Source organism: Pseudomonas sp. FSL R10-1350 (assembly GCF_009600525.1).
Classification (GTDB): domain Bacteria; phylum Pseudomonadota; class Gammaproteobacteria; order Pseudomonadales; family Pseudomonadaceae; genus Aquipseudomonas; species Aquipseudomonas helleri.
Genome location: NZ_WIVR01000013.1, coordinates 1 through 55731, shown reverse-complemented (window position 1 = coordinate 55731; position 55731 = coordinate 1). Strand labels below are relative to the sequence as shown.

The 55731-nt window shown below is 57.2% G+C and carries 57 protein-coding genes and 1 tRNA gene; 31 read left to right on the top strand and 27 right to left on the bottom strand.

Translation table 11 applies throughout. From position 1 onward, the window contains the following. Positions 1-783: 783 nt before the first annotated feature. Both glp and moaB read right to left on the bottom strand, forming a co-directional pair. On the bottom strand, positions 784-2010 hold the full coding sequence (gene glp / locus GHO25_RS08945) for a gephyrin-like molybdotransferase Glp (RefSeq protein ID WP_178110036.1): 1227 nt from the start codon (positions 2008-2010) through the stop codon (positions 784-786). Then, on the bottom strand, positions 1994-2533 hold the full coding sequence (gene moaB, locus GHO25_RS08940) for a molybdenum cofactor biosynthesis protein B (RefSeq protein ID WP_048368722.1): 540 nt from the start codon (positions 2531-2533) through the stop codon (positions 1994-1996). Before moaB ends, glp begins: the two co-directional genes overlap by 17 nt. A gap of 77 nt (positions 2534-2610) precedes the next feature. Here moaB and mobA point away from each other — a divergent pair, with 77 nt between their 5' ends. Together mobA and GHO25_RS08930 are read left to right on the top strand one after the other, a co-directional pair. Then, the gene (gene mobA / locus GHO25_RS08935; RefSeq protein ID WP_153390615.1) at positions 2611-3180 is read left to right on the top strand and encodes a molybdenum cofactor guanylyltransferase MobA; all 570 of its coding nucleotides are present in this window, start codon (positions 2611-2613) and stop codon (positions 3178-3180) included. 101 nt (positions 3181-3281) lie between these two features. Continuing rightward, complete coding sequence (locus GHO25_RS08930; RefSeq protein WP_048368724.1) at positions 3282-3503, top strand: YgdI/YgdR family lipoprotein; 222 nt, start codon at positions 3282-3284, stop codon at positions 3501-3503. Between the two features lie 98 nt (positions 3504-3601). On the opposite strand, the gene GHO25_RS08925 is transcribed toward GHO25_RS08930, so the two are convergent. From GHO25_RS08925 to GHO25_RS08915, 3 genes are all read right to left on the bottom strand, one after another. Then, the gene (locus GHO25_RS08925; RefSeq protein WP_153330801.1) at positions 3602-4879 is read right to left on the bottom strand and encodes an OmpP1/FadL family transporter; all 1278 of its coding nucleotides are present in this window, start codon (positions 4877-4879) and stop codon (positions 3602-3604) included. Positions 4880-5077: 198 nt separating this feature from the next. Then, positions 5078-5968 carry a pseudouridine synthase gene (locus GHO25_RS08920; protein WP_048368726.1) on the bottom strand — a complete coding sequence of 297 codons (891 nt, stop codon included), beginning with the start codon at positions 5966-5968 and terminating at the stop codon, positions 5078-5080. Between the two features lie 56 nt (positions 5969-6024). Beyond that, the gene (locus GHO25_RS08915) at positions 6025-6264 is read right to left on the bottom strand and encodes a glutaredoxin family protein (RefSeq protein WP_048368811.1); all 240 of its coding nucleotides are present in this window, start codon (positions 6262-6264) and stop codon (positions 6025-6027) included. A 200-nt stretch (positions 6265-6464) separates the two neighbouring features. On the opposite strand from GHO25_RS08915, the gene GHO25_RS08910 reads away from it, so the two are divergent. The 8 genes from GHO25_RS08910 (at position 6465) to GHO25_RS08875 (ending at position 18576) form a co-directional block, all read left to right on the top strand. Continuing rightward, on the top strand, positions 6465-8201 hold the full coding sequence (locus GHO25_RS08910; protein WP_048368727.1) for a monovalent cation:proton antiporter-2 (CPA2) family protein: 1737 nt from the start codon (positions 6465-6467) through the stop codon (positions 8199-8201). A 158-nt stretch (positions 8202-8359) separates the two neighbouring features. Continuing rightward, complete coding sequence (locus tag GHO25_RS08905) at positions 8360-8674, top strand: YqjD family protein (RefSeq protein WP_048368728.1); 315 nt, start codon at positions 8360-8362, stop codon at positions 8672-8674. Position 8675: 1 nt separating this feature from the next. Continuing rightward, positions 8676-9053 carry a phage holin family protein gene (locus GHO25_RS08900; RefSeq protein WP_048368729.1) on the top strand — a complete coding sequence of 126 codons (378 nt, stop codon included), beginning with the start codon at positions 8676-8678 and terminating at the stop codon, positions 9051-9053. Beyond that, the gene (locus tag GHO25_RS08895) at positions 9050-9391 is read left to right on the top strand and encodes a hypothetical protein (protein WP_048368730.1); all 342 of its coding nucleotides are present in this window, start codon (positions 9050-9052) and stop codon (positions 9389-9391) included. The genes GHO25_RS08900 and GHO25_RS08895 overlap by 4 nt, the downstream gene beginning before the upstream one ends. Before the next feature lie 138 nt (positions 9392-9529). Further along, positions 9530-10861: a deoxyguanosinetriphosphate triphosphohydrolase gene (locus GHO25_RS08890; protein ID WP_048389334.1), complete on the top strand. Its 1332-nt coding sequence runs from the start codon at positions 9530-9532 to the stop codon at positions 10859-10861. 408 nt (positions 10862-11269) lie between these two features. Then, a complete protein-coding gene (locus GHO25_RS08885; protein WP_048368731.1) occupies positions 11270-11896 on the top strand; it encodes a response regulator transcription factor in 627 nt (208 codons plus the stop codon). Between the two features lie 8 nt (positions 11897-11904). After that, the gene (locus tag GHO25_RS08880; RefSeq protein WP_153390614.1) at positions 11905-15528 is read left to right on the top strand and encodes a transporter substrate-binding domain-containing protein; all 3624 of its coding nucleotides are present in this window, start codon (positions 11905-11907) and stop codon (positions 15526-15528) included. A gap of 96 nt (positions 15529-15624) precedes the next feature. After that, positions 15625-18576: an HD domain-containing phosphohydrolase gene (locus GHO25_RS08875; protein ID WP_153390613.1), complete on the top strand. Its 2952-nt coding sequence runs from the start codon at positions 15625-15627 to the stop codon at positions 18574-18576. A 15-nt stretch (positions 18577-18591) separates the two neighbouring features. Here the strand turns inward: GHO25_RS08875 and GHO25_RS08870 are convergent, their stop codons facing one another. Next, positions 18592-19074 (bottom strand): GAF domain-containing protein, encoded by a 483-nt coding sequence (locus tag GHO25_RS08870; protein WP_153390612.1) that lies wholly within the window; start codon positions 19072-19074, stop codon positions 18592-18594. Further along, positions 19067-19960, bottom strand: coding sequence for an ATP-binding protein (locus GHO25_RS08865; protein ID WP_153329935.1), 894 nt, complete (start codon positions 19958-19960; stop codon positions 19067-19069). The genes GHO25_RS08870 and GHO25_RS08865 overlap by 8 nt, the downstream gene beginning before the upstream one ends. A gap of 176 nt (positions 19961-20136) precedes the next feature. On the opposite strand from GHO25_RS08865, the gene GHO25_RS08860 reads away from it, so the two are divergent. Further along, on the top strand, positions 20137-22455 hold the full coding sequence (locus GHO25_RS08860) for a response regulator (RefSeq protein ID WP_153329937.1): 2319 nt from the start codon (positions 20137-20139) through the stop codon (positions 22453-22455). Between the two features lie 419 nt (positions 22456-22874). Continuing rightward, positions 22875-23720: a hypothetical protein gene (locus GHO25_RS08855; RefSeq protein WP_178110035.1), complete on the top strand. Its 846-nt coding sequence runs from the start codon at positions 22875-22877 to the stop codon at positions 23718-23720. A 124-nt stretch (positions 23721-23844) separates the two neighbouring features. Here the strand turns inward: GHO25_RS08855 and GHO25_RS08850 are convergent, their stop codons facing one another. Continuing rightward, positions 23845-24327, bottom strand: a complete 483-nt coding sequence (locus tag GHO25_RS08850) for a glutathione peroxidase (RefSeq protein WP_153390610.1) — start codon at positions 24325-24327, stop codon at positions 23845-23847. A 23-nt stretch (positions 24328-24350) separates the two neighbouring features. After that, positions 24351-24746, bottom strand: coding sequence for a peptide-methionine (R)-S-oxide reductase MsrB (gene msrB / locus GHO25_RS08845; RefSeq protein ID WP_153390609.1), 396 nt, complete (start codon positions 24744-24746; stop codon positions 24351-24353). A gap of 212 nt (positions 24747-24958) precedes the next feature. Between msrB and GHO25_RS08840 the strand changes: the two genes are divergently transcribed. The 3 genes from GHO25_RS08840 (at position 24959) to GHO25_RS08830 (ending at position 28331) form a co-directional block, all read left to right on the top strand. After that, a complete protein-coding gene (locus GHO25_RS08840) occupies positions 24959-26170 on the top strand; it encodes a pyridoxal phosphate-dependent aminotransferase (protein WP_048368739.1) in 1212 nt (403 codons plus the stop codon). Between the two features lie 313 nt (positions 26171-26483). Beyond that, positions 26484-27371, top strand: a complete 888-nt coding sequence (gene htpX / locus GHO25_RS08835; RefSeq protein ID WP_048391298.1) for a protease HtpX — start codon at positions 26484-26486, stop codon at positions 27369-27371. A 192-nt stretch (positions 27372-27563) separates the two neighbouring features. After that, positions 27564-28331, top strand: coding sequence for a class III extradiol ring-cleavage dioxygenase (locus GHO25_RS08830; protein ID WP_153390608.1), 768 nt, complete (start codon positions 27564-27566; stop codon positions 28329-28331). Positions 28332-28531: 200 nt separating this feature from the next. Here the strand turns inward: GHO25_RS08830 and GHO25_RS08825 are convergent, their stop codons facing one another. Together GHO25_RS08825 and GHO25_RS08820 are read right to left on the bottom strand one after the other, a co-directional pair. Then, entirely contained in the window at positions 28532-30202 is a 1671-nt protein-coding gene (locus GHO25_RS08825; protein ID WP_048368742.1) for a DEAD/DEAH box helicase, read from the bottom strand. 371 nt (positions 30203-30573) lie between these two features. Further along, positions 30574-31329 (bottom strand): spermidine synthase, encoded by a 756-nt coding sequence (locus GHO25_RS08820; RefSeq protein ID WP_153390607.1) that lies wholly within the window; start codon positions 31327-31329, stop codon positions 30574-30576. A 157-nt stretch (positions 31330-31486) separates the two neighbouring features. Here GHO25_RS08820 and GHO25_RS08815 point away from each other — a divergent pair, with 157 nt between their 5' ends. Beyond that, positions 31487-32833 (top strand): class II 3-deoxy-7-phosphoheptulonate synthase, encoded by a 1347-nt coding sequence (locus tag GHO25_RS08815; protein ID WP_048368744.1) that lies wholly within the window; start codon positions 31487-31489, stop codon positions 32831-32833. 106 nt (positions 32834-32939) lie between these two features. On the opposite strand, the gene GHO25_RS08810 is transcribed toward GHO25_RS08815, so the two are convergent. After that, the gene (locus GHO25_RS08810; protein ID WP_048368745.1) at positions 32940-33119 is read right to left on the bottom strand and encodes a DUF1127 domain-containing protein; all 180 of its coding nucleotides are present in this window, start codon (positions 33117-33119) and stop codon (positions 32940-32942) included. Positions 33120-33214: 95 nt separating this feature from the next. On the opposite strand from GHO25_RS08810, the gene GHO25_RS08805 reads away from it, so the two are divergent. After that, positions 33215-34072: a LysR family transcriptional regulator gene (locus GHO25_RS08805; RefSeq protein WP_153329943.1), complete on the top strand. Its 858-nt coding sequence runs from the start codon at positions 33215-33217 to the stop codon at positions 34070-34072. Here the strand turns inward: GHO25_RS08805 and GHO25_RS08800 are convergent. From GHO25_RS08800 to earP, 3 genes are all read right to left on the bottom strand, one after another. Further along, the gene (locus tag GHO25_RS08800; RefSeq protein WP_048368747.1) at positions 34062-34814 is read right to left on the bottom strand and encodes a sulfite exporter TauE/SafE family protein; all 753 of its coding nucleotides are present in this window, start codon (positions 34812-34814) and stop codon (positions 34062-34064) included. The two genes, GHO25_RS08805 and GHO25_RS08800, sit on opposite strands and share 11 nt — an antisense overlap. Positions 34815-34954: 140 nt before the next feature. Beyond that, on the bottom strand, positions 34955-35524 hold the full coding sequence (locus tag GHO25_RS08795) for an elongation factor P (RefSeq protein ID WP_048368748.1): 570 nt from the start codon (positions 35522-35524) through the stop codon (positions 34955-34957). 49 nt (positions 35525-35573) lie between these two features. Then, the gene (earP, locus tag GHO25_RS08790) at positions 35574-36707 is read right to left on the bottom strand and encodes an elongation factor P maturation arginine rhamnosyltransferase EarP (protein ID WP_153329945.1); all 1134 of its coding nucleotides are present in this window, start codon (positions 36705-36707) and stop codon (positions 35574-35576) included. Positions 36708-36812: 105 nt separating this feature from the next. On the opposite strand from earP, the gene GHO25_RS08785 reads away from it, so the two are divergent. Further along, positions 36813-37295 (top strand): GreA/GreB family elongation factor, encoded by a 483-nt coding sequence (locus GHO25_RS08785; protein WP_153390606.1) that lies wholly within the window; start codon positions 36813-36815, stop codon positions 37293-37295. 10 nt (positions 37296-37305) lie between these two features. Here GHO25_RS08785 and GHO25_RS08780 read toward each other — a convergent pair whose 3' ends face one another. After that, positions 37306-37557, bottom strand: coding sequence for a hypothetical protein (locus GHO25_RS08780; protein WP_048368751.1), 252 nt, complete (start codon positions 37555-37557; stop codon positions 37306-37308). A gap of 178 nt (positions 37558-37735) precedes the next feature. Between GHO25_RS08780 and GHO25_RS08775 the strand changes: the two genes are divergently transcribed. The 3 genes from GHO25_RS08775 to GHO25_RS08765 all read left to right on the top strand — a co-directional run bounded on the left by GHO25_RS08775 (position 37736) and on the right by GHO25_RS08765 (position 39800). Further along, positions 37736-38056: a YqjD family protein gene (locus GHO25_RS08775; RefSeq protein ID WP_048368752.1), complete on the top strand. Its 321-nt coding sequence runs from the start codon at positions 37736-37738 to the stop codon at positions 38054-38056. Positions 38057-38205: 149 nt separating this feature from the next. Continuing rightward, positions 38206-39408, top strand: coding sequence for an MFS transporter (locus tag GHO25_RS08770; protein WP_048368753.1), 1203 nt, complete (start codon positions 38206-38208; stop codon positions 39406-39408). A gap of 95 nt (positions 39409-39503) precedes the next feature. Next, positions 39504-39800 carry a DUF6388 family protein gene (locus tag GHO25_RS08765; RefSeq protein ID WP_048368754.1) on the top strand — a complete coding sequence of 99 codons (297 nt, stop codon included), beginning with the start codon at positions 39504-39506 and terminating at the stop codon, positions 39798-39800. 49 nt (positions 39801-39849) lie between these two features. Here GHO25_RS08765 and GHO25_RS08760 read toward each other — a convergent pair whose 3' ends face one another. Beyond that, positions 39850-40389: a DUF4142 domain-containing protein gene (locus tag GHO25_RS08760; RefSeq protein ID WP_153390605.1), complete on the bottom strand. Its 540-nt coding sequence runs from the start codon at positions 40387-40389 to the stop codon at positions 39850-39852. A 216-nt stretch (positions 40390-40605) separates the two neighbouring features. Here GHO25_RS08760 and GHO25_RS08755 point away from each other — a divergent pair, with 216 nt between their 5' ends. Then, a complete protein-coding gene (locus tag GHO25_RS08755; RefSeq protein WP_048368756.1) occupies positions 40606-41481 on the top strand; it encodes a LysR substrate-binding domain-containing protein in 876 nt (291 codons plus the stop codon). Between the two features lie 94 nt (positions 41482-41575). On the opposite strand, the gene GHO25_RS08750 is transcribed toward GHO25_RS08755, so the two are convergent. The 4 genes from GHO25_RS08750 to fae all read right to left on the bottom strand — a co-directional run bounded on the left by GHO25_RS08750 (position 41576) and on the right by fae (position 46070). Further along, positions 41576-42940, bottom strand: a complete 1365-nt coding sequence (locus tag GHO25_RS08750; RefSeq protein ID WP_048368757.1) for an MFS transporter — start codon at positions 42938-42940, stop codon at positions 41576-41578. 142 nt (positions 42941-43082) lie between these two features. Continuing rightward, positions 43083-44516: an NAD-dependent succinate-semialdehyde dehydrogenase gene (locus GHO25_RS08745; RefSeq protein ID WP_048368758.1), complete on the bottom strand. Its 1434-nt coding sequence runs from the start codon at positions 44514-44516 to the stop codon at positions 43083-43085. Continuing rightward, complete coding sequence (locus GHO25_RS08740; RefSeq protein WP_153390604.1) at positions 44513-45547, bottom strand: aldo/keto reductase; 1035 nt, start codon at positions 45545-45547, stop codon at positions 44513-44515. The genes GHO25_RS08745 and GHO25_RS08740 overlap by 4 nt, the downstream gene beginning before the upstream one ends. A gap of 10 nt (positions 45548-45557) precedes the next feature. Then, positions 45558-46070, bottom strand: coding sequence for a formaldehyde-activating enzyme (fae, locus tag GHO25_RS08735; protein WP_048368760.1), 513 nt, complete (start codon positions 46068-46070; stop codon positions 45558-45560). 125 nt (positions 46071-46195) lie between these two features. Here fae and GHO25_RS08730 point away from each other — a divergent pair, with 125 nt between their 5' ends. Beyond that, positions 46196-46348: a hypothetical protein gene (locus tag GHO25_RS08730; protein WP_153390603.1), complete on the top strand. Its 153-nt coding sequence runs from the start codon at positions 46196-46198 to the stop codon at positions 46346-46348. Positions 46349-46428: 80 nt separating this feature from the next. On the opposite strand, the gene GHO25_RS08725 is transcribed toward GHO25_RS08730, so the two are convergent. The 4 genes from GHO25_RS08725 to GHO25_RS08710 all read right to left on the bottom strand — a co-directional run bounded on the left by GHO25_RS08725 (position 46429) and on the right by GHO25_RS08710 (position 49946). After that, on the bottom strand, positions 46429-48639 hold the full coding sequence (locus GHO25_RS08725) for an OsmC domain/YcaO domain-containing protein (protein WP_153390602.1): 2211 nt from the start codon (positions 48637-48639) through the stop codon (positions 46429-46431). Between the two features lie 190 nt (positions 48640-48829). After that, positions 48830-49204, bottom strand: a complete 375-nt coding sequence (locus tag GHO25_RS08720) for a type II toxin-antitoxin system VapC family toxin (RefSeq protein ID WP_048368762.1) — start codon at positions 49202-49204, stop codon at positions 48830-48832. After that, complete coding sequence (locus tag GHO25_RS08715) at positions 49201-49428, bottom strand: type II toxin-antitoxin system Phd/YefM family antitoxin (RefSeq protein ID WP_048368763.1); 228 nt, start codon at positions 49426-49428, stop codon at positions 49201-49203. Before GHO25_RS08715 ends, GHO25_RS08720 begins: the two co-directional genes overlap by 4 nt. 230 nt (positions 49429-49658) lie before the next feature. Continuing rightward, on the bottom strand, positions 49659-49946 hold the full coding sequence (locus tag GHO25_RS08710; RefSeq protein WP_256677184.1) for a DUF6124 family protein: 288 nt from the start codon (positions 49944-49946) through the stop codon (positions 49659-49661). Positions 49947-50380: 434 nt separating this feature from the next. Here GHO25_RS08710 and GHO25_RS08705 point away from each other — a divergent pair, with 434 nt between their 5' ends. The 4 genes from GHO25_RS08705 to GHO25_RS08690 all read left to right on the top strand — a co-directional run bounded on the left by GHO25_RS08705 (position 50381) and on the right by GHO25_RS08690 (position 51691). Further along, entirely contained in the window at positions 50381-50644 is a 264-nt protein-coding gene (locus tag GHO25_RS08705) for a CopG family ribbon-helix-helix protein (RefSeq protein ID WP_048368765.1), read from the top strand. Next, positions 50607-50897, top strand: coding sequence for a type II toxin-antitoxin system RelE/ParE family toxin (locus GHO25_RS08700; RefSeq protein WP_082158066.1), 291 nt, complete (start codon positions 50607-50609; stop codon positions 50895-50897). Before GHO25_RS08705 ends, GHO25_RS08700 begins: the two co-directional genes overlap by 38 nt. 277 nt (positions 50898-51174) lie before the next feature. Then, the gene (locus GHO25_RS08695; RefSeq protein WP_153390601.1) at positions 51175-51414 is read left to right on the top strand and encodes a type II toxin-antitoxin system RelB/DinJ family antitoxin; all 240 of its coding nucleotides are present in this window, start codon (positions 51175-51177) and stop codon (positions 51412-51414) included. Next, entirely contained in the window at positions 51404-51691 is a 288-nt protein-coding gene (locus GHO25_RS08690) for a type II toxin-antitoxin system RelE/ParE family toxin (RefSeq protein ID WP_048368767.1), read from the top strand. Before GHO25_RS08695 ends, GHO25_RS08690 begins: the two co-directional genes overlap by 11 nt. Before the next feature lie 154 nt (positions 51692-51845). On the opposite strand, the gene GHO25_RS08685 is transcribed toward GHO25_RS08690, so the two are convergent. Together GHO25_RS08685 and GHO25_RS08680 are read right to left on the bottom strand one after the other, a co-directional pair. Further along, a complete protein-coding gene (locus GHO25_RS08685; RefSeq protein ID WP_153390600.1) occupies positions 51846-52301 on the bottom strand; it encodes a GNAT family N-acetyltransferase in 456 nt (151 codons plus the stop codon). Between the two features lie 146 nt (positions 52302-52447). Beyond that, positions 52448-52537 (bottom strand) — tRNA-Ser (locus GHO25_RS08680). A 118-nt stretch (positions 52538-52655) separates the two neighbouring features. Between GHO25_RS08680 and GHO25_RS08675 the strand changes: the two genes are divergently transcribed. From GHO25_RS08675 to GHO25_RS08660, 4 genes are all read left to right on the top strand, one after another. Beyond that, entirely contained in the window at positions 52656-52853 is a 198-nt protein-coding gene (locus tag GHO25_RS08675; protein WP_153350745.1) for a hypothetical protein, read from the top strand. After that, on the top strand, positions 52846-53535 hold the full coding sequence (locus GHO25_RS08670) for a crotonase/enoyl-CoA hydratase family protein (protein WP_048387814.1): 690 nt from the start codon (positions 52846-52848) through the stop codon (positions 53533-53535). Before GHO25_RS08675 ends, GHO25_RS08670 begins: the two co-directional genes overlap by 8 nt. Positions 53536-53753: 218 nt before the next feature. Next, positions 53754-54536, top strand: coding sequence for a 1-acyl-sn-glycerol-3-phosphate acyltransferase (locus GHO25_RS08665; protein ID WP_048387816.1), 783 nt, complete (start codon positions 53754-53756; stop codon positions 54534-54536). Between the two features lie 83 nt (positions 54537-54619). Beyond that, entirely contained in the window at positions 54620-55591 is a 972-nt protein-coding gene (locus GHO25_RS08660; RefSeq protein WP_048368771.1) for a magnesium and cobalt transport protein CorA, read from the top strand. Positions 55592-55731 lie beyond the last annotated feature (140 nt).

The following is a 55731-nucleotide window of genomic DNA, read 5'->3' as shown; positions in this document are numbered from 1 at the left end:
CAAAAGATCGCGAGCAAGCTCGCTCCTACAGGGCCTGTAGAATCAATCACTTATTTTATGTTTGATAGGAGGGGCCGCCCCGTCTTCGACGCCGCGCTGTCGCGCATCAAACAGAACACTGTAGTCGCTGACGAGGTACGAAGGCTGCGATCGGCTGCGTGCAGCCGTAAAACCATCCACTTCGGGATTCTTGGGTACATATCCATTGCTGCTGCAACGGCCACTTAGGGTTCCGCCCTTACGGCGCGTCACTTTGAAAGCGCAAAGTAACCAAACGCTTTTTGCCCCAACCCCTCGGTGCCTCGCTGAGGCTCAGCATGCCCTCACCACAGGCCTTGCTCCGTGGGCCCGCCGCGATCGGCCATCCCTGGCCGTGTCGCGGCTAACCCGGCGTCCTGCCGGGTTAGCCACTGCGCAACATCTGCGTTCGGCCAGCGTGGTTTAACGGGGGCTTAGATCAAGATCAAAAGCCAGATCAAGATCAACAGATCGCGAGGCAAGCTCGCTCCTACAGAGCCTTTAGGATCAATCAGTTATTTATGTTTGATAAAAGGGGCCGCCCCGTCTTCGACGCCGCGCTGTCGCGCAGTAAACAGGCCACCAAGTATCTTCAGCATCCCCCAATCGGTTCCCTCTCCTTCGGGAGAGGGCTAGGGTGAGGGGCTCTTAGACCAAGATCAAAAGATCGCGAGCAAGCTCGCTCCTACAGGGCCTTTAGAATCAATCACTTATTTTATTTTTGATAGGAGCTGCCGCAGGCTGCGGCAGCTCCAGGTTTGCGGGTTAGCCCAACACTTCGCTTAGCGGGATAAAGCCGATCCCGTCGCCTTCGGCCAGTGTGCTGCCTTCAAGCACTTCCACCAGCCCATCGGCCCAGGCAGCGCTGCGTAAAACGCCTGAGCTCTGATTTTTGTAAATGATTGCCCGGCCTTGATCCAGCCGGCCACGCAGGTACTCGCGGCGATTACCCGGCTTGGCCCAGACAAATCCGGCTGGCACTTGAAACTTCAACGGCGCAACGGCTTGCACGCCTTGACGGCGCAACAAGTAAGGCCGGGCCAGCAATGCAAAGGTCACCAAGGTCGAGGCCGGGTTACCTGGCAAGCCAATCACCGGCACACCGCGAAAATGCCCAAAGGTCAGGGGTTTTCCGGGTTTGATCGCCAGTTTCCACAGGGCCAGTTCGCCTTCTTCACGCAGGGCTATCCCGAGAAAGTCCGCCTCCCCCACCGAGACCCCACCCGTGGACAAGATCAGGTCAACCGCGCCCAGCTCCGCCAAACGTTTTCGGGTGGCAGGCAGTTCGTCAGGCAAGATCCCGGCGTCGACCACCTCACACCCCATGCGCTTTAACCAACTGCACAGCACCACGCGGTTGCTGTTGTAGATCTGCCCCGGCCCCAACGGCTGGCCCGGCTCGATCAGTTCGTCACCGGTCGACAGCACCGCCACTTTGACCCGGCGGATTACCTTGAGCGTGGCGCAGCCCAGAGACGCCGCCAAGCCCTGCTCGATCGGCCCCAGCCGGGTACCGGCAAGCAGTACGGTTTCGCCCACGGTGGTTTCCTGCCCTTGAGGACGAATGTTCTGCCCCACGGTCAGCGCCTCAGTGAACAACACCCGTTCATCGGCCTGGACCTGAGCGTTTTCCTGCATTTCGACGCAATCGGCGCCCTGTGGAACCGGCGCGCCGGTGAAGATCCGTGCGCAGGTGCCCGGCGTCAACGGCTCAGGCGCTTGCCCGGCAAAAATCCGCTGACTGACAGGCAGCGGTTCGCCCGACCAGTCAGCCAGGTTGAGTGCGTAACCGTCCATGGCACTGTTGGGCCACGGCGGCAAATCAAGGCTTGCCACCAGGTCATCGGCCAGAACCCGCCCGTCACTGTCGGCCAACAGCACTGACTCGCTGTCACGGATCGGCGCCGCTTCGGCCAGCGCCAGCAATTGCGCCAGTGCGACTTCAACGGGCATCAACTCGCCCGTACGCCCCGGCTTACCCACGGGTTTCACAGGCCGGTGCCTGCTTCAAGTGCGCGACAAAGTTGCAAGGCCGGTGACGGGCATCCAGTTGCTCGGCCAGAATGCCGTCCCAACCGGTACGCACCGCATTGGTCGAACCCGGCAGGCAGCACACCAGCGTGCCATTGGCCAAACCGGCCAAGGCGCGTGATTGCACGGTCGAAGTACCGATATCGGCCACGGATATCTGGCGGAACAATTCGCCAAAACCATCGACCTGCTTGTCCAGCAGGCAACTCACCGCCTCTGGCGTGCTATCACGCGCAGTAAAGCCGGTGCCGCCGGTGATCAACACCACTTGTACTTCATCATCGGCAATCCAGGTCGCCACCTGGGCGCGAATTTTATACAGGTCGTCCTTGAGCAATACCCGCGCCGCCAAATGGTGCCCGGCCTCGCTCAAACGATCGACAAAGACTTGCCCGGACGTGTCGGTTTCGAGGGTCCGGGTATCGCTGACGGTTAACACCGCAATGTTCAAAGGAACGAAAGGAGCATCAACTTTGGCTTTCATAGACGGGGTCCGGTTGTAGGAAAAACAGGTGGGTGTTATATCACGCCCTTATTCGCCAGACGGAGCGTAGCCCATTCATGCAGCCGTTTCAGAGTTCGATTTTGCTTCTGGCCGGGGGCCGGGGCCAGCGTATGGGTGGCCAGGACAAAGGCCTGGTTTTGTGGCGCGGGCAGCCGTTGATTGCTTATGTACAGCAAGCGGCGCGTGCGCTGACCGATGACTTGATCATTTCCTGCAATCGCAACCACGACCGCTACGCCGCCTATGCCGACCAGTTGGTGAGCGATGGCAATGATGACTTTGACGGGCCACTGGCGGGTATTCGGGCGGGCCTGGCGGCGGCTCGGCATTCACACCTGCTGGTGCTGCCGTGCGATGTGCCCAGGGTCAATGGCGAGCTGCTCGGCACGCTGCTTGCGGCCGCCGCCCGTGCGCCGGACACACCGCACATGGTGCGTCAGGGTGAACACTGGGAGCCGTTGTTTTGTGTGATCCCGACGGCATTGGCACCGGCATTCGAAGCAGCCTGGCACACGGGCGAACGCAGCCCGCGAAAAATCATGCTCCAGCTCAATGCACAGCCCGTACAATGCCCCGAAAATGATTCACGGTTAAGCAACTTCAACACTGCTGACTTACTGATATAAGCTAACGCGCTGTTCTTGTGGCTAACCACGGAACTTGAGAGCGATGTATACGTCTCAAGGACAGTGATTAATAACAGCACCCCTATTTGTTGGAGATAGACATGACTCATCGGACTCTGGCCGCTCTTATGCTCACTGCAGGCCTGGCCGCCCTTGCTGGTTGCTCCTCGCCAAGCGTGATCACACTCAATGATGGCCGTGAAATCCAGACAGTCGACGCCCCTAAGTACGACTCGTCGTCGGGCTTTTACCAGTTCAAACAATTGGACGGTAAAGAAACCCGCATCAACAAAGACCAGGTTCGTACCGTTAAAGAACTGTAAGCCTTCGGGTTTATGCGCTGAAAAACAAAACCCGCCAAGTGCGGGTTTTGTTTTTTGACGCATCTGTAAAAAACCTGGCTGTTGCTGAGACTGCGCGATCAGAAGCGATACGTTACCGAGCCACCAAAGCCGTTGGCGCTGTTTTCATACTTGGCGTCATAAGTCAGGCCCAGCGCGGGCTGGCTGTCATGAACCTTGATCGGCTGTTCCTTGAGGTAGGAATAGGCAACGTCGAAAGTCAGGTTATCCACGGGTGTCCAACCGGCACCCACGCTGAATACTGTCCGATCTCCCGTAGGAATCCGTACCGAACGATCGGTGTTGTTGGTGGGGGTCTGGTCCAGCGTTAAACCGGTGCGCAACACCAACTGCTTATTGACCCGATACGCCGCGCCGATGGCATGCGACCACGTGTCATGCCAGTTCTGCACCTCGGTGATGGAGGCCAGCTCGCTACTTCCGTCGGACACGCCGGAGTTGTTGACGGTGATTTTCTTCAACTGGCTCCAGCGGGTGTAGGTACTGCCCGCATAAAGGGTCCAGTCATCGTTGAGTTGATGAGTGACCGAGAAGTCCACCGACGACGGCGTGGTGATGTTCAGCTTGGCGCCGTAACGCTGCGGCCCTCCGTCCACCAGATCAGAGAGCAGGCCCGAGGCGTTGGTGTGGCCGCTCAGGTGGTAAACCACCTGCGAGTGATAGGTCACACCGAAGCGGGTGCTGTCCAGCGCCTGTACCAACAGCCCGGCGTTAAAACCGATGGCGTTGTCGTCGCCCTTGATCTTGACGGTTTCATTGCCCAGGCCAAACGCCGGCACTTTGGAGTCCAGCTCGCCAGTGAGACGGTTGAACGTCGGCCCGAAACCTACCGAGACTTTATCGTTAAAGGCATAGCTGACCGTCGGCTGGGTAGTGATGACTTGCACTTTGCTTTTGCTGCCAAAGCCGTTGCCCTGGAAGCTGCTCTCATAGTCAGTCACCAGGCCGAACGGGGCATAAACGCCCAGACCAAAGGCCCAATGCTCGTCAATCGGAGTGACCAGGTAGCCAAACGGCACACCAATGCCGGGTACCATGTCGCCTTTGTTGGTGCCCGGGTTATCAGCGCCAAACTGCGTAGAGCTGGCGTCCTTGATGGTGGATTTGGCATCAAGGTAGGTGGCGCCAACGCTGACTTCGTTTTGCTTGAGGCGGGACATCCCGGCAGGGTTGCCATACACGGTACTGGCATCGTCGGCAGAAGAGGAGCGCCCGGCAAAACCGGTTCCCATCCCGCTGACACTTTGTTCGTTAAGGGAGAAACCACCGGCGAGCAGTTGAGTCGAGGCAACAGCAACAGAGAGCGCCAAAGCGCTTTTGAGCATTTTTTTATTCATTATTAGAACTCGAATGAGTGGGCAGCGCTGAGGAAGCTACCAATCTTCGAGGAGGCAGTTTATGAAGAGTTTTTCATGTTTATTTTTGTCCGACAATCCGGGCATTTTCAGCGACTTTGGCTAGTTTTTCGGCTCTCATAAAGACCCTTGAGCCCCAATCTGACTGCCCGGTTTTGTCTGGTTTTTCGCGATGTTCAATTACCAGTCGAGGCGGATACGGCTCTCGAAAAAACGCTCTTCGCCGGTCAGCGGGTCGGTAAAACGCAAGCCCTGCGCCAGCAGCTTCAGGGGCTTGGCGTAGTCATCCACAGCGTCCTTGATGACCTCGGGATAAAACGGATCGTTGCAGATCCCTGCCCCCAGCGCTGCCATGTGCACGCGCAACTGGTGTTTTTTACCCGTAACCGGGTACAGCGCATAACGCCACAGATCGCCGTTTTTCTCGCACACTTCGACACGGGTTTCGGTATTACTGGCGCCCGGCCCTTCTTGCATGCGGAAGAACGGTTCGCCCTCCACAAGACGGCTTTTGTGCACGCGCGGCAATTCCAGATCTGGCAAGGCCCGGGCAATGGCTTCGTAGCGTTTTTCAATGTTTCGCGTAGGGAATAACGACTGATACGCCGAGCGGCTGGTCGGGTTCGCAGAGAACAGCACCAACCCCGCCGTGTGCCGGTCGATCCGGTGCAGCGGCACCAGATTGGGGTTGTCCAGCGTGCGGATCAAACGGCGTAGCAAGGTTTGCTCGACGTACTCGCCCGCCGGGGTCACGGGCAGAAAGTGCGGTTTGTCTGCCACCACCAAATGCTCATCGGCATACAAAATGGTTTCTTGCACCGGAATCGGCGTTTCGTTAGGTACTTCGCGAAAATAATGAATGCGCAGGCCTTCTTTGTACGCCAACTGCGGGCTGATCGGCACGCCGTAGGCGTCCAGGACCCGGCCACGGGCGATTCGATCCAGCCATTGCTCACGGCTGATGGCCCGAAAGTGCTCGCACAAACAGTCGAGTACCGTCGGCCATTGACCCGGTGGCAAGTACAAGGTGCTGGCTTGATGCTCGGCGGCGTTGAAAAGCTGGGTCGACATAAAAAACTCTGGGCAAGAAAAGCAGCCCGCGATTATCGCGCACAGTGCGCCACAAGCTACAGCAGAAAGTGGGCTACCTGCTCAGTGTCAAACGGCCAGTCCAGCTCAGCGCCGGTGTCGATCCGACGCAACACGGGGATGCGCAAGCCGTAGGCCTCAGCCAATTCTTCACGGTCGGCAATATCAACCAGCTCAACCAGCAAGCCGTCTTCATACACCAACGGCATCAAGACGCCTTCAGCCACTTCGCACAGATGGCAACCCAAGGTGCCGAGCAACTGACATTCGGGAAGCATGATCATTAACCTGTGTAGGGTGGGCATATAGTTTAGGAGCCTTGCCCGGGCACGTCGACCCGCCTGTCGGCAGCGCTTGTGCAGCAACGCTGATCAGAGCAATCGCTTTACACCGCTGCTTACGACTACGCTACGTACTGGCGTGCTCTTGTGGCCCATACAGAGTGCTCAGCTAGAAAAATGAGTGAAGGAAGCGCTTAGTGTTTGCCAATTTGTTAATCATCCTCGCCTCTTCATTGGTGGTCATTGCCCTGTTTCGACGCCTGAAACTGCCGCCGGTGCTGGGTTATTTGTGCGTCGGCCTGTTCATCGGCCCAACGGCGCTGAACTGGGTCAATAACAGCCCGGACCTGCCGGACCTCGCCGAGTTGGGGGTGGTGTTTTTGCTGTTCTCGCTGGGGCTGGAGTTCTCACTGCCCAAAATGCTCAAGCTGCGCCGCGTAGTTTTTGGCCTCGGCAGCCTGCAAGTCATCTGCACCGCCGTGGTCCTGGGCGGCTTGCTGCTTGCCTTTGGCATGTCAGCCAGCAGCGCCTTTTTGCTGGGCGCAGGCCTGGCCCTGTCTTCCACGGCCATCGTCAGCAAAGAGCTGACCAGCCTGGGGGAAATTTTCAGCCCCCACGGCCAGAACGCAATTGGCGTATTGCTGTTCCAGGACGTGGTGGCCGTATTGCTGCTGACGCTGGTACCGGTGTTTGCCGGCAGCAGCGATCAAGCTTGGTATTGGGCGCTGCCGATCACCTTGGGCAAGACCATCATTCTGTTTGTCGGCCTGCTCATCACCAGCCGCTTCGTACTGCCGCGCCTGTTTCACGAGGTGGCGGCCTCACGTTCTGCCGAACTGTTTGTGTTGCTGGCCCTGGTGATCGTGCTGGTCACGGCCTGGTTGACCCACCTGCTGGGGTTGTCCCCGGCGCTCGGCGCGTTCCTGGCGGGCATGTTGCTGGGTGAAAGCCATTACCGGCACCAGATCGAGGCCGACATCCGGCCTTTTCGCGACATTCTGCTGGGGCTGTTTTTCGTCAGCATCGGCATGCTCATCGACCTGCAATTGTTCCTGCACCACGGCTTTTTGATTGTCGGCCTCACCTTGGCGCTGATGCTCATCAAAGGCGCAGTTGTGGCGACGCTGGTCAAGCTGCGCGGCAGCGACGGCGAGACCGCCTGGCGCAGCGGCCTGGCATTGGCCCAAGGCGGTGAGTTCTGCTTCGCGCTGATGGCACAAATGCAGCTCAATGCGCTGATCCCGTCGCAATACGCCCCTTACTTGTTGGCCGCGACGTTCTGCTCCATGTTGCTCACGCCCCTGCTGCTGCGCGCCGCTCCTCGCATCGCCGCCAGCTTGCACCACACCTCGAACGAAGAAGCCGAGCTGGAAAAAATCACCGAGCAAAGTGCCGAGCTGCAGGGGCATGTGGTGATCTGCGGCTTTGGCCGGGTCGGCCAGTCCATCGGGCGCTTCCTGCACCGTGAAAATCAGGACTTTATCGCCCTTGACTACGACCCGGACCAGATCCAGAAGGCCAACAAAACCGAAAGCACTGTGCATTACGGCGACGCCCGCCGTGGCGATTTGTTGCGGGCGGTGGGCCTTGATCGTGCCCGCTTGCTGGTGATTGCCGTGGACAACACCGAAATCGCCATGAGCGTGCTGAAAGAGGCCCGTCTCATCACCATTGCAGTGCCGATTCTGGTCAGAACCCGCGACGACAGTCGGCTTACCGAGCTCAAGGCCGCCGGCGCCACCGAAGTGGTGCCCGAATTGCTCGAGTCCAGCTTGATGCTGGCATCACACGCCCTGATATTGCTGGGGCTGCCTGAAAGAACCGTACGCCACCGCGTCGATGAAGTGCGGCATAACCGCTATCACTTGTTGGAAGGTTGTTTTGAGAGCAGCGAGCCACTGGACACGCCGGGTTTTCCCCGCGACGACGAATGATTTAAGGTAAGGTTTGCTTCCGCTCGGGGTTAAGCCGTCTAGTCTGAGTGTTCCAGGGCACCAGCAGGTCAGCGCATTGATCTGATGTGAAGAAAAGTAGTGAACCTTCAGCGAATGCCTACACTCGAACCATCAAGAAGCCACACACGGAGTTAATCATGGCCCGCATAACAGCAAAGAATGCTCAAGAAATCCTCAAAGCCGATCTCCAGACTCTGGTCAACGACGCAGAACGCCTGCTGGAACACAGCGCTGCGCTGGCAGGTGATCAGGCCGATGAGCTGCGCGACAAGATCAAGCTGAGCCTGGACAAGGCGCGTGCCTCGCTGGAAGACACCAAAGAGTCCTTGCACGAGCGCGGTGAAGCCGCGGTGACGGCTGCCGAAGACTATGTACAGAGCAACCCGTGGCAATCGGTCGGCATTGCTGCCGGGGTCGGCTTTTTGATTGGCCTGCTGGCCACCCGGCGCTGATATGACAAACGAAGAATCCGGCTCCCCTCGTTCCTCACCGCGGCGCCTGGGTGCCGCGTTTCTGGGTCTGCTGCACAGCCACGTCGAGTTGCTGGGCATCGAGCTGCAAGAACAGAAGGCACGGACCGTCAGCCTGTTGCTGTTCGCCGGGCTGGCACTGGTGTTCGGGTTGTTATTGCTGCTCGGCCTGTCGGCGCTGGTGCTGATCGTGCTATGGGACAGTTATCGACTGCCCGGCATTATCGGGCTCTGCGTCTTTTACACCCTGGCAGCGGCGTTCTGTGGTTTGCGCCTTAAAGCGGCCGTGTTTGATGAGTCCTCTCCTTTCAACGCCACGCTCGAAGAGCTGGCCAAAGACCGGGAGCGTTTGTTGCCATGAGCCTGCCTGAAATGCCGCCAAACGCTTCGCGCCGTGACATGCGCAAAATGCTGATTCGTCTGCGCATGGAAATGCACCGCCAAGAGATTCGTCATGAATCGCAACAATTGCTGGAGCCGTTGAACAAAATGCGCGGTGTCACCAGCAACTGGAAAGAACACCTGGGTATCAAGCACGCCCCGCTGTGGGGTGTGGCGGTGGTGACTCTGCTGGGCTTTTTGACCGGCAAAGGCACTAAAAGCAAAGGCTCCGGTGGCGTGTCCCGTTTAATCGGGCTGACCACCGGGCTGTTGCCGCTGATCAAACTGGTGATTCAGGGTTCTTCGCGCAAGCCCTGACGCACAGCTCGCGATCTTTTGATTTTCATGATCAAAAGATCGCGGGCATGCTTGCTGCCTAACTTATGCGCCAAGCCTTGCACCAACCCGCCTGAAGCGAGAAGCTGCGTCATCAGTCATTTGATGGAGCGCTGCGCCTTGGATTGGCAAACCCTGCTTAACCGCGAACGTCTCGGAAAACCTCATTACAGCGCCGAAGAGCTCGGGCGCAGTCCCTTTCACAAGGATCACGACCGGATTATTTTTTCCGGCGCCTTTCGCAGGCTTGGGCGCAAAACCCAAGTGCACCCGGTCAGCAGCAACGACCATATTCACACCCGCCTTACCCATTCGCTGGAGGTCAGTTGCGTCGGCCGCTCGCTGGGCATGCGCGTGGGCGAAACCATTCGCAGCGCCCTGCCCGAATGGTGCGACCCCGCCGACCTGGGCATGGTGGTGCAATCGGCCTGCCTGGCTCACGACATCGGCAACCCGCCCTTCGGCCACTCTGGTGAAGATGCCATCCGCCATTGGTTCCAGCAGGCTGCGGCCAAGGGCTGGCTGGACGACATGAGTGAGGCCGAGCGCAATGACTTCTTGAACTTCGAAGGCAACGCCCAAGGGTTCAGGGTGCTGACACAGCTTGAATACCACCAGTTCGACGGTGGTACACGGCTAACCCATGCCACCCTCGGTACGTTCCTCAAGTACCCGTGGACCGCCCGGCATGCCGACTCTCTGGGGTACAAAAAGCACAAGTTCGGTTGCTATCAAAGCGAGCTGCATTTGCTCGAAGGGATTGCCCACAAGTTGGGCCTGCCGCAAATCGAAGAACAACGTTGGGCGCGCCATCCGCTGGTGTACCTGATGGAGGCTGCTGACGACATCTGCTACGCCTTGATTGACCTTGAAGACGGCTTGGAGATGGACCTGCTGCAATACGCCGAGGTCGAGTCCCTGCTATTGAATCTGGTGGGCGATGATTTGCCCGAGACCTATCGCCAGCTCGGCCCTCAAGACTCTGAACGCCGCAAGCTGGCCATTTTGCGCGGCAAGGCCATTGAGCACCTGACCAACGCCGCCGCTCGCGCCTTTGTCGAACAGCAGGACGCCTTGCTGGCGGGCACGCTACCCGGCGATCTGGTGGAGCACATGCACGGCACGGCCAAGCGCTGCGTGCTCGACGCCAAGAACATGGCGCGTAAAAAGATCTTCCAGGACAAGCGCAAAACCCTGCATGAAATCGGCGCTTACACCACGCTGGAAATCTTGTTAAATGCTTTTTGTGGGGCGGCACTGGAACAACACGGGCACAAAACCTTATCGTTCAAAAACCGCCGCATCCTCGATTTGCTCGGTCACAACGCCCCGGACCCAAGCTGGTCCTTGCATCGCTCGTTTATGCGCATTATCGACTTTATTGCCGGCATGACTGACAGCTATGCCACCGAAATGGCCAAGGAGATGACCGGCCGATCCAGCCCTGTCTGAGTGGGGCATTACCTTGTGGTCGTTGCTGAAGGAACGACCACAAGGTAATGAACACATAAGTTGTAACCGTTTTTATTTTTTAAACACTCTGCAGTTCAATACCCAGAAAAAATGACGTTATCGAGCATTTAAATCCGGGCAAAAAATTCACCATACAAAAACAGAAGCATATGTAGGAATAATCCTAATCTTAATAAGATTCTATAAACACACTAACGACAAAACAGCCATCAAACGATTCAGCACGATATTAAACCGCCGTCACCCCCCGAACAACTCGTGAGTTCACGCCTTATTTAATGTAGGAATATTCCCATACTACGTTTGTAGGCTGATCGCTTCGTGTCTACATCCATATATCTGAGCTAAGGTGCGCGCTTTCTATTCAGCTCTTTATGGGAATTCAATATGAACACGATTTTTATTGTCGACGATCATCCAGTTATCCGCTTGGCCATTCGCATGTTGTTAGAACATGAAGGTTATGAAATAGTCGGTGAAACCGACAATGGCGTAGATGCTATGCAAATGATTCGCGAATGTGTCCCTGACCTGATCATTCTCGATATCAGCATCCCAAAACTCGACGGACTGGAAGTACTGGCGCGCTTTAACGCCATGAACTCAACCCTCAAAACCCTTGTCTTGACGGCCCAGTCACCGGCGTTGTTTGCCATGCGCTGCATGCAGTCGGGGGCAGCAGGATATGTGTGTAAACAAGAAGAACTCAGTGAACTTGTCAGTGCAATTAAGGCTGTATTCTCTGGCTACAATTACTTTCCCAGCCAAGCATTGACTCCTGAAAATATTGAAGGGCACAACTCTTCGGAGCTTGAGCTGTTCAAATTAGTCAACGACCGGGAACTGATGGTTCTCAAGCTCTTCGCCCAAGGCAAAACAAACAAGGAAATCGCCACCGGCATGTTTCTTAGCAATAAAACCGTGAGCACTTATAAAAAACGGCTCATGCAAAAACTTAAAGCCAATTCTTTGGTCGACCTCATCGAATTGGCTAAACGCAACGCCCTAGTGTGAGAAACAGGATGCCCATGCGGTTAACGTATTACTTTTATCTGCTCGCAGGACTGCTCCTGTGCGCCCCCGTGTTTGCCGAGTTACCTAAACCCGAAAGCTTTCCCCTGCTCAGCCGCTCGGGCACCTATCACATGGAAGTCCCGCTGGATAAACAACAGCGTTACTGGCTACACGAGAAACGTGAATTACAGTTGGGGGCCTCCGCCCCCGACTACCCACCGTTTGACATGACCGTCAGCGGTCAGGATTTCGAAGGCCTGACCGCTGATTACGCAGGCATCCTCGCTAAAGCACTGAATGTATCAATCAAGGTCAAACGCTTCGCGTCTCGCGATGCCGCCATCAAGGCACTGGAAGACGGCAGCATCGACGTGCTGGGCACGTCGAATGGTTTTGAAGCGGCCAATCAAAAGCTGCTGCTGTCAGCCCCCTATGCCATAGACCAGCCGGTACTGGTCACCCGTGAGGGAGAGACCCGCTCTCTCTCTGACGGCCTGGCGGGCCTGCGGCTGAGCATGGTTTACCACTATTTGCCACTGGATGAGGTCAAGGCGCTTTACCCCAACGCCATCATCCAGTCTTACCCTTCTACGCAAAATGCCATTAACTCGGTGGCGTTCGATCAGGCCGACGTCTTTCTGGGCGACACGATCTCCACCCATTACATGATCAACAAGGGCTATTTGAAGAACATCAAAATGGCCAATTTTGGCAAGCATGAAGCTCACGGCTTCAGCTTTGCCGTACGCCGCGACAACTCGCAATTACTCGACATTATCAACGCCACTCTGCTTGCCGTGCCCAATAGTGAACGCGAAAGCATTGCCAAACGCTGGAACGCCGGCAGCGACCTGCTGCTCACCGATCAAAAACTGCAACTCACCGAGCGCGAAGAACGCTGGCTGGTCAAACACCCGGTGGTCAAAGTGGCGGTCAATGAAACCTTGGCACCCCTGACTTTTTTTGATGCCGACGGCAATTTCCGCGGCATTACCGCAGATCTCCTGGAAGTGATTCGCCTGCGCACCGGGTTGCGCTTTGAAATCCAGCGCGAGCGCAGCCTCAGCACCATGATGCGCATGGTTCAGCAGCACGACACCGACATCAATTCGGCCATCAGCCCCTCCGCTTCGCGAGAAAGCGCATTGGCCTTCAGCCGTCCCTATCTAGAAAACTCATTTGTGTTGCTCAGCCGCAAAGGCGCGGAGCAACCCGCCAGCCTCGATCAACTGGCCGGCAAGCGTCTGGCGTTGACCCACGGCAACCCGCTGACCGACTACCTGGTTGCCGAGTACCCGCAGATCACCCTGGTCGAGACCGATGACATCTACCAGGCCACTGAATTACTAGCCGAAGGTAAAGCTGATGGCGCCGTCAATACGCTGGTCATTGCCAACTACCTGCTCGCCTCGCAACTGTTCCAGGACCGCTTGCAGATCAGCACAACCCTGGGCACTCAACCGGCCATGTTCTCCCTCGCCACAGCTCGGGATGCCACCGAACTCGGCTCCATACTCAATAAAGCCCTGCTAAGCATTGGCCCCGACGAGCTGGGCGTGATCAACAGCCGCTGGCGCGGCTATGTGCCGGCATCCGACAGCTACTGGCGCAATTACCACCGCCTGATTTACCAGATCATTATTGGCACCAGCCTGCTGCTGTTGCTGTCATTGGTCTGGAATGCCTACATGCGCCGCCAGATCAATCAGCGTAAAAAAGCCGAGCGCGCGCTCAGCGACCAGTTTGAATTCATGAGTGCGCTGGTCAATGGCACCCCGCACCCCATTTATGTGCGTGACCGCGCCGGCATTCTGCAAACCTGCAACGACAGCTACTTGCAGGCTTTCTCGGCCCGTCGCGAAGACGTGATCGGCAAAAACGTGATGCAGACCCAAAGCCTGCTCAACAATCAGCATGAAGCCCATGACTATGAGGCGGATTACCAGCGCGTGATGCGCGAAGGCACGCCGATGATCGTTGACAGACCGCTGCATATCGGTGGCAAGACGCAAACCATTTACCACTGGATCCTGCCGTATCGGGACTCATTGGGCGAAGTTCAGGGCATTATCGGCGGCTGGATTGATATCAGCGACCGACGCCAATTGATGGATGAACTGCGCGCCGCCAAAGAACAGGCAGATGACGCCAACCGCGCCAAAAGCACTTTTCTGGCGACCATGAGCCATGAAATCCGCACACCGATGAACGCCGTCATCGGCATGCTTGAACTCACTTTGAAGCGCGCCGATCAGGGCTATCTGGAACGCCCCTCCATTGAGGTCGCCTACAACTCGGCCAAAGACTTGCTGGAGTTGATCGGCGACATCCTCGACATCGCCCGCATTGAGTCCGGGCGGCTCAACCTGAGCACGGAGCGGGTGAACCTGCGTGAGCTGGCCAACTCGGTGGTACGGGTGTTTGATGGCCTGGCCCGGCAAAAAAACCTCAGCTTGGTGCTGATCTTTACCCCCGAAGACAATGCCCCCGATGTGCTGATCGACCCCCTGCGCTTCAAGCAAATCATGACCAACCTGGTCAGCAATGCGATCAAGTTCACAGAACGCGGCCAGGTCACACTTGAACTGAAGATGCTGGCGACCGGCGTTGCCGACGAGGTGGAGTTGCTGCTAAACGTCAGCGACACCGGGATTGGCATCAGCACCTTCGATCAGGCCCGCTTGTTTGAACCCTTTGCCCAGGCAGAAAACTGCGGGCAACTGGCGCTCAGCGGTGCCGGGCTGGGCCTCGTTATTTGCCGCAGCCTGTGCCAGATGATGGGCGGAACTTTGAACTTGAACAGCCAGCCCGATATCGGTACGCAGATCCACATCAAACTCACCGTCAAGACCCTCGAACCGCGCGCCGAAACCGTAGCGCAAGAACCGGCCATTGCACCCGCCGTTCGGCAGTTGAATGTGCTGGTGGTGGATGACCACCCAGCCAATCGCTTGCTGATGTGCCAGCAATTGAGTTACCTGGGGCATCAGTTCACCACGGCGCACAATGGCGCAGCCGGGCTTGAGCTGTGGACAGGCGGCGCTTTCGACCTGGTGATAGCCGACTGCAACATGCCCGTCATGAACGGCTACGACCTGACACGTGCTATTCGCCGTCACGAACACGCCGCACAGCACGCGCCTTGCACCATCCTGGGCTTTACCGCCAATGCTCAACCCGAAGAGCGCCAGCGCTGCCTTGAAGCGGGCATGAATGACTGCCTGTTCAAACCCATCAGTTTGACCTTGCTGAGCCAGCGATTAACCGCCCTTGAGCCGCTGACGTGCGCAAAGGACGTCTTCAACATTGAAAATCTCTACGCACTGTCCGGCCAGGATGACAAGCGGATCAAGCTGCTGCTCGAAGAGCTGTTGCGCACCAACCAACAGGACCTCAACACTCTGAGCAAACTGAATGTTAACGACGGCCAGGAACCCTTTGCCGCCATTGCGCACCGGATCAAAGGCGCAGCGCGTATCGTCGGGGCCGTGCAACTGATCAACCAGTGTGAACGCCTCGAACACGCCAGCCAGGCCACACTCCAGGATTGCAGTCTGGGCGTACAACACGCCATGAGGACGCTCGAGCAGACATTGCTGCGCGAGCTGGCCCAGCGTGACGCTGCCACCTGACTGTTTGTTTGCACAAAACGGCCAATCCACAGGCAGATTGGCCACGGCTTACTATGCTTACAGGCATCAGCGCCCTGATGCCTGCGGAGACATGTCATGCCTTTTACCGTGCCCGCCAGTCAGCGTCAGTTCCCGCTGCATATTCATATCAGCGTGGTGTTCACCTTACTGCTGCTCCTGATGGGCATCGCACTGGGTGTTTTCAATTACCTGCAAAACACCCGCATCATCCTCGACAGCAGCCAGAAGCTGTTCGACCAGATCGAGCAGGACGTGCAGTTGGATCTGCTGAACACCTATCAGCCGCTGCGCAACACTTTGAACTTGCTGGCGCGCAACCCGGCGGTGCAGACCGATCAATTTGATGCACGGATGGAACTGCTCCCCACCTTCGTCCAGGCACTGGATGACAACCCGGCATTGTCAGCGCTGTATATGGGCGACAATCAGGGCAATTTTTTCCAGGTCCGCCCTTTGCGCACAGAGGCGATCAAAAATCGCCAAAAAGCCCCCGCCCAAGCTGCCTATGAGGTGTGGTCCGTGCAACGTTCGGGCAAACCCTTGGGTACCGAATCAACCAAGCTTTTTTATGACGAGTCGTTAACGTTGCTGGCACAGCGCACCGCCATTAATGACAGCTACGACCCGCGCAAGCGCAGTTGGTATATCCCAAGCCACGCCAGCATTGATCAATCCACCACCAGCCCGTACTTGTTTTTCTCCACCGGCGAAGTCGGCACCACCCTGTCCAAGCGCAGCTCGGCCAAGACGGTGATCGCCGCCGACCTGACGCTGTCTGAGCTGTCCAGTACCCTCGCCAAACACTTGATCACCCCCAGCACGCAAATCGTCCTGTTCGATGAGAGCGGTCAGGCGGTGGCGTACCCGGACACCGCCAAGCTGTTAAGCGAAGAAAGCCCCACGCAATTGGCCAAGGTCACGTCCCTCAATCCGGCCCTGGAGCGTTTGATCAACCAGGGTGCAGACGCCAATCACCACCTTGATGACGGCCAGCGCCAATGGATCGTGTCGTTGGCCAAGGTGCAGGATGGCGGCTCCAACGGTTTGCAATTGGCGCTCATGGTGCCGGAGGACGAGTTGCTGGCCGACGCCTATCGGCTGCGCTGGCAAGGCACGGTGGTGGCGTTGGCGATGTTGCTGCTGTGCCTGCCATTGGGCTGGATGACTTCGCGCTTGTTGGTCAAACCGCTGAAAGGTCTGGTGCAGGAAGCCAACGCGATTCGCAGCTTCGATTTCAATTACCCGCTGCAGCAGCAGTCCCCCGTGCTGGAGATCCATCAACTGGCCGTATCGATGCGGCGAATGAAAGAAACCCTCGCCAGTTTCTTTGAGATCACTGCCAGCCTCTCGGCGCACACCCGCTTTGAGCCACTCCTGCAATCGGTGATGGTTGAAATGATCAAGATTGGCCAGGCTCAGGCAGGTTTGATCTACCTGACTGAAAACGACAGTGCCGACCTGGAACTTAAAGGCCTGATCATCAATGACCAACCGTACGACCTCGGCACCCTGGCCCATGCCGTGATCAACCCGCAAAGCGATCAAGCCCCGCAATGGCTGCGCACCCTGAGCCAAGGCCAGGACAGCGTGGTGTGCACCCTCGACCTCGAGCACGCGGGCGAACTGGCACCGGTGATGCGCGAGCTCGACAGCCAAAACATCCATGTGATCGGCATTCGGCTGCATAACCGTCACCGTGAAACCGTGGGGGTGCTGGCCTTGATTCTCAACAACAGCGACCCCCATGCCGAACAGGAACCGCTCAGCGCAGAACGCATTGCCTTTATCAAAGCGGTGTCCGGGGCGGCGGCGGTATCGATTGAGAGCCAGCGCCTGCAAGAGCGCCAAAAACAGTTGCTCAATGCCTTTATTCAATTGGTAGCCGGGGTCATCGATGCCAAGAGCCCGTACACCGGCGGCCATTGCCAGCGGGTTCCGGAATTGACCTTTATGTTGGCCAAGGCCGCTGAACAGGACCAAAGCCCGCAGTTTGCCCACTACAACCCTACCGATGAAGAGTGGGAAGCCCTGCACATTGCCGCCTGGCTGCACGATTGCGGCAAAGTCACGACCCCAGAATACGTGGTCGACAAAGCCACCAAACTTGAAACCCTGTACGACCGCATACACGAAATTCGTACCCGATTTGAGGTGCTCAAGCGCGACGCGTGGATCAACTACTGGCAAGCACTGGCCAACAGCGGTGACGAACCGTCTTTGGCGCAACAGCGTGACGCCCGTCTGGCCGAGCTGGATGATGATTTTGCTTTTGTCGCCCGCAGCAATGTCGGCGGTGAAGCCATGGCCGAGGCCGATTTACAGCGTTTGGACAGCATTGCCCGACAAACCTGGACCCGCACTCTGGATGACCGGCTGGGTGTGTCATGGGAAGAAAACAAGCGCCAGGCAACCCGCGAAGAGCAGAGCTTGCCGGTGACTGAAAGGCTGCTGGCCGACAAGCCTGAGCACGTGTTCGCGCGCAATGAGTCAGAACTGATTGCCAGTGACAACCCATGGGGGTTCAAGCTGGAGGTGCCGCAGCACAAGTTCAATCGTGGCGAGCTTTACAACCTGAGCATCACCCGGGGCACGCTGACCGCTGAAGAGCGCTACATCATCAACAATCACATTGTGCAAACCATCCTCATGCTCAGCCGTCTGCCCTTCCCCAGCTATCTGGGCGACATTGCCGAAATTGCCGGTGGCCATCATGAACGGATGGATGGCAAGGGTTATCCCAAACGCTTGAACCGGGACGAGATGAGCCTGGCGGCGCGGATGATGGCGATTGCCGATATTTTCGAGGCCCTGACAGCCTCGGACCGGCCTTACAAGCGGGGCAAAACCTTGAGTGAGGCTTTGAAGATCATGGCGGGCATGTGCCTGGACGGGCACATAGATCCGCCCTTGTTTGAGCTCTTTATGCGCGAGCAAGTGTTTATGCAGTACGCCCGCCGCTACCTTGAGCCGCAGCAAATCGACCCGGTCAATGTCGACGAACTGCTGCTCAAGGCGGGCGTCAGCTGACGGATGTTGCGTTGATCAGCAGTCGCTCAAACGCAAGAAAATCGCCGCCAGCGCTTCAATGCCCTGTTGATCCTGCTCGGTGAAGCGGCCAATGCTCGGGCTGTCCAGGTCCAGCACACCGATCAGGCGACCTTCCTTGATCAACGGCACGACCAATTCGCTGTTCGAAGCGCTGTCACATGCGATATGCCCGGCGAATGCGTGCACGTCTTCAACGCGTTGGGTCTGCCGGGTGGCCGCTGCGGTGCCACACACACCACGGCCAAACGGAATACGTACACAGGCGATCTGCCCCTGGAACGGTCCGAGTACCAATTCTTCGTTTCGGTTGAGGTAAAACCCGGCCCAGTTCAAGTCTTCAAGCTGGTTAAACAAAAACGCGGAAAACTGTGAGGCGTTGGCAATAAAGTCCCGCTCATCGGCCAGCAAAGACTCCAGTTGAGCCTTCAGCAGTGCGTAGCCGTCCAGGCCCTCGCCGGTGGCGTTTAAATCAATCATTCGTCTGCTCCAACAATTTCAAACCAACCCAGTAGCGCGCGAACTGATAAGCACAGCGGCCATTACGATTGCCGCGTCCGGTTGCCCAGCGCACGGCCAAAATATCCAGCGCCTGATCGCGTTGCCACTGCAGCCCGGCCTTGCTGGCCAGCACGTTGATCCAGTGTTCAACCACGCTCAGGTAATGTTCTTGAGTAAACGGATAAAACGACAGCCAGAGCCCGAAACGGTCAGACAGGGCAATCTTGTCTTCCACGGCTTCATTGGGGTGAAGTTCACCGTCAACGTTCTTCCAGTTCTCGTTGTCGCTCTCTTTTTCGGGCACCAGGTGCCGACGGTTCGACGTGGCGTACAGCAGAACGTTATCCGGAGCCTGTTCCAGCGAGCCATCAAGCACGCTCTTAAGCACCCGGTAATCACTCTCGCCCGACTCAAAGGACAAGTCATCGCAAAACAGCACAAAACGCTGGGGCAACCCTTGTAACTGCTCGACCACTCGCGGCAGGTCCGCCAGGTGATCACGCTCGATTTCAATCAGCCGCAACCCTGCGCCCGCATATTCAGCGAGCAAGGCGCGAATCAATGAAGACTTGCCGGTCCCGCGCGAGCCCCACAGCAAGGCGTGGTTAGCCGGTAAACCATCAAGAAACTGTTTGGTGTTGCGCCCCAGTTGATCGAGTTGCTTGTCGACGCCGATCAAGTCAGTCAGGCGCATTTCCAGGCTGACGTCCAACGGCAGCAAATACCCCGTACGGCCATCACGCTGCCAGCGTGCAGCCAGGCAGCTATCCCATTCAATCGCCTGGCGAGTCGCTGGCAACAAAGGCTCAAGGCGAGCCAGAACGGCTTCGGCGCGCTCCAGAAAAGCACTCAGTTTAGGATCCATTTCATCTCCACAAACAGCTGCACAGTGATTGCGCATTGATACGCCAGACGCTGAACGTTCATTCGACGTGTAGGACGATTCGGGTAATTGAAAAAACCGCACGCCCACCAACAAGTTACCCCACACTTCGACTATTCTTGCGACCGGTAAGGGAATGGGAACAGGTGCAGCACCCAATGGACATAAAATTCACCCATCGTCTGTCTTTCAAACAAGCAAGGCTGACAGTGCTGGTCGGGTTTGCTCTGGGGACGATGCTGAGCCTGGTGCAAATCGGTATCGATTATGCCAGTGAAAACGCTGCTATCAACCGGGAAATCCAATCCCTGCTGGACATCAGTCACAATCCGGCGTCGCGCATTGCCTACAACCTGGATACAGAACTCGCCCAAGAGCTGGCCATGGGGCTGCTGCGCTCCCCTGCCATCACCGGCGTACAGATCAGTGATAACGACAAAAACACCCTCGCGCAGGTTCGTGACTCGCCTGAGGGCGGGCGTTATCGTGCCCTGAGCGATTTTTTGTTTGGTGACACCCGAAACTTCGACGACCGGCTGTATTTCAATCATTTACCCGAACAAAGCGTGGGTGAGTTGCACCTTGAGGTAGACACCTACCCCTTTGGTGCGCGCTTTTTGCAACGCGCCGAAGTCACCTTGCTCAGCGGTTTTGCCCGCAGTTTTCTGCTGACCTTTATTCTGCTCGGGCTGTTTTACGTGATGCTGACCCGCCCGCTGGTGCGTGTCATTGGTGAACTGAGCAACACCAAGCCGGGCCACCCGAACCCCTCGCGCGTGCAATGCCCGCCGGGCCATAAAGATGACGAGATCGGGGTCTTGGTCGATGCGACCAATCAGCAGTTTGATGCCGTCACTCGTGAAATAGAGCAACGCCGCGCGGCTGAAAACCGCCTCACCGAATACCTCGCGCAACTGGAGAACATCGTTTCGGCGCGCACCCAGGAGCTGGAGGCCAGCAACATCCGCCTGAGCCACTCCAACGAAGAGCTGGAAGCCGCCCGCAGCACCGCCCTTGAAATGGCCCAGGCCCGGGCTGCGTTTCTGGCCAACATGAGCCACGAAATTCGCACCCCCTTGAACGGCCTGCTGGGCATGCTCGCCCTGAGCCTGGACGGCCCGCTGAACGCCGAGCAGCATCAGCAACTGTCAATTGCCCACGACTCGGGCAAAGTGCTGGTCGAGCTGCTCAATGACATCCTTGACCTGTCCAAATTCGACGCCGGCCAATTAGAGCTGGAACACATCGCATTCGACCTCAGCACGCTGATTGAAGACACCGCCAAGCTGCTCTCGCAGAACGCGGCGCCCAGCGTAGAACTGACGTGCCTGATCGACCCGGCCTTCCCGGTGCTGGTCATGGGTGACCCGACGCGCGTGCGGCAAATCGTCAGCAACTTGCTCTCCAACGCGCTCAAATTCACCCGCTTTGGCCGTGTCGATGTGCGCTTGAGCCGGCACGACGACCTGGTGCATATCGAGGTATGCGACACCGGTATCGGTATCGCCCAAGAAGCCCAAGCGCGTATTTTTCGCCCGTTCACCCAGGCGGGAGCCGGCATCACACGCCAGTTTGGCGGTACCGGCCTGGGGCTGGCCCTGACCCGCAGCCTGTGCGAAGCCATGCAGGGGCGGCTGACCATCAGTTCCGAGATCGGCTTTGGCAGCCAGTTCTGCGCCGAACTACCCCTGCCCTGCCACACCCCGGCAATCCCCTTCAAACCGCTCAACGGGCGGGTCATTGCGGTGAGCGCTTCAAGCAGCGGCCTCAGCGAACTGCTCAGCAACTACCTGCCGCTGTGGGGGCTGGAGTATGAACGCTACTCACTGGGGCAATCCCTGGAGGGCGTCGACACAGAGTTGCTGATCACCGATTGCTCGGAATGCTTGTCCGAACTGCGCCCGGCCATCAGCGCGCCTATTTTGCTGGTCACCGCCTATGGCAACTTTATGCCCGGCGACCAAGTCAATGCCCTCGCCCCGCTGCAACAAAAGGCCCGCCCCCTGTCGCGCCTGGCGCTGTACCAGTCGGTGCAGCATTTATTGCAAAAAGAAGGTGACGAAAGCCCCAGCCTCCCGGTCAGCAGCGACCCGGTGCTGCACCGCGCGCGGATACTTCTGGTCGAGGACAACCCGGTCAACCAATTGGTGGCCAAGGGCATGCTGAGCAAACTGGGATGCGAGGTGGTGATTGCGGCCCATGGTGGCGAAGCCTTGGGGCAACTGGAGCACAGCCACTTTGATCTGGTGCTGATGGACTGCAACATGCCGGTGATGGATGGCTACGAGACCAGCCGACGGATTCGCCAGAGCGGCCGCTGGCCAGACCTGCCGATTGTGGCCCTGACCGCCAATGCCATGCCCGAAGAGCGCGAACGCTGCCGTGCGGCAGGAATGAACGACTACCTGGCAAAACCGTTTCGCCGCGAAGAACTCGCGGCGCTGCTGGAAAGCTGGGTGCCCGTGAAAGATCTGTAAAATCAGATAGCTATAGGAATTAACTGCAACAGTATGGTCTGCAAAAGCTTTGCGTAATTGCGTTGTTCAGGTACGGAACAAACGACCGTCAGCCTGCCTCTGTACTGCGCTTGAGCTGTGTCAGGCCAGCATGAACCAGCGCTAAGCGTTGGGCGATAATTACGTGTGCGATATAGACGACAAAAGCGAGAGCTACCTCGATTCGATCCAGGAATACGACGAGCCACGCTTGAACCATTCTTCTCAAATACCGACTTTATGGAAACTGAAAAGACGGAGATATTTGAACCATTCCTGATAAATGCAGCCTCCCTTTTCGCTTCATTTAATAATAGGCCCAACTGTCAATTCTGACAGTAGACAGCCTTTAAGGAAATGTATGAACATATTATTTCCTCTACGCGCTGAGGTTTTAAAAAATGACGACGAATAGCTCCCAAGGTCTTTTCCTTTCTATGTTCCTCTCTGGCTTTAAAGAGCCCGACATGAAAGTTGAGATATGTGGCAATATCAGCCACCTAAATTACGAACCCAAACGCTACGAAATAAACGAAGATAACGATAAATTCGTCCTGGTGCCTTCCGTCGGCGTGGGGGTACCGGTCAGAATCAAGTGCGAGAACAGACACACCGAAGATATTATTTTTTATAAAGAAAACAAAGAAGTGCATGAACGACTAAAGAGTGGAGAAGCCAGAACACTGATCTTTAATTCGAGGGTCAATTACAGAGTAGAAAAAATCCCACTTCTTGAAAGAATTACTATCATCAATCTGATGGACGATATTAATTACTGGTCCAGGACCTACGACATAGACGTCAACAACATGAGTCTGGAGGAGCTGAAACGTGCGGCAGTCGCATTGGAGGGCGGTGAAAAAGTTATGACACTGGGAGGTATAAGGCAGCAACTTGATCCTACACATGGCATTCATTACACGCGAATAAACGAAACGGCATTCCTGAGTAATAAAACCAGTATAGAAGTGACAGCTTTTGATCGCGGAGCCGCTGATCAGCGCCGCTGGTTTGCAACAGATTGTTCACTCGCCATCTATCCTAAAGACAGACGCGGCTGGGAAAACAACAACCACAAGAAGTATGACGCCTCTAAAGTATTACCCCTACCGGATGATTCAAAGCTACTGTGTGAATACGGTATCAGCGCCTCGGGATATCTTGTATTCGGATGGAAGAGCGGACCTCGAGCCCAATGGGGTTATGAATGGTATGACTACGTATTTTCGTTAGCAGTACCTCGATAAGAAAATCCGTTAAAGTGGCGACATAATCATTCAATTGAATAACCATTGTCGCCATTAACGAGAGTAATTTAACTTATCAGCAATAAATCATGAACTTTCAAATGTATTTGAAATCGGGTGGATGTTATTTCAGGAGTTTCTTAATATCGGCCTTGAGGGCGCTGGGCTTGGTTGCCGGGGCGTAGCGCTCGACTTTGCCGTCCGGGCCAATCAAAAATTTGGTGAAGTTCCATTTGATCGCTTCCGAACCCAACACCCCCGGCGCCCGCTTTTTCAGCTCGACAAACAGCGGGTGCGCGTTGTTGCCATTGACCTCGACCTTTTTGAACAGCGGGAAGGTCACACCAAAGTTCACTTCGCAGAACTCTGAAATCTCTGCTTCATCCCCCGGCTCTTGCTGGCCAAACTGGTTGCACGGGAAGCCAAGAATCACCAGCCCCTGATCCTTGTATTGCTGCCACAACGCTTCCAACCCTTTGTACTGTGGGGTGAAGCCGCATTTACTGGCGGTATTGACCACCAGCACGGCCTTGCCCGAATAGTCCGCCAGGGTCTTTTGCTCGCCGCTGAGGGTAGTACAGGGAATTGTGAGCAATGTATCAGTCATGACAGCACCTCAAGGAATGAGCATCAAGCACGTGGAACCAGGTCCAGGCACACCGAATTGATGCAGTAGCGTAGTCCGGTCGGCGGCGGACCATCGGGGAATACATGGCCCAAATGTGCATCACATTTGGCGCACACCACTTCGGTGCGGATCATGCCGTGGCTCACGTCGCGGATTTCTACCATCGCACTCGCACCAATGGGCTCATAGAAGCTGGGCCAGCCGCAGCCCGAATCAAATTTGGCGTGCGAATCAAACAACGGTTCATTGCAGCAAATACAGTGATAAACGCCATCGGTTTTGGTGCCGTTGTATTTACCCGAAAACGGTCGCTCGGTGCCTTTAAGACGGCACACGTTGTACTGCTCCGGATCGAGCATGGCCTTCCATTCGTCCAGGGTTTTGTTCAACTTTTCCATGGTTCTACCTCTGCAACTGAAAAACCCCGACCGGTGGCTTTTCCAGGGGGCGGGTGGCACGTATGATTGCGCCTCGTTATGCGCCAGTCTGGCACCCGCTCTGCAAGCATTCAAACGGATTCTTGAAGCCTAGCGGTGTTCGCCAACGCAGAATTTCCCAGTGCACAGGTGCCCACCTTGCCTGGATCGTTCATTTTCGGGATCCCATCGCCATGCAGGTCAGCAAATCAAACAAGCTCGCCAACGTCTGTTATGACATTCGCGGCCCAGTGCTCAAGCACGCCAAACGTCTGGAAGAGGAAGGCCAACGCATCCTCAAGCTGAATATCGGCAACCCGGCACCTTTTGGTTTTGAAGCGCCGGACGAAATCCTGCAGGACGTTATCCGCAACCTGCCAACTGCTCAGGGCTACAGCGACTCCAAAGGCCTGTTCAGCGCGCGCAAGGCGGTGATGCAGTACTACCAGCAAAAGCAGGTCGAAGGTGTCGGCATTGAAGACATCTACCTGGGCAACGGCGTGTCCGAGCTGATCGTGATGTCGCTGCAAGCGTTGCTCAACAACGGTGACGAAGTGCTGGTGCCGGCGCCGGACTACCCGCTGTGGACCGCTGCCGTGACCCTGGCCGGTGGCCACCCGGTGCACTACCTGTGCGACGAGCAAGCCAACTGGTGGCCAGACCTTGAAGACATCAAGGCCAAGATCACCCCGAACACCAAAGCCATGGTGATCATCAACCCGAATAACCCGACGGGCGCGGTGTACTCCAAGGAAGTGTTGCTGGGCATGCTCGAACTGGCACGCCAACACAACCTGGTGGTGTTCTCGGACGAGATCTACGACAAGATCCTCTACGATGACGCCGTGCACATTTGCACCGCTTCGCTGGCCCCGGACGTGCTCTGCCTGACCTTCAACGGTTTGTCCAAATCGTACCGGGTGGCGGGCTTTCGTTCCGGCTGGATCGCGATCTCCGGCCCCAAGCAAAACGCCCAGAGCTACATCGAAGGCATCGACATGCTGGCCAACATGCGCCTGTGCGCCAACGTGCCCAGCCAGCACGCCATCCAGACCGCACTCGGCGGCTACCAGAGCATCAATGATCTGGTGCTGCCCAACGGGCGACTGCTGGAGCAGCGCAACCGTACCTGGGAACTGCTTAACGACATTCCTGGCGTCAGTTGCGTAAAACCCATGGGCGCGCTGTACGCTTTCCCACGCATTGACCCGAAAGTCTGCCCGATCCTAAACGACGAAAAATTCGTTCTGGACTTGTTGCTCTCGGAAAAACTGCTAGTGGTCCAGGGCACCGCGTTCAACTGGCCTTGGCCGGACCACTTCCGTGTGGTGACCCTGCCGCGCGTTGACGAACTGGACATGGCCATCGGTCGAATCGGTAACTTTCTGAAGACCTACCGTCAGTAATTTCTGAACATGCTGTGCGACAAATGAAAAGTCGCACAGCATGTGTCCACTGAAAGAATCTTCATTTGTTAGCTTTCCCGACTTTTCCTGCACACCCGAAAAACCTAAAACCTGGCAAGGCCTTTAATTTATTGGCTTTGAGCCTGACTTTTGCCTGAATAAAGGGTCCATTCATATTAGGAAATATCTGGCGCCGCGCTCAATTCGACCTGTAGGACACAGTTTGAAATAGTCACTTGGTTGAATAGCCTGAGGCAGCACCTTATATACCCGCATGCGGCAACACCCTTAAGACGAGGAGATTCTTACAACCATGATGCGCATTCTGCTGTTTTTGGCCACTAACCTGGCGGTCGTGCTGATTGCCAGCATCACCCTGAGCCTGTTCGGCTTTAACGGGTTCATGGCGGCCAACGGGGTTGATCTGAACCTCAATCAGCTGTTGGTGTTCTGTGCGGTCTTTGGTTTTGCAGGGTCTTTGTTCTCGCTGTTCATTTCCAAATGGATGGCGAAAATGAGCACCAGCACCCAGGTGATCACTCAACCTCGTACACGCCACGAACAATGGCTGATGCAAACCGTTGAACAACTGTCCCGCGAAGCCGGGATCAAAATGCCTGAAGTGGGGATTTTCCCGGCTTACGAGGCCAACGCGTTTGCCACCGGCTGGAATAAAAATGATGCGCTGGTAGCGGTTAGCCAGGGCTTGCTTGAGCGTTTTTCGCCCGATGAAGTGAAAGCCGTACTGGCTCACGAAATCGGCCACGTCGCCAATGGCGACATGGTGACCCTGGCCTTGGTGCAAGGCGTGGTGAACACCTTTGTGATGTTCTTTGCCCGCATCATCGGCAATTTCGTCGATAAAGTGATCTTCAAGAACGATGAAGGCCGTGGCATTGCCTACTATGTCGCGACCATTTTCGCGGAGCTGGTACTGGGCTTCCTGGCCAGCGCCATCGTGATGTGGTTCTCGCGCCGACGCGAGTTCCGGGCTGACGAAGCCGGTGCTCACCTGGCCGGGACTGGCGCCATGATCAGCGCCCTGCAGCGCCTGCGCTCCGAGCAAGGCCTGCCGGTGCACATGCCGGACACCTTGTCTGCCTTTGGTATCAATGGCGGCTTGAAGCAAGGCCTGGCGCGGATGTTCATGAGCCATCCGCCTCTGGAAGAACGTATCGACGCACTGCGTCGTCGCGGCTAACCGCTACGGGCTTACTCAAAAGGGCGACTTCGGTCGCCCTTTTTTGTGCCCGCTGTTCGGATATTGCCTACACGCCTGCTTCAGGGCGCTGAACCAACCTTTAAATTCGATAGATAAGCACTAAAACTTATATTGGATTTAGATCAATGATCAGGTTGAAGATGGCGCATCCAAACCTTGAGGACCCTCACCATGCTGCCTAGCCTGTACATTTCACACGGCTCTCCGATGCTGGCACTGGAACCCGGTGAAAGCGGCCCGGCCTTGAAGCGCCTCGCCGCGCAATTTGCGAAGCCCAAGGCCATCGTGCTGCTTTCGGCTCACTGGGAAAGCGCCGACCTGCGGGTTGCCAGCCACCCTGCGCCAGAGACCTGGCATGACTTTGGTGGCTTCCCACGCGCCCTGTATGCCGTGCAATACCCGGCGCCGGGCGATCCGGCGCTGGCCGCACGGATCGTGCAACTGCTGGCCACACACGGCCTGCCAGCGCAACTGGATGCCAAACGCCCTTTCGACCATGGCGCCTGGGTACCGTTGTCATTGATGTACCCGGCAGCCGACATTCCCGTGGTGCAGGTGTCGCTGCCCAGCCAATTGGGCCCTGCGGGCTTGAATGAAGTGGGCCAGGCGCTGGCAAGCTTGCGCAGCGAGGGGATCTTGATCATTGGTTCCGGCAGCATCACCCATAACCTGCGCGAGCTGGACTGGCAGGCGGGCCCGGAAAGCGTCGAACCATGGGCCAAAGCGTTTCGTGACTGGATGATTGAAAAGCTCGCCGCCGACGACGAAGCAGCTTTGCACCAGTACCGGCAACAGGCGCCGTTCGCCGCCAAAAACCACCCGAGCGATGAACACCTGTTGCCGCTGTACTTTGCCCGGGGAGCGGGCGGCCCGTTCAGCATTGCGCATCAGGGCTGGACCTTGGGCGCACTGGGGATGGACATCTACCGGTTTGGATAATGATGCGCCAAACCTCTGTGGGAGCGGGCTTGCTCGCGATGCAAACAACTCGGTACATCAGTTGCACCTAGTCGATCCAATCGCGAGCAAGCCCGCTCCCACTCCCCTGATCGAGGGATCAATCGCACCTTTAACCGCAGGCAAAAAAAATCCCCGAACCAGTCGGGGATTTTTTAGTGATCAATCACAGCACGCTGTGATTAATCTTCGCGGTAGCGACGCAGCTTCAACTGCTTGCCAGCGACACGAGTGTCTTTGAGCTTGGCCAGCAGTTTTTCCAGGCCTTCTTCCGGCAGTTCTACCAGGCTGAAGCTATCACGCACTTGAATGCGACCGATTGCTTCACGTGCCAGGCCACCCTCGTTGAGGATAGCGCCCAGCAGGTTCTTGGCAGCGATACCATCACGCGCACCCAGCGCGGTACGGCAACGAGCACGGCCTTCAGCCAATGGAGCCGGAGCACGACGCTCGCGATCACCACGGTCTGGACGGTCGCCACTGCGCTCCGAACGCTCACGCGGAGCACTGTTCGGCACCAGCGGGCGCTCACGCTCAATAGCTGCCAGGGTCAGAGCCTGACCGTTGGTGGCTTTGCGCAACAGGGCAGCGGCCAACGCACGCGGGCTGCAACCGATATCGGCAGTCAGACGATCCAGCAGGTCGCCGTGAGTCGATTCAGCATCAGCAACCAGTGGCGCCAGGCTGTTGGTCAGTTTCTTGATGCGCGCATCAAGGACTGCCTGAGCATCCGGCAGGCGGACCTCAGCAACCTTTTGACCGGTTACACGCTCGATCACTTGCAGCATGCGGCGCTCACGTGGAGTCACCAGCAACAGTGCACGACCTTCGCGACCTGCACGGCCAGTACGGCCGATACGGTGAACGTAGGACTCTGGATCGTAAGGCATGTCAACGTTGAACACGTGGGTGATACGCGGAACGTCAAGGCCACGAGCGGCTACGTCGGTCGCCACAACGATGTCCAGACGGCCATCTTTGAGGGAGTCGATAACGCGCTCACGCTGGTTCTGGGCAATGTCACCGTTCAGCGCAGCGGCTTTGTAGCCTTTGGCTTCCAGGGCGCTGGCCAGGTCCAGGGTGGCTTGCTTGGTACGCACGAACATGATCAGCGCGTCGAAGTCTTCAACTTCCAGCAGGCTCAATACAGCCGAGGTCTTCTGGTCAGCGTGAACCAACAGGTGAGCCTGTTCGATCGCGGTAACGGTCTGAGTCTTGGTCTGGATTTTAACGTGCTGCGGGTCACGCAGGTGACGCTCGGCAATGGCACGGATCGACTGCGGCAAGGTGGCCGAGAACAATACGGTCTGACGGGTAGCAGGCAAAGCCTTGAAGATCACCTCAAGGTCATCCATGAAGCCCAGCTTGAGCATTTCGTCAGCTTCGTCGAGAACCAGGTGGTTCACGGTCGCCAATACTTTTTCGTCGCGACGCAGGTGGTCGCACAGACGGCCCGGAGTGGCAACAACGATTTGTGCGCCATTACGGATTGCTTTCAGTTGTGGGCCCATGGGCGCGCCGCCGTAAACGGCCACAACGTTAACGCTAGGCATTTGCTTGGCGTAGGTTTCGAAAGCGGTTGCTACTTGCAGCGCCAACTCACGGGTTGGCGCCAGGATCAGGGCTTGCGGTTCGCGCTTTGCAGGATCGATGCGATTGAGGATAGGCAGGGCAAAGGCGGCGGTTTTACCCGTACCGGTTTGCGCCTGACCAATCATGTCGTGACCGGCCAAAATGATCGGGATCGATTGCTGCTGAATAGCCGAAGGCTCTTCGTAGCCAGTCGCGATGACGGCTGCAAGAATGTTCGGGTTAAGATCAAAAGCGGCGAAGCCGCCGGTTTCCTGGGTCATGGGTCTGCCTCTAAGTGCATCCGCAAAGACCCATGCTCCAAAGCTGCGCATGCCGTGTAAGACTACAAGAGTCGCCCTGGCTGCTTTGTCGGCGGGGATTTGCGAAAACGTTAAATGAATGGAGCGTTCAGGGTAGTCCGCGAAACGGACGAGCAGCCGAAGCGTACTTCGGGAAGTGCAACACCTAAACGTGGCCCGGCTAAAGGCCGGCGCGCACTATACCGGATTTATCACAAAAAAAAAGCGCTTTTTTAACAGTCGATCGTCTGCAAGCCTCTGTAGACCGGGCTTTTGCGATAATTTGGGCTTCGCAAAACGGGGCGTGGCCCGGCAATTACGGGCCTGTCGCTAAAACGATTCACCGTGGCGCTTCAGGTCGCAGGGCGAATGGCCTTGATCAACGCTTCGAGCGAATAACCCAAACGCGGCGCCAGGGCCTGTGCGCGAGCGGTCAGTGCGTCAATGTCCAGCGCCTGATCCAGATCGCCGGGCACCAGCAAGATGACGTTGCCCTCTTTGACCGGCAGCTCCCAATAGTGACGATGGAACAAGCCCCGCAACAAGGCGGCGCCCAGCGGTTTGCCGTCGTCGGTGGCCCACTGGTTGATCACCAGCCAGCCGTTGGGCTGGAGTTTTTTCTGGCAGTTCTCCAGGAAGGTCCAGGCCAAATGACCAGGCGCCGGCCCCAGGTCGTTGTAAAGGTCGACGAAAATCAGGTCGGCAGGCTCGGCGCTGGGCAAGAGCTCCACCGCGTCACCAATGCGAATGTACAGCCGCGGGTCGTCGTCCAGCCCCAAGTGCTCAATGGCCAGGCGCGGTACATCCGGGCGCAGTTCAATGGCTTCGACGTCTTCCAGAGGCAAAAACTTGAGGCAGGCCTGAGTCAGCGTCCCGGCACCCAACCCCAGAAACAGGGCGCTCTCTGGCGCTTCATGGCACAAGGCACCAATCAGCATGGCGCGGGTGTAGTCGTATTCCAGCCAACTGGGGTCCGTGGTGAACACGCAGCTCTGCTCGATCGCATCGCCAAATTCGAGGAAGCGGTAGTCTTCCACTTCAAACACTCGAATCATGCCGAAGTCATCATGGACTTCAGCGAGCAGGCGCTCTATGCGCTCCTCAGACATTGCCTCTCCTCGCCGCGCCCGGCACACACGGCCAGCGCGCTAAAAACCACCACTCGATGCCGAGCGCAAAGGCACGATTGTCGGCCATTGCAACGCAACAGGTCACGCACTAATTGCTGCTAACATGCGCCATCCCCTTTCGACACTAGAGTCTGCGATGAGCCAACCCTGGAGCCCTGACAGCTGGCGCGCCCTGCCGATCCAGCAACAACCCCACTACCCTGACGCGGCCCACTTGTTGCGGGTCGAGCAAAGCCTGGCGAGTTACCCGCCACTGGTGTTTGCCGGAGAAGCCCGCGAACTGCGCCGTCAGTTTGCCGAGGTCACCCAAGGTCGGGCGTTTCTGTTGCAGGGCGGCGATTGCGCTGAAAGTTTTGCAGAGTTTTCGGCAGCCAAGATTCGCGACACCTTTAAGGTGTTACTGCAAATGGCCATTGTCATGACCTTCGCGGCGGGCTGCCCGGTCGTCAAAGTCGGGCGCATGGCGGGCCAGTTCGCCAAGCCGCGCTCGGCCAACGATGAAACCATCAACGGCGTCACGCTGCCGGCGTATCGCGGCGACATCGTCAACGGTATCGGTTTCGATGAAAAAAGCCGCGTGCCTGATCCAGAGCGCCTGTTGCAGTCTTATCACCAGTCCACCGCAACCCTGAACCTGCTGCGCGCCTTTGCCCAGGGCGGTTTTGCCGACCTGCACCAGGTGCACAAGTGGAACCTGGACTTCATCGCCAACTCGGCGCTGGCAGAAAAGTACAGCCAACTGGCCGACCGTATCGACGAAACCCTGGCCTTCATGCGCGCCTGCGGCATGGACAGCTCGCCGCAACTGCGTGAAACCAGCTTCTTCACCGCCCATGAAGCGTTGCTGCTGAACTACGAAGAAGCCTTTGTGCGCCGCGACAGCCTGACTAACGATTACTACGATTGCTCGGCACACATGCTGTGGATTGGCGACCGTACCCGCCAGCTGGACGGTGCCCACGTGGAGTTTCTGCGCGGCGTGAACAACCCGATCGGGGTTAAAGTCGGCCCGACCATGAACACCGAGGAATTGATCCGCCTGATCGACATCCTCAACCCTGACAACGATCCGGGCCGTCTTAACCTGATCGTGCGTATGGGCGCCAACAAGGTCGGCGACCATTTGCCGCAACTGATCCGCGCCGTCGAAGGCGAAGGCAAAAAAGTGCTGTGGAGTTGCGACCCGATGCACGCCAACACCATCAAGGCCAGCAGCGGCTACAAGACCCGCGACTTCGCGCAGATCCTTGGCGAAGTGAAGCAGTTCTTCCAGGTACATGAAGCCGAAGGCAGCTACGCCGGCGGGATTCACATCGAAATGACCGGACAGAACGTCACCGAGTGCATTGGCGGCGCCAATCCGATCACTGAAGACAGCCTGTCAGACCGCTATCACACCCACTGCGACCCGCGCATGAACGCCGATCAGTCGCTGGAATTGGCGTTCCTGATTGCCGAAACGTTGAAGCAGGTTAAGCGCTAAAAACCGTACGAGGCAGGTTGTTCGCGATGCAGACGACTCTATTTTTCAGCTAAATCGAGTGGATGACATCGCGAGCAAGCCTGCTCCCACAAGGCCCTGCTCTAACTCACTTCTTCAACGGATCATCCCAAAACGGGCGATAGCTTTCGGTTTCGATGTCAGCCCGGCTCAAGCCCAAATCCTTGAGCCCTGCATCGCTGATTCGCCGCAGCGCCGCCCGCTCACGGGACAGTTGATACCATCGCGCAATACGCGCCATCCACGCATTTTCTTTTAGACCTTTCATCACCTGGACCTCCTGGGGGATGGCTCAAGTCTCTGCCCAGGCATAAGATCAATCCAACGAATGTTTCTTATGCGACCCATTTGCGAGATTGATGAATGGCCGGTTTTCCGAGTATCGACACTGACTTGCTGCGCACTTTCGCTGCGATTGCCGATCACGGCGGCTTTACTCGCGCGGCAGAAGCGGTCAATCGCACGCAATCGGCGGTGAGCATGCAAATGAAGCGCCTGGAAGAGGACGTGCTGCACTGCACGCTGTTCCAGCGCGATGGCCGTACGGTCAGCCTCACACCAGAAGGTCAGGTGCTGCTGGGGTATGCGCGGCGCATCCTCAAGCTGCACAGCGAGGTATTCAATACGCTGAGCCTGCCAAAAATGGTCGGCACCGTGAAAATCGGCTCGCCGGACGATTACGTCATGCGTTTTTTACCCGGCATCTTGTCGCGCTTTGCCCAGGACTATCCGCTGATCAACGTTGAGGTGCATTGCGAGCCGTCCGCTCTGCTGTTACAGCGCAACGATCTGGATCTGACCATTGTGACCCGCGAGCCCGGCACTGAAACCGGGCAGATCCTGCGTCAGGAGCGCTTTGTGTGGATGGTCGCCGAAGGCTTCGCCCCCCACGAACGCACGCCCATGCCGCTGGCCATGTTCAATACCGACTGCTTTTGCAGCACTTGGGCGTGCAATGCTCTGGACCTGGCGCAGCGCGAGTACCGGATTGCCTACACCAGCGCCAGCCTGTCGGCGATCAATGCAGTGGTGAGCACCGGGCTGGCGGTGACGGCCCAGTTGCAAAGCCTGCTGCCAGCGGATTTACGCATCATTGGCGAGGCAGAAAACCTGCCCCAGTTACCGTCTGCCAGCATCGTGCTGCTGCGCAAACACAACAGCGCGGCCTCGCCGATCATTGAGTGCTTTGCCGAGTACATCGTCGAAGGCTTTAAGCTTTAATCGCCAGCAACGCCGCACACAGCAGCAAAAAGGCGCAGTACATTCCCCGCAGCATGCGCTCTGGCAGCGCATGCGCCAGCTTAACGCCCCAACTGATGCTCAGCAGACCGCCGATAGCCATGGGGATGCCCATCAGCCAGCTCACCTCGTCGTGCACCGCGTACGTCAACAATGTGACCGCCGTGCTGGGCGCCGCCAGAGCCAGCGACAAGCCTTGGGCCATCACTTGCGTGGTGCCAAACACACTGGTGAGCACCGGGGCCGCGACCACCGCGCCGCCGACCCCAAACAGCCCGCCCGTGGTGCCTGCCAGCGCGCCGAGCACCCCGTACCAGGGCCAGCCATAGCGCGAACCGGCCACCGGTTGCGCGGGCGAGCTATAGAGCTTGATCAGGTTGTACAGGGTGATGCACAGCAAAAAGACGATAAAGCCCCAGCGAATCAGCCGCGCATCGACCCCAACCGCGAGCATTGCGCCCAGCCAGGCAAAACAAAAACTCATCAACACCAGCGGCAATGCCTGGCGCAGGTCAATTTTGTTGCGTTGGTTGTAGCGGTACAGCGCCAGAAATACGTTAGGAACCGACATCACCAGCGCGGTGCCCTGGGCAATTTGCTGGTCCAGACCAAACCACAAACCCAACACCGGGATCGCGATCAAGCCGCCACCGATCCCGAACAACCCGCCCAGCGCCCCCAGGGCAAGGCCCAAGGCCGTGTACATTGCAAAATCTATAAACATCACCGCCCCTCAATCAGAGCGGCCATGCTAACCAGTCGCTGGCAGGGGGCAAAGCTTAAAACCGCACCTTAAGCGTAATTTCATGAATAAAAAAACCCGACGTTAAAGTCGGGTTTTTTATCGTGCGGTTTAGGCCAGAATTACTTGGCGCGGCCCTTGTAGGAACCACCTTCACGGGTATCGATCTCGATCATGTCGCCGATTTCGATAAAGTCAGCAACGCTCAGCTCGGTGCCGTTTTTCAGTTTGGCAGGCTTCATCACCTTGCCCGAAGTGTCACCGCGAGCGGAACCTTCGGTGTAGTCAACCTGACGCACGATAGTGGTCGGCAGCTCTACGGAAACCAGACGCTCTTCGAAGAATACGGCTTCGCAAACGTCGGTCATGCCTTCTTCAACGAATGGCAGAACGGCTTCGATGTCTTCAGCGTTCAGCTCGTACATGGTGTAGTCAGTGGTGTCCATGAACGTGTAGGTGTCGCCGCTGATGAAGGACAGGGTCGCTTCTTTGCGATCCAGGATCACGTCATCCAGCTTGTCGTCAGCGCTGTATACGGTTTCAGTCTTGTAACCAGTCAGCAGGTTCTTCAGCTTGGTCTTCATGATTGCGCTGTTACGACCAGACTTGGTGAACTCAGCTTTCTGAACCAGCCAAGGGTCGTTGTCGATACGAATCACTGTACCGGGTTTAAGCTCTTTACCAGTTTTCATTACGAGTATCCGAATTTGGATTGAGATTTACAAAAATCTAGGCCGCGTATCATATCCAATTTCTATAAAACAGTACTAGCGCTTGCGCAAGATCAGCCTGCAATGACTGCTCCAGGCACCATTTCTCGGCGTGTTCGGTGATTTCTGACCAGTGTTCCTGCACGCCATTCCAGCTCGGCGCCATGTCTGAGCCGGCATTCCAGGCATGCCACAGGCCGGTAAAGGCTTGTGCGGCAGCGGGCGACAGGCCTTTGATGTACAGCGCCAGAAACGCATTGAGTTTGACCCAGTGCGCGTCTTCTTCCTGCTCGTAGATGTGCCACAGCAGCGGGCGCCCTGCCCATTGCGCGCGGACAAACGAGTCTTCGCCGCGCACCGCGTTGAAATCACAGCTCCATAACAGGCGGTCGTAATCTTGCTGTCGGACGAACGGCAACGCCTGCACGGTCAATGACCCGCGCTGCTCAACACGCCCCAGCGCCAGCGCGTCGATTTCAAGCCAACGCAACAGGTCGCCCATGATTCGCCCTTGCGGCACGAGCAGGTGAATGGCCGTAGTCCCCGACGCCATGGCGTCCAGCCAACTGGCCAGCCCGGTGTTTTCGTAGGCAAACAGGGAGATCAGGCGGGCGTTGTCCGCCGCCACAACGCCCAGGCTTTGCAAAAAGCCCTGCTTGGCGTGCGGGTCTTGCTCAAAAGCACGGCGTCGGGTCAGCAAGTCAGCTTCGCGCAGCAAACCGCCCGTCCCGGCTTCAAAGCCCGGAAAGAAGAACGTGCGCTTCAAGCCATCCGGCCGCAGGGACGCCAGACCGTGGCAACCGCTGACCCAGTCTTCAGCACTTAAATATTCGAGGTTGAGCCATAGCACCGGGGTTTGCCGGGCTTTTATGGCCTGTAGATAGTCGTCGGGCAAGGTGCAGGCGAAGGCCTCGATCACCACGTCAGCGGCTTCGACCGGCTGCCAGTCCTTGGGCCACAGGCGCACGTCAACGCCCTGCTGCCACTGCTGGGCAGCGCTGGCATCGGCCTCAGGGCACAGCGGCACAAAGGCCTGCAAATCATCGACCCACAGCCGCACCGGCACCTGATGCTCAGCCACCAGTTGTCGGGCCAAACGCCAGGTCACACCAATGTCGCCGTAGTTATCGACCACACTGCAAAAAATATCCCAGGAGGCTTTCATTCCGGGCTCCACCAGTTAAAGGGCTGATTGTCTGCGCAAATCAGCGTGTACAGAAGGCTTGGGCCAAGGCGACAATCGCCGCTCGTTTCCCTTCAAGCCGCCTTTATGAACAAGACCGCCGTGTACCAGCAGATGCTGGAAAAACTCGCCATCGACCTCGACGTGCTCCAGCGGGCGGCGCAAACCGCTTATGAAGCCGCGACCCACGAAGAGAACATCGCCGAAAACAAATACGACACCCTCGGCCTTGAGGCCTCGTATCTGGCCACCGGCCAGGCGCGCCGGGTCGAGGAAATCCGTCAGGCACTGAAACACTGCCAGGCCATGACCCTGGCGCCGTTTGATCCCGCTCACGGGGTTCAGTTGGGCGCGCTGGTCAAGCTGGAAGCTGACAACGGCAGTGAACAGTGGCTGTTCCTGGCCCCGGACGCGGCCGGGCTCAAGCTTGCCCTTGAAGGCCAGAGCGTGACCGTGATCACCCCGCGTGCACCGCTGGGCGCGGCCTTGATCGGCAAGCAGGTGGACGATGAGGTGCAGATCAAGGTCGGCGGTGCAGCACAGGGGTTTATTGTCTGCGAGGTTGATTAGCGCATGCGTATTACTTGGCGGCCATCAGCCGGTTGACTTCACTGCGCACCATGTTGGCGTATTCGGGCGGCGACATGGCGTCCAGCTCCGAACGCACCCATTCTGCCCATTTGCCCTTGCGTTTGGCGCGCTCGCCAAACAGGCGGGCCGCATCGCCTTTGGCTTTGCCCAGGTTGCTTTGCCACAGTTCGTACAGACGGGACTTTTCATCCTCAAGCGCAGCACGCTCGGCGAGTGACTTATTGGCGAGGTTGAAGCTCATGAGATTTTCCTGCTGCGTAAATTAGGCGACATCTTACACCCTCAAAAGAAGTGTCTCAGCCTGGATTTTTACTACGCTCACACCTCGGTTTCACAATGCGTTGAAAAATCGATGCAACTTTTTAGCATTGGGTTGACTCCATTAGTCATCACCCCATTCACCTGCAAGGAGTACCGCAATGGCTCGAAAAAATGCCGTACAAGCCGCTGAAGATCAGATCAAGGATCAGGCATTCAGCGAGCTTCAAGAATTGATCGCCGAATCTGACAAGCTGCTCAAGGACAGCGCGTCGCTGGTAGGCGAAGAAGGCGAAACCCTGCGTGCACAGGTTGGCCTCAAGCTCAAGCAAGCCCTGGACTCGGTCAGCAACGTGCGTGAGCGCAGCAAGCCGGTGGTCGATGCCACCGAAAACTATATCGGTGGCCACCCATGGCAAACCGTAGCGATCTCGGCCGGTGTCGGCCTGGTGGTCGGCCTGCTGCTGGGCCGTCGCAACTGATCCAGCGCTAGCACGGTTACCAAAGCCCCGCGTTGTCATGACGCGGGGCTTTGTCGTTTAAAAATCAAAATTCTCGACATATTCAGTGACATCTCGCGCAGGCATTCCGGATACTTCACGCCATTCCACTCTTGCCAAAGAGACAGTCAATGTCCGAATCACCTGCTGCCACTAAACCTTTAAGCACTGCCCTTATCCTCCTGATGGCGGTTGCCACCGGCCTTGCGGTCGCCAGCAACTACTACGCCCAACCGCTGCTGCACACCATCGCCCAAGAGCTCGGCCTGAGCATGGAAAGCGCCGGCACCGTGGTGATCACGGCGCAATTGAGTTACGGCGCGGGCCTGTTTTTGCTGGTGCCGCTGGGCGACCTGTTTGAACAGCGCCGCCTGATCGTCACCATGACCGTGCTCAGCGCGGCCGGCCTGTTGCTCAGCGCTTTTGCGCCGTCCTTGACCTGGCTGCTGATCGGCACGGCGGTCACCGGGATGTTTTCGGTGTCGGCGCAAGTGCTGGTACCGATGGCCGCCAGCCTCACCGACCCGCAAAGCCGTGGCCGTGTAGTCGGCACGCTGATGAGCGGCTTGCTGCTGGGCATTCTGCTGGCCCGCACCGTGGCCGGGGCGCTGTCTTCGGCCGGTGACTGGCGCAGCATTTACCTGCTGGCAGCAGGCTTGATGTTTATCAGCGCCATTTCGCTATTTTTTGCCTTGCCCAATCACCACCACAGCGCAGGCCTGAGCTACCCGAAACTGCTGGGGTCGGTGTTCAAGCTGTTTGTCGAAGAACCGGTGCTGCGCCTGCGTTCAGTACTTGGCCTGCTGACCTTCTCGCTGTTCGCCTTGTTCTGGACTCCGCTGGCGTTTCTGCTGGCCGTACCGCCTTACAACTACTCCGACGGCGTGATTGGCCTGTTTGGCCTGGCGGGCGCGGTAGGCGCCGTGGCGGCCAACTGGGCCGGCCGTATGGCTGACCGTGGCCGCGGGCAAATGGCGACCACCGTGGGCCTGCTGGTACTGCTGGCCTGCTGGCTGCCGATGGCGTTTGCCGGTCACTCGCTGATCGCCCTGCTGATTGGCGTGCTGGCGCTGGATTTTGCCGTGCAACTGGTACACGTGAGCAATCAGAACGCGGTGTTCCAAGTGCGCCCTGCGGCCCGGAATCGACTGAACGCCGGTTACATCACCTGCTACTTCATTGGCGGTGCATTGGGCTCATTGATCGGCGCACAAACCTATCCGGTGTATGGCTGGGACGGCATTGTGGTGGTCGGCGCCGTGATCTCGACCCTGGCGTTGGCCATCTGGGGCTTTATGTTGCAGCGCGAAAGCAAGCTGCAACCTGTGGGCTAATGGCGCTTTTCATCAGGGGGTGAAGTCGCTAGCATGCGAAAAACGCCCTGACGACGGTCTGCCCCGCAGACCGTCCTAACGATCCGAGACGCCATATGATCCCAAAAGAATCCCGTAACGAACTGGCCCTGGATACCTTCATCAAGGCGCACCCGCATCTGCTGGAAGAAATGAAAGAGCTGAGCGCCGAGGACCGCCAGCAGCAAATTTTATGGGCCTTTGAGGACGAAGCCGAAAGCCGTGGCCTTGAGGCCTGGGAACTGGCGCTGCAACTGATCGCCCGCAGCCCCGAAGAACTCAAAGCCATGCGCCTTGAAGTCCATCAGGAAGTGGCCGAAGCCCTGGAGATGAGCTGGGAAGAGTACTGCGGTTTCAACGACATCGCTGTCTGACTTGAGCTGACGTAGCGGTGCCAAACCCACCGCTACGCCATTAACGCTATCACTCCGGCAATACTGCGCCATCACCTTTGTGGTGCGCCGAGACCAGCCTTTTGGCCATGTCCAGGTGCATTTGCAGCTTGGGCAGGTACTTTTCGGCAAAGGCCTGAAGCTCGGGTGAGGCCGGGTCATCAATCTGCTGTTTATACAGGTCGATCGCATCCTCGCTGGCCTTGACCTGGTTAGCCGCATACGCGGCATCAAAGGAATCGCCTTCCTGTACCTGCAACATCAGTTTTTTGGCTTTGCTGAGGATTTCTTCTTGATCAGCGACCTTCAAGCCCTGCTTTTGCGCGATGTCTTTTAAATCGCGATTGGCATCGGTGTAGTCCTTGATCACCTCTACCGCGTAACTGCCGACGTCGGTTGAAGACGATTTACTGATCGCCATACGGCTGGTTTCAATCGCCGCAATGCCTGCCGCAGACGACTCGTCGACAAAATCTGCCGGGCTTGCAGCGACCGCGCTGCCGATCACAAACAGGGCGTAGGCCAGGGCACATCCAGCCATAAAGCGTTTAGGGGCCATCAGGGGTTTCATTGCGTCCTCCAGTAAAAGGCAGGTTTATGTCCTGCACAGAATCTGAAGGCCCATGGCGGCAAAGGTTTAGATGAGATGTGATTTTCTGACGAGTGGGGCCGCTTATCGCCGCCCGTGACAACAGCTACAATCCGCCACAGAAGCAAGAAACCTCCTACATAACAATAAGCCCGCCCTACCCTTCTGGCGTAGAAGGCCGGTGCGGAGCAAAACGTCATGCGCCAATTGCCGTCGCTCAACACGCTGCGCGTCTTTGAAGAAGTCGCGCGGCATCGCAGTTTCAGCCAGGCGGCGTTAAGCCTTAACGTCACCCAAGGGGCTGTCAGCCGACAAATCAAACAACTTGAAGACTACTTGGGTGTGGCGCTTTTCGTGCGCACGCCACAAGGGTTGTCGCTGACCGAAACCGGCGTAAGGTTGTCGCCGCAGTTGGCCGAGGCGTTCGATCACATGGAGCGCGCCTTGCAGGCCGTGCGCGTGCCGAACCTGCGCCAGCGCCTGCGTATTGTCGTGCCACCCACTTGGGGCACGCGCTGGTTGTCGGCGCACTTGCGCGCGTTTTGCGAACGTTACCCGGACATCAGCCTGAGCGTGACCAACACCAGCGCTCACGACAGCCTGGGGGAAGTGGACTGCATCATCCATTGGGGCCTGGAAGCGGACAGCCATTGCAGCAGCCAGTTACTGGTCATGGAGCGCCACATTGCCGTCGCCAGCCCGGAACTGTTCGTCAACGGCCAGCCGCCCGATGTGCGCACCCTGCCCTTGCTGCACATCCTGCACGATGGAAAACGCTTGAAGGTCTGGGAAAACTGGCTGGCCGCCATGGGCCGTGACGACGTCGATGCGGCCCGCGGGCTGGAGTTCAGCACGCTGGACCAAGTGATCCACACCGCGGTTGCCGGGGGCGGACTGGCTGTGATCGACCGCCAGATGATCGAAAAAGAATTGGCCAATGCCAGCCTGCTGCCGATTACCCCCGTGGAGGTCATCGGCCCGTATGGCTATTGGCTGAACGTGGCGCACGACAAACAAGGGTTGTCGAAAGTGCGGCTGTTTACTGAATGGCTGGGGTTGGTGAGTAACCCCTAAAACAGGGATGCCTGACACGTGTAGGAGCGAGCTTGCCTCGCGATCTTTTGATTCGTTAAAAGATCGCGAGGCAAGCTCGCTCCTACGGCTTGTACTAGACCGTCGCCACCACTTTAACTGCCACTGGCGCGCTTTCTTGCACAGGGCTGTGGGCCTTGCACGCTTGGCTCAGGGTCAGGGATTTGGTCTCGGGGGCCCATGCCCATGAGATCAGCGCACCAAACGCCAGAATCGCCGCCAGGATGCCAATGGTCGGGCTCATGCCAATCCCCACCACGCTCACCGGCAACAGGAAGGTACTCACCGCCGAGCCCAAGCGACTGACCGCAGTCGCCAGGCCAATACCGCTGGCGCGCACTTCGGTCGGGAAGCTTTCGGCCGGGAACACGCCCACCAGGTTACTCACCGCAGACAGCACCAGGGTGAAGATGCCAAACGCCAACACCATCAAGAACGCGGCGCTGCTGGGCAGGATCGCGAGAATCAACAACGCCACCGCCAAAATGATGAACGAGTTGATCAAGAAGCCCCGGCGCGAGAATTTCACCGTGCACCAGATGCCGATCAATGCGCCGACGATCAGCAGCAGGTTGAGCATCAGTTCAGTGCCAAAGCCTTCAGCCAGGCCCATGGTTTTGAGGATGGACGGCAGGAAGGTGTAGATCGCAAAGTACGGCATCACGATGCACACGAAGAATAGGCAGTTGAACGCGGTGCGCTTGCGGTATTCGCGGCTGAACAGCACGGCATAGCCCGAGCGGGTTTCGCCGGACGGGACTTCATCCAGTTCGACGTTGTCGCCCAGATGCTTTTTAACGATGGCCCGCGCCTCGGCAATGCGCCCCTGGTTGACCAGCCAGCGCGGCGACTCTGGGGTGCCGATGCGGGCAATCAGAATCAAACCCGCCGGGATCGCAGAGGACGCCAGCATCCAGCGCCAGGCGTCATCGCCCAAACCGAGCATGGCGGTGCCCACAAAGGTGGCCGCCACGTAGCCAAAGGTCCAGATCACGCTGAACGAACCGAGCATCACGCCACGATGTTTTTTGGGGGCAAACTCGGCCAGCATGGCGTGGCCCACACTGAAGTCACCGCCCAAGCCGATGCCGATCAAGACCCGACACAAAAACAGCCCCATCGCCGTTTCGGCGTAGAACTGCATGACCGAAGCCACGGTGATCAGCACAAAGCTGACCAGGAAAATCTTTTGCCGACCGACCTTGTCGGAAATCCAGCCAAAGAACAGGCTGCCGAGAAACAGCCCGATCAGCGCTGAAGCACCGATCAACCCCTGCCAGAACGCATCCAGATGCATTTGTGGGCTGATCAGGGTAAAGGCGATGCCAATCAAACCCAGGATGTAGCCGTCTGTGAAGTGGGCGCCAAAGGTCAGCCCGGCGATTTTAAGGTGAAAGCGCCCGATGGGCAGGTCGTCGATTTTTACAGGTTGAGCGGACATGTTCGTCTCCAATTTTTTTTATTGACGGAGAAACCGATTGCTCTAGCTTTTCTTTGAATGGCTTGTGTGGGAGCCGGCTTACTCGTGAAAACGACAGATCGCCTTCGCGAGCAAGCTCATTCCTACAGAGGTAGTGCCGGGCTCAAAGACCGCCCATCAACAGGTACTTCAGTTCCAGGTAATCATCCAGGCCGTATTTGGACCCTTCACGGCCCAGGCCCGACTCCTTGATGCCGCCAAACGGTGCGACTTCGGTAGAGATAATCCCTTCATTGATCCCGACCATACCGGCTTCCAGCCCTTCGGCCATGCGCCACACCCGGCCAATGTCACGGCTGTAGAAGTAAGCCGAGAGCCCGAACGGTGTGTCGTTGGCCAGCGCCAGCACTTGGGCTTCATCCTTGAAGCGAAAGCACGCCGCCACGGGGCCGAAGGTTTCTTCCTGGGCGATCAGCATGTCGTTGCTGGCCTCCGTCAGAATGGTCGGTTCAAAAAAGGTCCCGCCGAGGGCGTGGCGACGGCCGCCGCACAACACCTTGGCGCCCTTCTCGACCGCATCACCGACATGGGCCTCGACTTTGGCCAACGCCGCCGCATTGATCAGCGGGCCTTGCTCAGTGTCACCTTGCAAGGCATCGCCCACGCGCATGGCCGCAACGGCTTCGGCCAACTTGGCGGTGAAGGCGTCGTACACGCCGTCTTGAATAAAGAAGCGGTTAACGCAGACGCACGTCTGCCCGGTGTTACGGAACTTGGAGGCCATGGCGCCTTTGACGGCTGCGTCCAGATCGGCATCGTCAAACACGATAAACGGCGCATTGCCGCCCAGTTCCAGCGAGACTTTTTTCAGCGTGTCTGCCGCTTGGCGCATCAGCAGTTTGCCGGTGCGGGTGGAGCCGGTGAACGACAGTTTGCGCACAATGCTGGACGCTTGCAGCGCCCCGCCGATGGCCACGGCGTCCCCTGAAACGATGTTGAACACACCGGCCGGGATCCCGGCCTGTTCAGCCAGTACGGCCAGGGCAAAGGCAGACAGCGGGGTTTCTTCCGACGGCTTGAGGATCATGGTGCAACCGGCTGCCAGCGCCGGGCCGACCTTGCGGGTGACCATCGCCAGCGGGAAATTCCATGGTGTGATGGCCGCCACCACACCAATGGCTTCCTTGACCACTATGATCCGCGCATCCGCCTTGTGGCTCGGGATCACATCGCCATACGCGCGCTTGGCTTCTTCGGCAAACCACTCCAGAAAGCTTGCGGCATACACCACTTCGCCCATGGCCTCAGCCAGCGGCTTGCCTTGTTCGCGGCTGAGCAGAGTGGCCAGGTCCTTCTGGTTGCTCAACATCAGTTCGCCCCAGCGCTTGAGACGCTGGCTGCGCTCTTTGGCGGTCAGCTTGCGCCAGGCCGGCAAGGCACGATTGGCCGCATCAATCGCCAGTTCGGTTTCTTCAGCGCCCGCCTTTTGCACGTTGGCGACCAAATCGCCCGTGGCCGGGTTGAACACCGGGTAAGTCGGGCCACCACTGGACCATTGGCCATCGATGAAATTGCCGTGACGGATCAGCGCGCTCATGCCACCGCCTCCGTCAGGGTGAAACGTTCGTGGGCCGGGCGAGCCGAGCGCAGGATGCGTTTACCGGCGGTGTAATCATTGATCACGTCGCACGGGGTGTAATTGCGCTCCAGTTCGTACAGTTCATCGGCATCGAGCTGGGTTTCGAGTGCAGCCAGGGCGCTGTCGAACTGCGCCGTGGTGTCAGCCCCCACCAGCATGCAATCAACGCCCGGATGGTTGGCGACCCACGCCTGGGCGATTTGGGCATTGGACACACCCCGGGCACGCGCTACACGCTGCACCGAATGGGCGATTTGCCAAGATGCCTCATCGCTGTACATCTGTTGCGTAAAGAAGTCGGTCTGGTTGCGCGTCGATTGCGCATCGCCGGTCAACAGGCCACGGGCCAACGGACTGAACACCGAGACGCCAAGGCCCTGATCGCGGCAGAACGGGATCATCTCGCGCTCTTCTTCGCGATAGGCGCAGTTCAATTGCAGCTGCATATTGATCGGTTTGACCCAACCATTGCGCTCGCAGGCCATGAGGATCTTCGCCAACTGCCCGGTGAGCATGGTCGAGACGCCGATGTAGCGGGCTTTGCCGGAGCGCACGATGTCGTTCATGGCGCTCATGGTTTCTTCAACCGGGGTGTTCACATCGAAGTAATGCAGCATGAACACGTCGACGTAATCCATGTTCAGACGCTTAAGGGAGGCGTCGATGCTGTCCATGATGTGCTTGCGCGAATGGCCGCTGGCATTGATCCCGGTGCGGGTGCCGTAACCCACCTTGGTGGTGATGACCAGGTCTTCACGACGAGCCAGGCGCTTGACGATACGGCCGACCACTTCTTCACCGACGCCAGCCGAGTAGAAATCTGCCAGATCGAAGAAGTTGACCCCGTTATCCAGCGCGTGCGCGACAATCGGCTCGCTTTGCTTTTCATCGAAAATCCACGGTTTCCAGTCCGGGGAGCCCATGTTCATGGTGCCCAGGCACAGGCGGGAGACTTCAAGGCCGGAGTTGCCCAAACGAATGTATTGCATGGCGCAGACCTCAGGCTTTTGGCGTGTAGAAAGGGTTGGAAATGTGCTCGACCACGTCCGCCAGTTGCGAGGTGTACGGCAGGCCGGTCAGCGCTGCACGAATCGCCGTGCGGCAAGCGTTGTAGTTGTTCAGGTACACCGCATCCAGGTCATCACATGCCGGGTTGACCCAGTTGGCGGTGACGATGGCCCACTCGTCTTCGGCTTCCGGCGGCAAGGTGCCGTCCAGCAGCGCTTCGAGTACCGCCTTGGCGATCCCGGCCTGGGACGCGCCCCACGTCGCGTTGCCATGCAGGTCGCTGCTGATCTCGGCTTTGTTGACGTACAGGGTCATCGGCTTGACCGGGATGTTGGGTTGCGCAATCACCATGAACGGGCAATGCCCTTGGCTTGGCGACGCCAGGCTGTTGGCGAAGGCCTGACCCGCCGGGCCGTTGCGCGGCCCGATCAAAATGTTGATGTGCGCGGCGTTCACGCCAGGGCCTTCGAAACCTTCACCGATGTACAGGTCGAGTGCTTTCATGAGTCATTACTCTTTGGACGATGCGTTATTGTTGGGATCAGTCGCGCAGGCCGGTCGGACGACAGGCAAGGCGAACAGGGACAGTCAAAGAGCGCAGCGCAGGGCTGGCGAGAAGGGAATCCGTCATGGTTGCAGCGCTCTTTTTTGTTGTGGTTGAGCTGTTGCTGCAATTTTTAGCACTCGCGCAGGTGCGGGCTGTAACCATTAAAAGTCATGGGGGTATGCGTTTAGGTCATAGCCTGCTGGCCATGGAGTGCAGGAAGGAAGGCGGGGGATGAAAGAGGGTAAGAATGTGTAGGAGCGAGCGATCTTTTAAAGATCAAAAGATCGCGAGGCAAGCTCGCTCCTACAGTCGGGGTTACAGCGAAATGCCGGCTGCCTTGGCCCGCGCTGCGTGCAGTTTTTTGTAGCTGTCGATCAGGCGCAAGTGCCGGTCCAGACCTTCCAGCTTCATGCTGGTCGGGGTCAGACCATAGAAGCGCACGCTGCCGTCAGCCGAACCGATGGCGGCGTCCATGCGCTCGTTGCCGAACATGCGACGGAAGTTGACTTCGTAGTCTTCCAGCTCCAGGTCTTCGTCCAGGTACATCTCCAGCACCGCATTCACGGCTTGGTAGAACAAGCCACGCTCGACGGTGTTGTCGTTGTACTGCAAGAACATTTCGACCGCCTCTTTCGCCTCTTCATGTTGCTGCAAGGCGAGGTAGATCAGCAGTTTCAACTCCAGAATGGTCAACTGACCCCACGCGGTGTTGTCGTCGAACTCGATGCCGATCAAGGTGGTGATGTCGGTGTAATCGTCCAGCTCACTTTCCACCAGACGCTCAACCAGATCTTTGAGCGCCGCCTCATCCAGACTGTGCAGGTTGAGGATGTCTTCGCGGAAGAACAGCGCCTTGTTGGTGTTGTCCCAGATCAGGTCATCCACCGGGTAAATCTCGGAGTAATCCGGCACCAGAATGCGGCACGCCTTGGCGCCGAGGTGCTCGTAAACCGCCATGTACACTTCTTTGCCCATGCCTTCGAGAATCCCGAACAAGGTCGCGGCCTCGTCGGCATTGGCATTTTCGCCCTGGCTGGTGAAGTCCCACTCGACAAATTCGTACTCTGCCTTGTTACTGAAGAAGCGCCACGACACCACACCGCTGGAGTCAATAAAGTGCTCGACGAAGTTGTTCGGCTCGGTCACCGCGTGGCCCGCAAAGGTTGGCTGCGGCAAATCGTTGAGGCCTTCAAAACTGCGGCCTTGCAGCAGCTCGGTGAGGCTGCGCTCCAGCGCCACTTCAAGGCTTGGATGGGCGCCAAACGAGGCGAACACACCGCCGGTGCGCGGGTTCATCAGGGTTACGCACATCACCGGGAACTCACCGCCCAACGACGCATCCTTCACCAATACCGGAAAGCCCTGCTCTTCCAGCGCCTGAATGCCCGCCAGAATGCCCGGATATTTCGCCAGCACCTCGGCCGGTACATCCGGCAGCGCGAACTCGCCTTCAATGATTTCGCGTTTGACGGCCCGCTCAAAAATCTCCGACAAGCACTGCACTTGCGCTTCAGCCAGGGTGTTACCGGCACTCATGCCGTTGCTGAGGTACAGGTTTTCGATCAGGTTGGAGGGGAAATACACCACCTCGCCGTCCGACTGACGCACAAACGGCAGTGAGCAAATGCCGCGCTCTTCATTGCCGGAGTTGGTGTCGATCAGGTGTGAACCGCGCAACTCGCCATCGCGGTTGTAGATTTTGCGGCAGTAGGCGTCGAGGATCTCAGTGGGCAGCTCATCTTTGCGGCCCGGCTTGAACCAGCGCTCTTCCGGGTAATGCACAAACGGCGCATTGGCGATCTCTTCGCCCCAGAACTGATCGTTGTAGAAGAAGTTGCAGTTAAGACGCTCGATAAACTCGCCCAGCGCCGAGGCCAATGCGCCCTCTTTGGTCGCGCCCTTGCCGTTGGTGAAACACATCGGCGATTGCGCATCGCGGATATGCAGCGACCAGACATTCGGCACGATATTGCGCCACGACGCGATTTCGATCTTCATGCCCAAGTCGGCCAAAATGCCCGACATATTGGCGATGGTTTGCTCCAGCGGCAGGTCCTTGCCCGCGATAAACGTGCCACCGCAAGCGGCAGAACTCGACGCCGGCATCAACAACGCCTGAGCATCGGCGTCGAGGTTTTCGACCTCTTCAATCACAAACTCAGGCCCGGCCTGCACCACCTTCTTCACCGTGCAGCGGTCGATGGAGCGCAAAATGCCCTGGCGATCCTTCTCGGAAATATCGGCAGGCAACTCGACCTGAATCTTGAAAATCTGGTTGTAGCGGTTTTCCGGGTCAACAATATTGTTCTGCGACAGGCGAATATTCTCGGTAGGAATATTGCGCGTCTGGCAGTACAGCTTCACAAAATAAGCCGCGCACAACGCCGACGACGCCAGAAAATAATCGAAAGGACCCGGCGCCGAACCATCGCCCTTGTAGCGGATAGGTTGATCGGCCACCACCGTGAAATCATCGAACTTGGCTTCAAGTCGAAGGTTGTCGAGAAAGTTGACCTTAATTTCCATGAGGGAATTACCAGAATAACGGGCTAAAAAATATGGGCGCCATTATCCGATTTTTCAGCCGGAAGTCCCGCCCTTTTCCCAAATGCCTGCCAAGCCGCCATTTTGTAGGGCGAGCTGGTGTCGTGATGTTTTGAGCTTAAAGGTCAGGGGAAGTGACGCGACGGGAGGTGTTTTCAGCTCCCTCAAAGGTTCAAACAATGATGGTGTGCGGGTAAGCATGCATAGCGCTGTCATGTGTTACCAGGCTAATACCTTCAGCCAGTGCTTGAGCTACCAAGATGCGGTCAAACGGATCTCGATGAACATTCGGCAGAGCGCCTACGGTCAACCCGTGCTCGGACGTGATAGCCAACTCAAGGTAACCCGCATCCAGGAGCACCTTGCGTAGTACCGCTGGGATAACACCGGTACGCTCGGCACCTTTAATGGTCAGTTCCCAAATACTGGCGGCGCTGAAATACAAGGTATTGGCCTCATCGTCTATAAGTTGAGCCGCCGCTTTGGATAATTTGACGTCATCGGTGGCGGCCCATACCAGAATGTGAGTATCGAGCAATAACCTCATGCCTTACCCTCAAACATATCTGCAATTTCAGCATCCATGGCGTCTGACGCTGCGGTATTGAATGTCACCCCCGCCAGCATGCCGCGACGCTTAGGGGCGGTAATAGGAACCAGCTTGGCCACGGGCTTACCTGCCTTGGCGATAATGATTGTTTCCCCCCCCGCCGCTGCTTCGACAAGCTGCGAGAAATGCGTTTTCGCTGCATGGATGTTATGGGTCTGCATACTGCTCCCTCCCAGTTGATTGGCTAATGCAGTTAGTCTAGTCCACTAACCGGACTAAACCTAACTCACAACCTGCCTTTCATCGGCACACACCAACAAAACCAAGGTGCAGTACATTCGGAGCCAATTCCTGGAGATAACAGAGCCGGATTTAAAAGTGATCTGCCAAGGGCATACAAAAGACCGCAACAACAGAAGTGACGCGCCTGCTGCACTCAGGCGCGTGCTGCTTAGTGCGTCGTTAAACCGTCCAGCGATTTGTCGACATACGCTTTGGCCAGCTCCACCAAATGCATGACCGACAACACCAGATGGCGCGGGTGCCCGCTCAAGCCATTCCCCGCCTCACTCGCCGAAGCACCCGCGCAGCGCAACAAGTCTGACGCTTGGGCCAAAGCCGCTTCTAAATTGACGCTGTCCGGGATGGCATACGTGGCCTGATCCACGTGCCGTAGAGGCTTATGGTTGAGCAGGTAGTAATCGAGGGCGCGATCCGTGGCGGCACGGTCTAACGACAATTCATCGCACTGAGCAGCATCTTGCAGGGTGGGAATGGGTGGCAGCCATGCGCAGGTTAGTAGACCGGAGTACACGGAAACCCGGCGCGCTACGAGAGCGCCCTGCGCACGGCCACCATAAAACCGAGGCCGAAAAAAAGCGCCTCTTTAAGGTGGCGCGTTGCGCCGTGTACTAGACCCGACCGCTGATTTTCAGCGATGGGCCGAGACTATTCCCCGAACTGCACAGGCACAAGCGAATGGAAGTTTCTAGGATGTTTCACCGGATTGAAAGGGAAGCGTCGTACGAAACGGCTGATTTTGAGGCTGTACGCTACCGTGAAATAGCGCTGCGTTCGTCTGAAGTTACCAGAAGCTGCTGTTCTAACGATTGCCCAGGGTTTACAGTTTTCGAATTCGTATACGGTGTATACATTTGAACTTAGGAGCCAATCATGGCATCGCCTGTGTTGTCATTCCGTGTTGAAGAAGGATTGGTCGAACAACTTGACCAGCTGTCTCAAGCCACTGATCGCGACCGCCAGTACCACCTCAAACGTGCGTTGGCCCGCTACATTGAGGCCGAGTCCTGGCACATCAAAGCCATTGCCGAAGGCATAGCCGACGCCGACGCGGGCAAATTGACCGATCTCAGCACCATCAAAGCCAAGTGGGTGGACCGTGCCAAACATCGCACTGACAGACAAAGCGAGCAGTGATCTTGACTCAATTCACGAATATTACGAGTCACGCTTAGGCGCTGCTGCAGCGGATGCCGTGCTTGGCCAGATCATCGAAACACTGGAGCAACTGCAAACGTTCACCGGCCTTGGGCGCCCTTCACAGACGCCCGATGTTCGGGAGCTGATTCTGGGCAAATTCCCGTTTATTGCGCCGTACCGGCTGATGAATAGCGAGGTGCAGGTATTGCGTATTCTTCATCAGAGGACTGAGCGGCCAGATGATTGGTGAGGCTGCTACGGCCTTGGAAAGATTAAATATCAAAAAAGCCAGGTTGACTGGAACAAGTGAACGGATATTCCCAAGATATTTCGCCAGATTGAAAGAGAAGCGTCGTACGAAACGGCTGATTGTGTGCAGCTAAGCTCACCTGACGGATCAACCTCTATTTGATCTAGTCACGGGAGGCAAATTGAATAATGTGAAAAGCTCTACTGCCGAATGGCACTTGCAAAATAAGCTCGCTAGCACCACCGTAATGACAAACGTCATTACAGGAATCAAATCCATGGCATCTATCAACATACGCGTGGACGATGATCTCAAAGCTCGCGCCTATCAAGAGCTTGAACGCCTGGGTGTCACCCCCTCAGAGCTGATGCGCCAGGCCTTGCAGTACGTAGCAGAACGCGGCCAATTGCCCTTTCGCCCGATGCTCATGACCGAGGAAGACGAAGCGCTCCTGAACACCGTTCGTGAACGCTTGGCTGACCCTAAACGGGTCAAAGTGACACTGGATGACCTTTAGCCTTGAGTTTGACCAGCGCGCACTCAAAGAGTGGCAAAAACTCGGAGATACGGTCAGGCAGCAATTTAAAAAAAAGCTGGCTGAAATATTGATTAACCCACGCGTAGAGGCCAACCGCCTGCGCGATTTACCCGACTGCTACAAAATCAAGCTGCGCAGTGCGGGCTACCGCCTGATCTATCAGGTCATTGATCAAGAAATTGTCGTGTTCGTCGTTGCCGTGGACAAACGCGAAAACGATGCTGCTTATGACAAGGCACAAGAACGTCTTAAATAGAATCAACCAGCTTAGGATTCTTAACTAACAATCCCAGTGCGTAGAGTCTTGAAAAACACTAAAACCCTCCCCGCCCACTCCCCAGACTTGCCCCAGAAAAAACAGCGGTTCGTGTTTACCTAACGCTGCGGGAAAAGCGGATGAGCACCACGGACTAACCCGCAAGCGGCTTTTCCATAATGATGGTGCGCTCAGCCCCATAAAATTCGTCCCGGATCGTTTGATAGCCCAACGCCGCGTAAAAGCTCTGCGCGGTAATCGACGATGGCACTCGTAAAGCGCCAACACCAGCGCTGACAGCGGTCGCGTGAATGACATCCATCAACAATCGGCCGATACCTTTACCTTGGTGGGCAGGATCAACGAAAACACTTCTAACTACATTACCGTCGAGGCTTGCAGTGCCAGCAATAGTCTCGCCCAGCAAGGCCACGAAAACCTTGCGTTTGTCGAGTAATGCGCTGATAGCTTCAGGTGCAAAGCTGCGCTCAACCTGGGCAATGATCTCAGGCGAATAATCCTGTGAATTTGTGCCACGCAGAGCGGCGATCACGACACGGCTTATCGCAACTGAATCGTCCAGGGTTGCGGAGCGAATCTGACAGTCCATTTGGAAACCTCGATCATTAACGATCCAGCTTAGCTCAAGGCAATGCGCCTTCACCCACGGCTAATCCTTTAACCTTTTTCCAGACGCCAAAAACCACAAACCCCCGACTTTCTCTTGGAAAATCAGGGGTTTGTGTTTACTTAATGTGGCGGTGAAGGAGAGATTCGAACTCTCGATACAATTTCTTGTATACACACTTTCCAGGCGTGCTCCTTAAGCCACTCGGACACTTCACCGTATCTCTACAAACATGTTCTGTCTGTCGAGGCGCGCTAATGTAGTCGAAAGCTTTCGATATGACAAATGTTTTTTTCAGAATTTTCATGCGCTTACGGGTTTCGGTGGTTTTCTGGCATGACCGGACCCGGCGATTCTGCCATTTTCAAGCCTTGGCACCGCAGCGCCAGCACGTTGAAGCTCAGGCACGCTGGCGTCTATATAGAAGGTGCCGGGCTTTTGGCTGACTGGTCAGTCAGTCACGGCGCTTTACCTGCGCCGTGGGGCTGGGTAACGTCTGACTCACTTAAATACAAGGAATTGCGCCATGAGTGACTTGATTGCTTATCACCTGGAAGACGGTATCGCGACGCTGACGCTGAGTAATGGCAAGGTCAATGCTATTTCCCCGCAGGTGATCACTGCCTTTAACGCGGCGCTGGACCAGGCTGAGCTGGATCGTGCAGTGGTGATTATCACTGGCCAGCCGGGGATTCTGTCGGGCGGTTATGACTTGAAGGTGATGACGTCCGGTCCTGAGCAGGCGATTGAGTTGGTCAGGCAGGGCTCGACGTTGGCGCGTCGCTTGTTGGCGCACCCGTTCCCGGTGGTGGTTGCGTGCCCGGGGCATGCGGTGGCTAAAGGCGCATTCTTGCTGCTGTCGGTGGATTACCGGGTTGGCGTAGAAGGCCCGTTCAGTATTGGCCTGAACGAGGTGCAAATCGGCATGACCATGCACCACGCCGGTATCGAGCTGGCCCGCGACCGCTTGCGCAAGTCGGCTTTCCATCGCTCGGTGATCAACGGAGAGATGTTTAACCCGATTTCCGCAGTCGATGCAGGCTTCCTGGACCAGGTGGTCAAGCCTGAAGAGCTGCACGCCACGGCGCTCGAAGTGGCTCGCCAGTTGAAGAAGATCAATATGAAGGCGCACAAGAACACCAAACTTAAAGTGCGCAAAGAACTCCTGGAAACCCTCGACAAGGCAATCGAGCTGGATCAACACCACGCGCTCTGACCTTATCGCTTGATCGGCATCCCGATTGCACTGAGCAGTCGGGATGCCTCCCTCCCCCGCGTCTCATCTTTGTATCGTCAGCACCTCTGGCTGGCACTTATCAGCCTTTGTTGAAACATATGCTTAAACATCAGCAATCTCCTGCGTGTATCGGGGTAATTGCCGTTTACAGTGCACGTCCGTACACTGCGCCACCTTTTGTTTTGATGAGCCTGTAAATGCTACTTTCGTTTCGCATGGTGTTGATGAGTGTGCATTTTGTGGTTGCGGGTGTTCTCGGCGTGCTGCTGGGCATGTGCCGCCCTTTCAATCCTGATAACAGTCGGCTGTGCGCGCGGCTGTATGCGTGGCCTTCAAAATGGATTTTGGGCTACAAGCTCAAGACTGAAGTCGGCCCGTTGATGGACAAGCCACAAAGCTGCGTGGTCATCGCCAATCATCAATCCAACTACGATCTGTTTGTGTTCGGCAACGTCGTGCCGCGCCGTACGGTGTGTATTGGTAAAAAGAGCCTGAAATGGGTTCCGCTATTCGGCCAGTTGTTCTGGTTGGCGGGTAATGTGCTGATCGACCGGGGCAACGCGCAAAAAGCACGCAAATCAATGCTGACCACGACACGCACCTTGCAGGAAAAAGACACGTCGATCTGGGTCTTCCCGGAAGGCACGCGCAACCTGGGCAAGTCGTTGCTGCCGTTCAAAAAGGGCGCGTTCCTGATGGCGATTACTGCCGGAGTACCGATTGTGCCGGTGTGCGTCAGTACGTACAGCCAGCACCTCAAGCTCAACCGCTGGCACAGTGCCGATATTCTGATCCGTTCTTTGCCTGCCATTCCTACGGCGGGCTTGACCCAAGATGACCTGCCACGGCTGATGGAGCAGTGCCGCGAGCAGATGCTCGCCTGCATCGAGGCCATGGACCGCGAGCTGCTGGCCCAGCATAAGCTGCCTCAGCCTGCACTCCCCGCCCGCAAAACAACGGCGTCTAACCCGAACGTCTGAACGTTTGTCACGTCAAAGTGGTTGATTGCACGCTAAGCTGCACCTTCGTGCCATAACCCTTTGATGAAGAAGCGATTAGAACTATGGGGAGAGTTGTTGCTGCTGCGGTGTACAGCGAAGGCAAAAAGGTCACCGATATTACGCTGGATGAAGGTAGCGACTGGGCTGCAAAGCCCGGCCACTTCGTCTGGATCGGCCTGGAGCAGCCCAACGCACAAGAGCTGAGCAATTTGCAGCGTCAGTTCAATCTGCATGAACTGGCCATCGAAGACGCCTTGGAGCAACACAGCCGGCCAAAGCTCGAAACCTTTGGCGACGCACTGTTTATCGTCACGTACTCGCCGATTCGCCATGAAGGCAAATTAGAGTTCGTTGAAACGCATATCTTTGCCGGCAATGGCTACATCATTACCAGCCGCAATGGCCATTCCGCCTCATACCGCTCTGTGCGCCAACGCTGCGAGGCCCGCCCGCTGCTGCTGGAGCACGGCGAAGATTTTGTGCTGTATGCCTTGCTGGACTTTGTGACCGAGAGCTATCAGCCCGTCAGTGAAGCCATTCACGCCGAGATCGAGCAGCTCGAACGCACGATCATGGGCAATACACTAAATGAAGCCGATATCGTCAAACTTCATGATTTGCGCCGTGATGTGCTGCGATTGCGGCGCTATGTGGCGCCCATGGTTGAAGTCAGCGAAGAGCTTCAGCGCCTCGACTTCCCGTTTATCGACAAGAACATGCGCCCGTATTTTCGCGATGTGCAAATTCACGTCACCCGGCAAATGGAAGACCTCACCACCCTGCGCGACATCGCCAGCCAAACCATTGAAATTGTGGTGCTGCTGGAATCGTCACGGCAAAGCATCGTGCAGCGCAAATTCGCCGCCTGGGCAGCCATCTTGGCGTTCCCTACGGCGGTGGCGGGCATTTACGGGATGAACTTTCAGAACATGCCGGAGCTGACCTGGCATTACGGCTATTTCGGCGTGCTGGGGTTTATTGCGGTGGGCGTGACGGGTCTGTGGACGAGCTTCAAGCGTTCGGGTTGGTTGTAGAGATCGAACTGTAGGAGCGAGCTTGCCTCGCGAGCTTTTAGAAGATCAAAAGATCGCGAGGCGAGCTCGCTCCTATGTATGGACTCGCCCCCCACTGTCAACCCGCTTTTGCCCACTGACACCCGGCTGCATCTATGTAT

Excerpts from the sequence above, each read along its gene's own strand:
- GHO25_RS08880 (WP_153390614.1), top strand. The coding sequence starts at position 11,905 with ATGCCCATGCGGTTAACGTATTACTTTTATCTGCTCGCAGGACTGCTC.
- GHO25_RS08825 (WP_048368742.1), bottom strand. The coding sequence starts at position 30,202 with ATGACCCAGGAAACCGGCGGCTTCGCCGCTTTTGATCTTAACCCGAAC.
- htpX (WP_048391298.1), top strand. The coding sequence starts at position 26,484 with ATGATGCGCATTCTGCTGTTTTTGGCCACTAACCTGGCGGTCGTGCTG.
- GHO25_RS08925 (WP_153330801.1), bottom strand. The coding sequence starts at position 4,879 with ATGAATAAAAAAATGCTCAAAAGCGCTTTGGCGCTCTCTGTTGCTGTT.
- GHO25_RS08915 (WP_048368811.1), bottom strand. The coding sequence starts at position 6,264 with ATGCTTCCCGAATGTCAGTTGCTCGGCACCTTGGGTTGCCATCTGTGC.
- earP (WP_153329945.1), bottom strand. The coding sequence starts at position 36,707 with ATGAAAGCCTCCTGGGATATTTTTTGCAGTGTGGTCGATAACTACGGC.
- GHO25_RS08745 (WP_048368758.1), bottom strand. The coding sequence starts at position 44,516 with ATGAGCGCGCTGATCCGTCACGGCAATTTCATCGATGGCCAATGGTCC.
- GHO25_RS08900 (WP_048368729.1), top strand. The coding sequence starts at position 8,676 with ATGACAAACGAAGAATCCGGCTCCCCTCGTTCCTCACCGCGGCGCCTG.
- GHO25_RS08805 (WP_153329943.1), top strand. The coding sequence starts at position 33,215 with ATGGCCGGTTTTCCGAGTATCGACACTGACTTGCTGCGCACTTTCGCT.
- GHO25_RS08660 (WP_048368771.1), top strand. The coding sequence starts at position 54,620 with ATGGGGAGAGTTGTTGCTGCTGCGGTGTACAGCGAAGGCAAAAAGGTC.
- GHO25_RS08795 (WP_048368748.1), bottom strand. The coding sequence starts at position 35,524 with ATGAAAACTGGTAAAGAGCTTAAACCCGGTACAGTGATTCGTATCGAC.
- GHO25_RS08765 (WP_048368754.1), top strand. The coding sequence starts at position 39,504 with ATGATCCCAAAAGAATCCCGTAACGAACTGGCCCTGGATACCTTCATC.
- GHO25_RS08675 (WP_153350745.1), top strand. The coding sequence starts at position 52,656 with ATGACCGGACCCGGCGATTCTGCCATTTTCAAGCCTTGGCACCGCAGC.
- GHO25_RS08755 (WP_048368756.1), top strand. The coding sequence starts at position 40,606 with ATGCGCCAATTGCCGTCGCTCAACACGCTGCGCGTCTTTGAAGAAGTC.
- GHO25_RS08715 (WP_048368763.1), bottom strand. The coding sequence starts at position 49,428 with ATGCAGACCCATAACATCCATGCAGCGAAAACGCATTTCTCGCAGCTT.
- GHO25_RS08815 (WP_048368744.1), top strand. The coding sequence starts at position 31,487 with ATGAGCCAACCCTGGAGCCCTGACAGCTGGCGCGCCCTGCCGATCCAG.
- GHO25_RS08690 (WP_048368767.1), top strand. The coding sequence starts at position 51,404 with ATGACCTTTAGCCTTGAGTTTGACCAGCGCGCACTCAAAGAGTGGCAA.
- GHO25_RS08905 (WP_048368728.1), top strand. The coding sequence starts at position 8,360 with ATGGCCCGCATAACAGCAAAGAATGCTCAAGAAATCCTCAAAGCCGAT.
- GHO25_RS08865 (WP_153329935.1), bottom strand. The coding sequence starts at position 19,960 with ATGGATCCTAAACTGAGTGCTTTTCTGGAGCGCGCCGAAGCCGTTCTG.
- moaB (WP_048368722.1), bottom strand. The coding sequence starts at position 2,533 with ATGAAAGCCAAAGTTGATGCTCCTTTCGTTCCTTTGAACATTGCGGTG.
- GHO25_RS08850 (WP_153390610.1), bottom strand. The coding sequence starts at position 24,327 with ATGACTGATACATTGCTCACAATTCCCTGTACTACCCTCAGCGGCGAG.
- mobA (WP_153390615.1), top strand. The coding sequence starts at position 2,611 with ATGCAGCCGTTTCAGAGTTCGATTTTGCTTCTGGCCGGGGGCCGGGGC.
- GHO25_RS08870 (WP_153390612.1), bottom strand. The coding sequence starts at position 19,074 with ATGATTGATTTAAACGCCACCGGCGAGGGCCTGGACGGCTACGCACTG.
- GHO25_RS08855 (WP_178110035.1), top strand. The coding sequence starts at position 22,875 with ATGACGACGAATAGCTCCCAAGGTCTTTTCCTTTCTATGTTCCTCTCT.
- GHO25_RS08670 (WP_048387814.1), top strand. The coding sequence starts at position 52,846 with ATGAGTGACTTGATTGCTTATCACCTGGAAGACGGTATCGCGACGCTG.
- GHO25_RS08730 (WP_153390603.1), top strand. The coding sequence starts at position 46,196 with ATGGTTGCAGCGCTCTTTTTTGTTGTGGTTGAGCTGTTGCTGCAATTT.
- GHO25_RS08810 (WP_048368745.1), bottom strand. The coding sequence starts at position 33,119 with ATGAAAGGTCTAAAAGAAAATGCGTGGATGGCGCGTATTGCGCGATGG.
- GHO25_RS08840 (WP_048368739.1), top strand. The coding sequence starts at position 24,959 with ATGCAGGTCAGCAAATCAAACAAGCTCGCCAACGTCTGTTATGACATT.
- GHO25_RS08780 (WP_048368751.1), bottom strand. The coding sequence starts at position 37,557 with ATGAGCTTCAACCTCGCCAATAAGTCACTCGCCGAGCGTGCTGCGCTT.
- fae (WP_048368760.1), bottom strand. The coding sequence starts at position 46,070 with ATGAAAGCACTCGACCTGTACATCGGTGAAGGTTTCGAAGGCCCTGGC.
- msrB (WP_153390609.1), bottom strand. The coding sequence starts at position 24,746 with ATGGAAAAGTTGAACAAAACCCTGGACGAATGGAAGGCCATGCTCGAT.
- GHO25_RS08770 (WP_048368753.1), top strand. The coding sequence starts at position 38,206 with ATGTCCGAATCACCTGCTGCCACTAAACCTTTAAGCACTGCCCTTATC.
- GHO25_RS08895 (WP_048368730.1), top strand. The coding sequence starts at position 9,050 with ATGAGCCTGCCTGAAATGCCGCCAAACGCTTCGCGCCGTGACATGCGC.
- GHO25_RS08725 (WP_153390602.1), bottom strand. The coding sequence starts at position 48,639 with ATGGAAATTAAGGTCAACTTTCTCGACAACCTTCGACTTGAAGCCAAG.
- GHO25_RS08775 (WP_048368752.1), top strand. The coding sequence starts at position 37,736 with ATGGCTCGAAAAAATGCCGTACAAGCCGCTGAAGATCAGATCAAGGAT.
- GHO25_RS08665 (WP_048387816.1), top strand. The coding sequence starts at position 53,754 with ATGCTACTTTCGTTTCGCATGGTGTTGATGAGTGTGCATTTTGTGGTT.
- GHO25_RS08685 (WP_153390600.1), bottom strand. The coding sequence starts at position 52,301 with ATGGACTGTCAGATTCGCTCCGCAACCCTGGACGATTCAGTTGCGATA.
- GHO25_RS08875 (WP_153390613.1), top strand. The coding sequence starts at position 15,625 with ATGCCTTTTACCGTGCCCGCCAGTCAGCGTCAGTTCCCGCTGCATATT.
- GHO25_RS08820 (WP_153390607.1), bottom strand. The coding sequence starts at position 31,329 with ATGTCTGAGGAGCGCATAGAGCGCCTGCTCGCTGAAGTCCATGATGAC.
- GHO25_RS08860 (WP_153329937.1), top strand. The coding sequence starts at position 20,137 with ATGGACATAAAATTCACCCATCGTCTGTCTTTCAAACAAGCAAGGCTG.
- GHO25_RS08785 (WP_153390606.1), top strand. The coding sequence starts at position 36,813 with ATGAACAAGACCGCCGTGTACCAGCAGATGCTGGAAAAACTCGCCATC.
- GHO25_RS08760 (WP_153390605.1), bottom strand. The coding sequence starts at position 40,389 with ATGAAACCCCTGATGGCCCCTAAACGCTTTATGGCTGGATGTGCCCTG.
- GHO25_RS08885 (WP_048368731.1), top strand. The coding sequence starts at position 11,270 with ATGAACACGATTTTTATTGTCGACGATCATCCAGTTATCCGCTTGGCC.
- GHO25_RS08800 (WP_048368747.1), bottom strand. The coding sequence starts at position 34,814 with ATGTTTATAGATTTTGCAATGTACACGGCCTTGGGCCTTGCCCTGGGG.
- GHO25_RS08695 (WP_153390601.1), top strand. The coding sequence starts at position 51,175 with ATGGCATCTATCAACATACGCGTGGACGATGATCTCAAAGCTCGCGCC.
- GHO25_RS08740 (WP_153390604.1), bottom strand. The coding sequence starts at position 45,547 with ATGCAATACATTCGTTTGGGCAACTCCGGCCTTGAAGTCTCCCGCCTG.
- GHO25_RS08830 (WP_153390608.1), top strand. The coding sequence starts at position 27,564 with ATGCTGCCTAGCCTGTACATTTCACACGGCTCTCCGATGCTGGCACTG.
- GHO25_RS08705 (WP_048368765.1), top strand. The coding sequence starts at position 50,381 with ATGGCATCGCCTGTGTTGTCATTCCGTGTTGAAGAAGGATTGGTCGAA.
- GHO25_RS08720 (WP_048368762.1), bottom strand. The coding sequence starts at position 49,204 with ATGAGGTTATTGCTCGATACTCACATTCTGGTATGGGCCGCCACCGAT.
- GHO25_RS08920 (WP_048368726.1), bottom strand. The coding sequence starts at position 5,968 with ATGTCGACCCAGCTTTTCAACGCCGCCGAGCATCAAGCCAGCACCTTG.
- GHO25_RS08750 (WP_048368757.1), bottom strand. The coding sequence starts at position 42,940 with ATGTCCGCTCAACCTGTAAAAATCGACGACCTGCCCATCGGGCGCTTT.
- GHO25_RS08930 (WP_048368724.1), top strand. The coding sequence starts at position 3,282 with ATGACTCATCGGACTCTGGCCGCTCTTATGCTCACTGCAGGCCTGGCC.